This window comes from Pseudoalteromonas sp. S8-8 (assembly GCF_000497875.1).
Taxonomy (GTDB): Bacteria; Pseudomonadota; Gammaproteobacteria; order Enterobacterales; family Alteromonadaceae; genus Pseudoalteromonas; species Pseudoalteromonas arctica.
In genome coordinates, this window is the sequence record NZ_AUTR01000064.1 from 1 (window position 1) to 51,122 (window position 51,122).

The following is a 51,122-nucleotide window of genomic DNA, read 5'->3' on the forward strand; positions in this document are numbered from 1 at the left end:
AAGTAAGTGGCGTCCCCAAGAGATTAGTACTCTTGATAACGTCGTGCATAGAGAGTGCGGTGTCACACTGCTTTACACAATACTTAAAATAGTAAGTGGCGTCCCCAAGGGGATTCGAACCCCTGTTACCGCCGTGAAAGGGCGGTGTCCTAGGCCTCTAGACGATGGGGACACATAAATGTGTCACTAGGACAACTGAATTTTTAGACTCGTTTCAGGCGAGCTTTCTTGATAACACTTCACTTCCCTATTAAAAACAAGTAAGTGGCGTCCCCAAGGGGATTCGAACCCCTGTTACCGCCGTGAAAGGGCGGTGTCCTAGGCCTCTAGACGATGGGGACACATAAATGTGTCACTAGGACAGTTGATAAGTTTAACTCACATCATGAGCTTTAAGGTAATTGCGTTTAATACAAGTAAAGACTCGAGCTTTAATTGTGACGCTATTTTCTCGGTAAAACCGCCTTTAACTAATAAAAGTTAAGTGGCGTCCCCAAGGGGATTCGAACCCCTGTTACCGCCGTGAAAGGGCGGTGTCCTAGGCCTCTAGACGATGGGGACACAGAAAACTGCTACCCTAGGACAAAACACTAATTTTTGGTGGAGCCATGCGGGATCGAACCGCAGACCTCTTCACTGCCAGCGAAGCGCTCTCCCAGCTGAGCTATGGCCCCAACTTAATCAATACCCGTCGTGATAAACACATCGTGTATCGCTTAGTGCGGGGCGCATTCTATGCACCACCCAAAATAAAGTCAACAGTTTTTTACCTAGCTTTATTTAAATGGTTTAATTTTCAACAAACTGGCTATCAAGCGTGCTAAAAAATACAATTTGAATAAGATTCTAGCCCTACTGCTTATAATAACATCACTATATCGCAGCGAATACTTAACAACACCCTACTCCCCTATTTAATGCAACAAAATTGCATCAAAGCAAAGGTATACATTTATATGCAAATTGAACTTATCTAAAAACTACCAATTAAGGCCCCGCCAATCGCCTTAATCTTTTAAAAGTTACAATTGCTTATAATAACCAAAACTTAAATGTGGATTTGAGAGTGCCCACTGCCTTTACTTGCTTAATAACCAGCGTAACTCGTACTAAAAAACTCGATTATTGTTTGAAGAACATTTTTTAAAGAGCATTGTAGCTTCGTAATGCTATGTACAAAACTTCAGGGCGTGTTGATCTTTGGTGGGTGAATTTGCAGCAGTATGTTTGGTTTTTAGGCAAGGCAGAGCCTATGTAGTGTGGTTATTACCCATGAATAGGCGATAACGCCGCATAAAGTCCAAACATGCGCTGCCCTTTGGGTTCAATCCACAAAGGTCAACACACACTAGTTATATGTGATCTATTTAGTCTTAATCCGAAGGCTATTAGTGAAGTATGAGTATTTACGATTTGGCTAGGTTGGCTTATAAAAATAAAGTAAGTACAAAAATAGAGTTTAGAATGCTGAAAATAGCATTTGTTTTGGGAAGTTTAGATTAAATTCATTTTTAAAGGACCGCTCTATTCACTAAATAACTCGCCCTAATATTAATCCATCTTGCTCATAATCATAAAAACGACTCCAGTAAAAAAAAACAATAAGTATCGTGAAGCTAAATTTAAGATTAATAAAATACAATTCCCTACTCACTTTTAGGAGCTTATTAGGTGCTTAATTGAACTGCAATATCAAATTTGATGATAAAATAGACTTCAACCATATCCTATTGTTTATAAAACCTTCATTCAGCACATTTTTATCATTCAAGTGTTGACACATTTCCAACTCTATCTATAATAGCGCCCCACAACAACGCAGCAATGCAATGTTGTTTAGATGTGGGTGATTAGCTCAGTTGGGAGAGCATCGCCCTTACAAGGCGAGGGTCACTGGTTCAAGTCCAGTATCACCCACCACTTTTTAATTAAAGTGTTCACATCTAAATTCTATATGGGTCCTAAGCTCAATTAGAAAATAGAGAGCATTACCGCTACTTACAAGTAACGGCGAAGTTCACTGGTTAAAGTCCAGTACTATTTATTTTAATAGTAGCGTTTTAATTTATATGTGGGTGATTAGCTCAGTTGGGAGAGCATCGCCCTTACAAGGCGAGGGTCACTGGTTCAAGTCCAGTATCACCCACCACATATAAAACCTATTATTATATAATAGTCGTGTTTTAAAATTGTAATATGGGTCGTTAGCTCAGTTGGGAGAGCATCGCCCTTACAAGGCGAGGGTCACTGGTTCAAGTCCAGTACGACCCACCATTCTTAGAATGGTGCATATTACAAGAAAATCTAAATGGGTCGTTAGCTCAGTTAGAAAAAAGAGAACATTACCGCTATTTACAAGTAACGGCGAGGTTCACTGGTTAAAGTCCAGTACTATTTATTTCAATAGTAGCGTTTTAATTTATATGTGGGTGATTAGCTCAGTTGGGAGAGCATCGCCCTTACAAGGCGAGGGTCACTGGTTCAAGTCCAGTATCACCCACCACATATAAACCTATTATTATATCAATAGTCGCGTTTTAAAATTTAATATGGGTCGTTAGCTCAGTTGGGAGAGCATCGCCCTTACAAGGCGAGGGTCACTGGTTCAAGTCCAGTACGACCCACCATTCCTAGAATGGTGCATATTAAAATGTAATTTGGGTGATTAGCTCAGTTGGGAGAGCATCGCCCTTACAAGGCGAGGGTCACTGGTTCAAGTCCAGTATCACCCACCAAATTACATCAAGCGGTTAATTTGATAATAAAGAATTAAATAACAGGCATACCTATTATATGTGGGTGATTAGCTCAGTTGGGAGAGCATCGCCCTTACAAGGCGAGGGTCACTGGTTCAAGTCCAGTATCACCCACCACATATAAATACCATCAGACAACCTCTCTAGTAATAACTCTTTCTTCGCATATTAAATACATTTAAGAACTTTATAAAAACTCAATATATAAATCGTATGTAATTAACTTAGCCGTAAGAAAAAGAGCATCGCCACCCTTTACAAATAATGGCGAGGGTCACTAGTATCAAGCCAAGTAATCACCCACCACATATAAATACCATCAGACAACTCTTTAAATGACAACTTCTCTAGTAATAACTCTTTTCCCATATTAAATACGTTTAACTCCTCTTTTTACCTTAAATACATTTCATATTTTTATTAAAATCTAAATTTCCATATCAAAGCACTCATCAAATATAGCGTTATCAATTTTACTTATTTAGTTTTTAATTATGTTATTCGGCTCAGTACCTTCGTAGTTAGATAAACGTATTAGGCAAAGTTAAGTACCTAATAAATACAGCTATCATTTAAATTCCCTTGTAAGGAGTTAAACTGTTGATTATAGTCTGTGTTAAATACAATTACGCTTAAGCCAATGCCAACTAAGATCTATTCAAAAGCCAAAATACTTATAGTAGAAGAGCAACCACTTGCTCAAAGCTATATGAAACAATCGTTAGAAAGGCTTGGCTTTCGGCAGTTGCGCTTTGCTGATCATGCAAATTCTGCAAAAGAGCAGTGTTTAAGTGAAGAATTTGATCTAATCGTTTGCTCATTCAACTTAAATAAACACCAAGATGGCTACCAGCTTTATGAAGAGTTACGTGTAAAGCAACTCATAAAAAGCTCGACTGGCTTTATTTTTATCTCAGCAGAAACAAGTGGCTCACTCGTTCATAGTGTTCTTGAGCTGCAACCTGATGACTTTTTAGTTAAACCTTTTACAGTACAAGAGCTTAAAATACGCATTGAACGAATCCTAAAGCGTAAACACGACTTACAAACAGTGTATTCATTAATTGATGATGGTAACGATTCAAAAGCTATTAAGTTTATTGATACCGCTCTGGATAAAAAAAATAATAATTACAGCCCTATCCTACTTCGCTTAAAAGGTGATGCCTTACTTCGCTTAAAGCGCGCTCAAGATGCGAAAGACTTTTTTAAGTCTGTTCTCGACATTCAAAAATTTGCTTGGGCAAAAGTAGGCTTAGTAGAAGCACTTATAGCGAATAACGAACATATTTTGGCGCAGCGAATGCTCAAAACAATGTTAGAGCGCCAAGAAACTCGTTTAGTAGCCCTTGATTTGTTGGGCAGATTAGAAATAAAGCTAAATCAATTTGAGCTAGCACAAAGCTTTTTAAGCCAAGCTGCAGAAATTGCACCGCGAAATATCACACGCCAAAAATCGCTAAGTAATGTGTCGCTAATTAATCACGACTACGAAAAAAGCTATTTAACTCAAAAAGATATAGCCACCTTTGCAAAACACTCAATACACGACCACCCCGATGTATATTTGAATGCAGCACGTGCAGGTATCGACTTTGCGCTAACGACTGATCAAACCGATCAAATTCAACGAATTTCTAGGCAAACCAATCAGTACATTAATGATTTAAAAAAACAGTTTCCTAATAATACAAATCAAGCTCAAATTGATGTACTTAATGCACGACTCCATTACTTAAAAGACGAGCATCAAAAAGCGAAAAAGCTAATTGAACAACTTGATGATGACGATACTCATATCCGATCGGTTGATGGCGCACTTGATAAAGCAAAAGCATTTCATGAACTGGGGTTTCATCAAAAGGCGCAAACCTTATTCACACAAATAATTAGCCACTGTGAAAGACATCCCGCAGTTAGCGATACAACTTACTTGCGTTATATTCAGCAGCAACAAAGTGAGCGACGCGATATTAAAATGGGTCCAAAAGAGCTTAATAACCATGCCGTTAGTCAATTTAATAAAGGCCAATTAAATACTGCGTTGGAAGCTTTTACACAGGCGTTTAGAGTCATGCCTCGTAATCAAAGTATCGCACTTAATTTATTACAGTGCCTATTTGATTCAACTAAGCAATCTGGCAGCTCATTTAATATGGATCTTGCTAGAAGGTGCTACGCCCTTCTTGATAAAACTAAATTACAAGCAGATCAGACGCAGCGTTTAGATAAGATTTTGCACATAGCAAAAGAAATGAATTTAGATATTCAAAGCGCTAGTAAATAAAACATTAGAGCTTTTTCATTGATGCGGCATTAACGCAATAACGTAAACCCGTTGGTAATGGACCATCTGGAAAAATATGGCCTAAGTGCGAATCGCACACGTTACAAACCACCTCTATGCGCTCCATACCATGACTTGTATCGCTTACATAGCCAATCGCTTCAATTGTCGCAGGTTGCGTAAATGACGGCCAACCAGTACCACTATCAAACTTCTCATCAGCATCAAACAATAGATTATCACAGCAAATACACACATACTTGCCAGGTTCGAGTAATGTACAACTACCCGAACTACCTGGGCGCTCTGTTCCCTTTTTACGTGTTACGTAATATTCATCTTCTGATAGTTGCATCCGCCACTGCTCGTCAGTTTTGACTACTTTTTTACTTGGGGTAGGATTGCCATTGGTGGCAAAGTTAATAACATCATTCCACTTCAACATAATAGCCTCATTGAATAGTTGATTAGCTATACTTTATAAAGTCATAAAAAGTACGGCTAATTATTACGTTATTTAATACACTAAAGATCAGCTAAGGAGTGTTGACCGTTTAAGACTAAAACTCGTTCAATCTTAAAGGTAATTTTCTTAGCTAAAGGTAATATTTTGTTTTTCTGAGTCGGTAAGTATTCGTTTAATAAAACTATCTAGCTCTGCTTTTTTTACAGGTAAACTAACACTCATTTGGCGCTCGTTATTACTGTAAATTATTAGCCCATCATCCTTTGTCGTTATACGTTCAATACTCTCAATAACTAACCAATCTGGACCGTGCTTTTTATCAAAAAATCCCATCAAACTAAAAAGTAATAAGTGTTGGGCGTCTCGCTGAATAAAATCCTCTAACCTGTTTCTTGATTTAAATAAAGGCGTTAACCGATAAACGCTTGAGCAAAAAACAAATACCCATAACCCAAATAACGCTTTAAACCACATAAACTCTAAAAGCTCAGTGCTAATCATTAAAATAATAAGCACAAAGCCTATTATCGATATAGCTATCGCTATTTTTCTATTTACGGCGTCCACAACTAATCCCTTTTAAGTCGCTTTTTTTCTTCTGATGCCTTTTCTGTCGGCTCAGGCCAATCATTAAAGAAAACAGTTAAATAGCGGCTTTTCACCAAATACCATAATACCCATAAAACAATCATCATTTGTACTGCTAAAAATGATGAAAATCGATAATGGCTATGCGCTGCTTGAACACTTAACCATGTTAAATCAACAACTGCACATAAAATAAGAGGCCAGCGCATATGTCGCCATATTCTTGCTAACCTGTTGCTTGCACTGTGTGAATCTCGTGGTCTGCGTAAACAAAATAAAATAGTCGGTATTATTGCAATACTTCCAATCGTTATTGCGATAAAAAAATCATTTTTATTTTTAAAAAATAATGACATTAAATCTAGTTCAGGCCTGCGGCTTAAAGCCGCAATAACCCAAATAAAATAACTGCGTAATAGCACAAGCACACTTAAATGAAATGCAATAGGCGTACGGTAACTTCCGTACTTATCCCAGTATTCTGGCCCATATCGGCTCATTGTCATTTTCCTAACCGTTATGCTTTATAAGCAACTCAATTAATTCATCTTCAGTTAGTATGTCTATGCCTAGGTCTTGTGCCTTTGTTAGTTTTGAACCTGCTTTTTCACCCGCCACTAACGCATCTGTTTTAGCCGATACGCTACCAGACACCTTGGCACCAAGTTGTTGTAATCGTGCTTTTGCATCATTGCGATTAAGTGTATTAAGTGTACCTGTAAGTACATATGTAAGCCCAGCGAGCGGCTGTTCTTCCTCAGAAGGTGCGCTCAACGCTGGCCAGTTTACACCTTGATCTATCAGCGCATTAACAACTGCTAAATTATGTTCTTCATCAAAAAAGCCACGAACATGAGCAGCTACTATTTCGCCTACATCACTTACTTGCGTTAAACTATCAATGCTGGCATTTATTACATTTTCAAGGGTTAGAAAGTGATTAGCTAAATTTTGTGCTGTCGCCTCCCCGGCTTCTCGAATACCTAATGAATATAAAAACTTAGCAAGCGTAGTGCCTTTAGCCTCTTCAAGTGCTGTTACTAAGTTTTTAGCTGACTTAGGTCCCATACGTTCAAGTGACTCAAAATGCCCCTGTTTTAAAATAAACAAATCAGCAGGCGTTTTTATAAGTTCTCTATCGACTAACTGATCAACAATCTTATCGCCAAGACCATCTATATCCAGCGCTTTGCGCGAAGCAAAGTGCTTAATAGCTTGCTTACGCTGTGCAGGACATACAAGTCCACCCGTACAACGGGCTACAGCTTCGCCTTCAACCTTTTCAACATGAGAATCACAGATTGGGCAAGTCGTCGGGAATTCAATATCTCTGGCATCATCAGGTCTGCGTTCAAGTACAACTTGTGTTATTTGTGGGATTACATCACCTGCACGCCGAATAATAACCGTATCCCCCACTTTTACACCTAAACGTGCAACTTCATCACTGTTATGCAGTGTTGCATTTGATACGGTAACGCCACCCACAAAAACAGGCTTCAAACGTGCAACAGGTGTAATGGCGCCAGTACGACCGACTTGAAAATCAACATCAAGTAGTTGGGTTATTTCCTCTTGTGCCGGAAATTTATACGCAATAGCCCAACGAGGTGCGCGAGCTACAAAGCCTAAGCGCTCTTGTAAGGCTTTTTCATTTATTTTAATTACTACGCCATCAATTTCGTATTTAAGTGAGCTACGGCGCGTTAAAATATCGCTGTAGTACTCAAGCGCGGCTTTTGGACCTTCAACTAATTTTGTTTCTGGGCACAGAGGTAAACCCCAATCAGTCAACTTTTCTAATTGCTGATAATGATCCTGGGGAATATTGCCATCGGCAACAAGCCCAGTGCTATATGCGTAAAACATGAGTGGGCGCTTAGCGGTAATTTTAGAGTCGAGTTGTCGTAAGCTACCGGCTGCTGCATTACGTGGGTTAACAAATACTTTATCGCCACGCTTTTCTGCTTCAGTATTTAGTTTGTCAAAACCTGCGCTATCCATAAATACTTCGCCGCGCACTTCAAGCTCTTTCGGATAATCGCCACGTAACTTAAGCGGTACATTACGAATTGTTTTTACATTTTGAGTAATGTTTTCACCGGTAAAACCATCACCTCGAGTCGCTGCTTGTACAAGCACACCATCACGATAAATAATTGATACAGCTAAACCATCAAGTTTTGGCTCACAACAAAAAGTAAGCTCATCAGTACTCATTAAACGCTCTTTTATACGGCGATTAAACGCAGTGAATTCTTCTTCACTAAAGGCGTTATCAAGTGAGAGCATGGGTACTTGGTGCGCTACTTGTTCAAATTTACTAAGTGCTGCACCGCCTACTTTTTGTGTAGGTGAGTCGGCGGTTAAAAATTCAGGATGCTCGGTTTCAAGTGCGCTTAGTTCGCGTAATAACCTATCGTATTCAGAATCAGGAATACTGGGGGTGTCGAGCACATAATAATTATAGTTGTGTTGCTCTAATGTAGTACGAAGATGATTAACTTGCTCACTAATGCTGCTAGACATTTAAACCTCAATAAACATAAAAAAAGCCACTTTGACGATTCACCGTCCAGTGGCTTATAAAAATATAATATATGCGTTATTTACGCTGAAAAAGAACGAACCTGCTCAACATATTGTCTTACGCGATCTACTGTCATTTCATTTCGCTCAGCATCTAAAATTTGCGCACCAAATTCATCCGCTAACTTTTTAGCTGCGCTGTGCAACATATTAAATGCAGCTAGACCATCGCCGTCGCACGGTAACGTCATAAATAAGCTTACCCCTGCGGTACTAAACTGTTCCATATTATCAATATCAAACGTACCTGGGTTGTACATATTTACTAATCTAAATAAAACAGGGCCTTGACCAGCCGGATCTAAATGGCGATTAAAAAAGCCTTCCTCAGAATATTTAAAACCTAAAGTGTTAACTGCTGGCAATAATTTACTGCCCTGCATACTAAGCTCTTCTGGCATTTGAATATGTACAATAACAAAGTCAGACATTTGGGCAGGTGCTTCTTCAGCGCTTTGCTCTTTTGCTTCTAGGTCATCAACTATTTCTAGGTCATCTTCAATCGGCACTTCTGGCACGCTTGTATCTATTTGCGGCTCACTTGCATCAAAGTTAAGCTCGCCAAACTGTGGCTCATCACGTTCGTTTTGCATTGGCTCTTTTGGCTCAGCCTCAGTTCGAAACGGTTTAGATGAAGCTGATGCGCTTTCTTGTAATGGTTCAACCCGCTCGTTATCAGATACTTCTGGGCGGTCTTTTTTTCTCACAGACCACAATCCATGTATTAATAAACCACCAATGACAACTACACTGATAATGATTAAAACCCATCTTAATTGTTCGGCCATCCCCTCACCTTTTATTATTTGATATGCCTAAAACCTGTATATTAATTAAAAATAATACACTTGTTATAAAAATTTATGCATGTGCAAGTTGCACAGCCTGCTCTATATCTACAGCAACCATACGCGATACGCCAGGTTCTGCCATAGTAACACCGGTTAATCTACCAGCCATTTCCATCGCAATTTTATTATGACTAATATAAATAAACTGCACTGATTGTGACATTTCTTCAACCAAACGGCAAAAACGCACAACGTTGGCATCATCCAATGGTGCATCTACTTCGTCCAGCATACAGAAAGGAGCTGGATTGAGCCTGAATATAGAAAACACTAATGATAATGCGGTCAGCGCTTTTTCTCCACCACTTAACAAATGAATTGTTGAATTTTTCTTACCCGGTGGTCTTGCCATTATACTAACACCACTTTCGAGTAAATCGTCACTGGTTAATTCTAAATACGCACTACCACCACCAAAAACTTTAGGAAATAGCTCTGCAAAGTCTTCGTTAACTTGATCGAACGTCGCTTTAAAGCGTGTTTTGGTCTCACTATCAATTTTACGAATTGCACCTTCAAGGGTACTTAACGCTTTTGTTAAATCATCTAATTGATTATCAAGATAATCACTACGAGCTTTAGCTAAATCAAACTCTTCTATTGCCGCTAAGTTTACTGCACCTAATTTATCTAACTGATTAGTAAATCCGGTTAACTGATTTTGCGCTGCACTTAAATTCAATGAATCAGGTAATTCATCAAGTATTGCTTTTAAGCTTTGCTTTAGCTCTTCTAATGGTTCGAGCGCAACTTGCGCTTTTATTAGTAAGCTTTGCTCTTCAATTGTTAGCTTTTGATGCTGCTCTTGCAAGCCCACCAGCTCACCTTGTGAGTTTTTAAGACTTGCTTGCTTGCTATTTAAACTTTCTTTAGCGTGAGCTAATTCTTTTTGTAGCATTACCAGGGCCTGCTCACCTTTTTGATGCTGTACTAAAAACTGCGTTATTTTATCGCTAAGCTCTTGCTCTGGTATAAGCAGTTCTTCTATTTCATTGAGTAATTCTTGTGCACCTTCAGATGCACTAACGTGCTCTTGCTCTGCATGGCTCAATTTGGTTTGGCTTAACTGCCATTCACTGCGTGCCTTTTGCTCTGAGAGCGTTGCCTTATGCGCTTGCGTTTTATATTGCTCAAGCATGCTTAATGCTTCGCTATAACTTTTATCACTTTGTGAGCGCAGGCTATTTGCAGCGTCTAACTCATCCGTTAAGTTGAGTTGCTGCTCATTTAACACTTCAAATTGCTCTGTTTGCTCATCAAGCACGGTATTTAATTGCAAAAGCTGGGTGGTTAATTGCTGTTTTTTTTGCTGTAGCTTTTCTAGTTGCAGCTTAAAGTGCGCTACTTGCTGTTTAAGCATATCGCTGCGTGTACCGGCTACTGCTATATTTTGCGCAAGCTCATGTATGGCTTCTTTTAGCTCGCTTTGCTCGTTAATTAACTTTATTTGATCAGCTGTATGTTCATCACGAGTGTGTGTTACTTGTTTTAGCTCATCCTCGGCATTGGTTAACTGCTGAGCTTTATCCTGCAACTGCTTATGTTTTAAAAGCAATGAGTTTTCGGCATTTCGATCGGCACTTACATGCCAGTTACGACCATATAAAGCACCGTTTTTATCCATAACGGCTGTATAATAAGCATCTTTTAAGAGCGTTAGATCACCGCTCTCGCTATAAGCAATGCGCGTTAAATGATCTGGGTACACGCCGCTTGTTATGAATGCCGCTAAGCTATTTTCAGCAATGTGCTTACCACTAATTGGCCACACACTATTATCAGCTTGCTGCTCACTTACATTTAAGTGCTCTAGCGATTTAAGTGCTTGCTCTATTAAGGGCTCAAAGCCTTCTTTAACACTTAGCTGATTAAACAAACCATTAGTACTTTCACTTTCTTCATCAAGCCCTAATGTACTTTTAAGCCCCGTTATACTGGCTTTTAACTCATTTATTGTTTGAGTAAGCGTCGAATATTGCTTTTGTGAGTTATTAACACGCTCATTTTGCACTTCAAGCTTAGCACTGCACTGCGTGTGCGCTGTTTGTTTAGCGGCAAGTTCTTGGGTTAATGTTTGTGTTTGCTGTGTTTGCTGCGTTAATTGTTGTTCTACATCGCTACTTTGTAAGTCAGTAAGCTGCGCATTTAACTGATCAATTTGCTCGTTAACGTGGCTTATTTGCTGCTGAGTTTGTTTAATGTGACTGCTATGCAGTTGCGCATTATTATTAAGTTGCTGCTGTTGCTCACACAAAGTTTGCCAGTGTGTATTGTGGCGCTGCTTCAGTGCTAATAATTCCTCAAGCTCATGCGTTAACTTCCTTACTTGCTCTTCGCACATTAACGCGTTTTCACTTGCCTCTTGCAGGGTTTCATTTAGTTGCTCGCACACAATTTGCTGCTGCGTTTTAACTTCAGTGCTATGGGTTTGGCGTTGCTGTAATTTAATTAAATTTTGTTTAAGCGTTTGAGTTTGTTGCTTTACATTTATTTGCTGTTGCTCAGCGCGGGTAAGCTCGGTGTGTATTACATGTTGCTGATGTTGTGCATCGCTTAGTTTATCTTGCTGAGCTTGTACTTGCCCTTCTAAGCTTGCAAGTACATCGTCATGCCCTGAGTTAGCAGTTTTAAAAAACGAAATTTGATCGTTCAGTTTTTTAATTAGAGTACTTTTTTCAAGTTGTTGCTGATGTAACTTTTGCCATTTTAAAACCGCAATTTGCCCTTTTAACGTTCGCTCTTGCGCTTTTAACCCGCGGTATTTTTTTGCATCAACCGACTGCACAGCCAATTTATCTAACTGGCTTTGCAGCTCTTTACGCACATCTAACAAACGCTCAAGGTTTTCGCGGGTGCTTTTAATGCGTGTTTGTGTTTCGCGGCGGCGCTCTTTGTATTTAGAAACACCAGCAGCTTCTTCTAAAAATACGCGTAATTCTTGTGGTTTACTTTCTATTAAGCGCGAGATCATCCCTTGCTCAATAATTGCGTAACTACGCGGACCAAGACCTGTACCTAAAAATATATCGGTAATATCACGCTTACGGCATTTACTGCCATTTAAAAAGTACAGCGATAGCCCGTCGCGCGTTACTAAGCGTTTAATGGCAATTTGGTTTCTGTCGGCAAATGTGTTTGAAGGACTACCTTTATCGTTATCAAAAACAAGCTCTACAGAAGCTTGTGATATGGCTTTACGATTAGTTGAGCCATTAAAAATAACGTCGGTCATGGCATCGCCACGCAGGTTTTTAGCAGAGCTTTCACCTAGCACCCATCGTACTGCATCAATAACGTTAGATTTGCCACAGCCATTAGGGCCTACAACACACGTCATTTGATCAGGAAATGGAATTTTAGTGGGCTCTACAAACGATTTAAAGCCCGCTAATTTAATAGTGCTTAAGCGCATCTTATTGTTATTACCAATTTATTATTGTTATTTGTCATAAACAATTTAACCCATAATTTACTAATAGATTAAGCTTGTCGTTTAAAGTTATCTAAAATAATACCGGTCGCCATTGCAACATTAAGTGACTCTGCACCACCAAAAGCGGGAATGGTTATTTTATTGGTCACTAACTTTGCACATGTCTCGCGTATACCATGCGACTCACTGCCCATTAGCAAAACGCCTGAGCCCGTAAATTGGGTTTTATGTACACTTTGTCCATCTAAAAAAGCACCGTAAACAGGTAAATTTAAAGACTGTAAGTAATCAGGTAAATCTACTTGGCTTACCGATACCCTTACAAACGAGCCCATTGTGGCGCTAATTGTTTTAGGGTTGTAAGCGTCTGCGCTGTCGGTGCTAGTTACTATATGTTTAATACCGTACCAATCGGCTACTCTAATTATAGTGCCTAAATTACCAGGGTCTGATACGCCATCAAGCGCGAGTATTAAGCCATTTGCTTGTGGTAAAGCCGCCTTTGGCATATCAACAATAGCAATGGCTGCATTATTGCTAACTAATGTGCTCGCTTTAGTGAGGGTTTCTTCATCCGCTTCAATAAAATTAGCGTGCTGATACTCACTTTGGTACGCATTTATAAATTCGTTTGTAGCAAAAATATTAACCGCATTTAATGGGCTGTTTAATAACTCAAGTACGTTTTTTTCACCTTGTACAAGGTATTGATTATATTGCTTTCGGTACTTTTTTTGGCCAAGTTGGCGAATAAGTTTGAGTTGGTTTTTTGAAATCATAACAGCCCCATAAAATTGTCCATCAAGTATAACAGATTTCGTTATAACATCTGAACTCGAAAGCAGCGAATGGGGTTAATTTATCTTGCTGGCACTTCTTTCAAAGGTCAGATTAATGCGAATAAACATCCCTTTTATCGCTTCTAATTGATTTGAATCACCAACAGATGCGGCTAATTCGTTATAAAGATTATCAGACGCTTGCTTAAAGTTTTCATCAAACTTACCTTTGGTAGCCAGCATAAATGCATCAGCCAACGTGCGTTGCCACTCATTTAAGTATTTTAGCTTTGTGTCACCAGCAAGGTTTTCGCAAATTGAGTTTAATCGCACTGAAGCATGCCCTAAGTTTAGACCGGTAAGAGCCATATCGGTAATAGCGCGTGAGTGTGAGCCCTGATCGTAATTAGTTAAGCGGATTAACCTATCTGCCATGCGGTGGTTGTACCAAATACTCGGAGTTTGATGGGTATTTATTTCGAGTAAATCTTTATAGGTAGCCTTAAAAACACGATGAACAAGTAACTGAACACTTGGTCCTGTAAATAACTGAAAAATCCAAAATAAAATACTCACGCCAGCAAAAATAGCGATTGCAGAGCTGAGTGTATAATCAATTGAAAATGCTAGGCTCATATCCATGCTGGGTCTAACCAAAATAGTAAATGGAATACAAAACCCTAAGCCGTATGGCAGCGTTTGTTGATCAGCGAGTAACAGCAAACCCAAAAAATACGGACCAGCTAATACAAGCAATAATATTTCTAATTGCCCTCCACTTTGCGACAGTAAATTTAACGCATAAAAAATAGTTACAAAAGTGGCAACAATTATACCTGCCAATAAACGTTTAATTACAACCTGTAAAATAGCCAAGGGTATTCGCGCCAGCATTATCGAAAATATGACCGGTAAAATCATAATTAATAATGCAGCTGAAGAACCAGTATTAATCCAAATAAATGCGCCGATAGAAAACACCAAAGCAGTTCTAAATCCAACAATAATGCCAGCTAATGGGTCACGATATGTAAGCATACTGGGTGCATTTAATAATGTTTTATCGCGTTGTTCTAAAGCTCTGTATGCGCGTAGTAAAATTGTTAAGTCGGCTGCCACTTCTAAACTCACATTGAGCATGTGAGATTCAAATGGCGAATCACACACCGTATTTGCTCTATAGTCGGTTAGCTCTTTACGCAGCGTTTTAACTTGTTCGGCGCAGTAATCAAAATCGTCAGATTCTTTAATTTGCGCGAATACGTGTTTAAGTTTACTTATTAATTTGTCTAATGTGGGAGTAATAAGGTCAGCGTGGTTTCGTTGCAGACGACCAATTATTTGAATTGAAGCCAGTAAAGAAAGCACTTTTTGCGACAATTGATTTGCAGCACGTGAGCGCCCTGGACCTTTTGGTCCTTCGTACCTTACTGCGCTGGAGTCTTCGTTTATAGATCCTAATGTTGCCATAATGCCATCAATTTGCTGATGGCGATTTTCGTGCGAGCCTTTAGAATCAAGCTCAGTTACTAAATAATCTAACGTTTGGTTTATAACCGACCGCGCTTGTACTTGCAGTAAGTGTTTAACTTTTACAGGCCAAAACAAATGGCTCACAAGCCCTGCACATATTGAGCCTATTACTATTTCACTCACGCGCGCTTGTGCAATATCAAATATGCTTTGACTGCTTACCATTGCCGGAGTAACCATCACTAAAAGCACTATAATAGCGGCTGTTACACCTGCCATAGCAAACGCATAAACAAAGTTTGCTTGGCGTACCATTGCCGATAACGCAGAGTTTACCCCCAACCATAATGCAAGTGCACCGAGCGCTAAATAAGGGTAAAGAATTAGCTGAGTTAAAAGCAATATGCCAAATAAACCACCCACTATGGTGCCTATTATTTGGCAAATTGCTTTTTCAATAACTAATCCGCTTTGCGGGCGTAATTGCAAAAATATAGCCGAGACTAACGCCCAATAAGGTCTTTCAAGATTAAGCCACATAGCAATAGTAAGCGCCATTACCATGGCTATAACGCCCTTAGTCGCAAAAATAATTGCCTGTTTTTTAGGAAAAAACAAATTTTGTAATACAACGCCCACTGTCTTCCCCTTAACGTGTAGCGAGATGTATTGTGGCGGTCATTCCTGCGCTTAACAGTGTATCTTCGGGCAATGAATCTAACTTAATATCAACAGGAATACGTTGTGATAAGCGCACCCAATTAAATGTTTGTTGCACTTGCGGTAAAAGTTGTCCGTTACTTTGTGTATTCGTATTTGCAATTGCTTTACCTACACTCACTACATGCCCTGTTAATTGCTTACCACCACTTAAAAGCGCTATTTTAGCTTTTTGATCAGGATAAATAAGCGGTATTTTACTCTCTTCAAAGTAACCTGTTACGTAAAACGAATCTAACCGCACAATAGCAAACACAGGGGTGCCTTGAGCTACATAGTTACCTTGGCGTAAATTCAGATTAATTATTTGCCCCGATGCAGGTGCAACAATTTTAGTTCTATCAACATTTAATTGCGCAATTGTTTGCTCTGTTTTAGCTAGGTTATAATTTGCCTCAGCAATTTTAGTATTGATACGTGTTGATTCTAGCGTTTCTTCACTTATTGCCTGTTGAGTGTTTAGCTCAACACGTCTTTCGTATTTATGTTTAGCAAGCTCCCATGTATATAGCGTATTTTCTGTATTGGCTTTACTTTTATCAAGCGCTGCTTGGTAACGCTTTTGATCGACATTAAAAAGTACTTCGCCTTTTTGTACGTTTTGACCATCTTTAATGTTTAAAGCAGTCACCCAACCCGATACGTCTGGAGCAACTGTAACTATGTCTGCTCGAATGCGACCATCGCGCGTCCAAGGAGTATGCATGTAGTCAGTCCATACCCAACGCCCAGCAAAAACCGCAGCTATAACAACCAAGATAGTAAAAGTAATACGCAGATATTTAATCATTCAATTTATCTTCCACTTAGTAAATAGACGGCCAGTGCCAAGTAACAAACAAATAGTGACACTTCAAACCAAGCCACTTTCCAAATACGGTCATGCCAATCTAGTCGATGCAAAGCAAAACGAGTCAGCGCTGTTAAAATAAACGCAATTGGGAAATAAACAATCAGCGGGCTAAATTCTAATCCCCCTAGCACGACTGCTTGAAACATAATAAATATCCTAATGTTATTTAAAGCGGTGATAAAAGCTGTAAAACCTAAATAAATTTACATCCCTACTACTCTTACAATCTATTATTTTGGCATATAAATCAATTAGCTTAATTGTACGTAGGTGTGCTTAATACATAATTAATGCCATTACATTTAATTAATGCCATTACATTTAAGCAGCATTAACTATGTATAGTAGCTAAATCGCATATTAAAAAGCTAAAGATCCCAGTTACCAGCCAAATAAATAAAACCAGCGAGGTTTATTTATAAAAAAGTATTAGAGTATTTAACTCAATACTTAAAACGCCTATTTATAGCTGTTTACAGAAGGGTGAGATAATTATAAACATTGAATTTTGCACTAAAAATGGGTAAATTAACAAAAAAACAACATGGATATAATTTTAATGGAATCAATACACCCTACCCCATCTGAAACAACCCCACCAATAAATGAGCCTGCTGAACCAATTTTTAGCGGAAAAGTGCAGTTTAGTGGTAAAGGCGGTGAGTTTTTTGGAATTTGGATCGTAAATATATTACTTAGCGTTATTACGCTTGGCATATACTCAGCATGGGCTAAAGTACGTACGCATCGCTATTTTTACGGCCACACCCGTATAAATGGTCATAGCTTTGACTACCTAGCAACGCCAATACAAATTTTAAAAGGTCGGATTTTAGCGGTTATTGTATTTTTTATTTATACATTTTCTATTAGCTTTATGCCTATTTTAGGCCTGTTTATTGCTCTTGGTTTTATCTTTTTAATGCCATGGATTATTAACCAAGGTTTACGTTTTAATCTGCGTATGACCCGCCATCGTAATGTTCGCTTTGCTTTTAAAGGCAGCTATGGCGAAGCCTTTGTTAACTTTATACTTTTACCTATTGCCAGCATATTTACGCTTTATTTATTAATGCCTTACGTTATAAAACGTATTGATAGCTATATCCATAGCAATATTAGTTATGGCGACAAACCGCTTACTGTAAATCTAAAAGGCGAAACCTATTACTTAACAGCGCTTATTTGCTTTGTAGTGAGCTCTATCACCATGGTGGTATTTATGGGGATTTTAGGATTATTTGGCCTCAACTTAGTAGATATTGAAAATCAACAAAATTTAGAAAACTCTGCAGCTATGGTTATGCTTCCTATCTTTATGATGATTGCCTACGTGCTAATGATTGCCATTGTTTCTGCTGTATGGCACGCCGCTATTAGAAATCACATTTTTGATAACAGCTATTTTGAAGGCGTTGCTACATTTAAATCAGAGCTAAAACCAATTCCTCTCGCTGTTTTACTATTAACTAATATGTTGGCTATTGTATTTTCTTTAGGCCTTGCATACCCATGGACAAAAGTACGTACATCAAAAATGCTCGCTGATGTAACTAACGTCACTATTTATCCTGGTGCATTAAACCTAATTGATACCGCGCAAGAACAGCAATCATCATTTGCTGAGGAAGCTGCAAACGTATTTGATATTGACCTTTCTCTAACTTAAGAGCTCACTATGCATGTAAAGGGACATTTTTTCCCCATCGCATCGAGTAACTATCAAGTGTGTGTTGCAACTATTAGCGACACACACATTGAAGTTATCAACGATGAACACGTTATAGCTCGCCACGCAATCTCAAGTCTAAAATTAAGTTCGGGGATGGCAGGACTTGCCGACGAACTAAACTTTGAAGATGGCAGTCGTTTTATTCCTCAAGATGTAAGTTACAGATGGCCATTTAAAGAAAATAACCATCACATAATGGAGCGCCTTGAAAAAAGTAAATGGGCAATTTTAGCTGCAGTCATATTTACACCGCTTTTTATGTGGTTAGTACTTTATAAAGCGGTACCGGCCATTGCTGTTTACAGTGTTGATACCTTGCCACGAAATGTTGTGGAACAAATGGGGGAGCAAAGCTTTACACTAATTAAAAAGATTGCGCTTGACCCAAGCGAGCTGCCCGCAGAGCAACAAGCTAAAGTACAAGCGCATTTTACAAGTATGCTTAATGCGTTATCGCTTGATCAATCGATTTATAGATTATCGTTTTATAAATCAGACAGCTTTGGTGCTAACGCGTTTGCACTACCCCATGGTCGTATCGTGGTCACAGATGATTTAGCAAATTTACTTGCCGATAAACCCAATGCACTAAAAGCGGTATTGCTACACGAGATGGGCCATGTAGTCCACCAGCATAGCGTACGTATTACAGCACAATCTGCCGCAAGTACGATTGTGCTAGCGGTTGTATTTGGTGATTTAGAAGGGGTTGCAGAGGTTGCATTAGGTACGGGTGCATCGTTTGCTCAGCAAGGGTTTTCACGAGATATGGAACGCGAGGCAGATACCTTTGCACTCATTCAATTAGAGTCGCTTGGGTATTCGAGTAATGATTTTGCTGATGCAATAGAAGCGCTGCAAGAAAGCCATACCAGCGAAAACGAACACCTAGAAAAAGTAAATGACTTTTTAGAGTACTTATCTAGCCACCCAAGTGCACAAGAGCGTATTGACAATGCTAGGAAATAATCGCGGTTATATTCAACTTGCTCGCTACATAGTGAGTTTAAGTTGGATATATCATGGCTTTTTTCCAAAGCTTTATCATATAGCACCTCTTGAAAAATTAATGACTGGCAGTGCTGGTTTTTCAGCAGAATTGTCTGACTTAATTACACGTTCGGCGGGTGTTGGCGAAATTATATTTGGATTGTGTTTATTTGTGTTTTATAAAAATAAACACCTAGTAATTTTAAATATTTTAGCATTAATTGGCCTTTTACTCGCTGTAGTTGCAATGCAGCCACAATTACTTATTGAAGCATTTAACCCTGTTACTACTAACCTGCCTCTTATTGGGCTAAGCGTTATTTGGTTAAAGGAAATTAAGCTGCTGAATAATCGATACCTCTAACTAAAAAAGGGTATGCCTGCGCATACCCTTTTTTGTAGTATTTAATTTGTAAAATTAGTACTTATTTTTATGCGTCCACAAATGCAGTAATTCGCTCGCAATGGTTGCTGCGGCAATAGCGGTAAGCTCACTTTGGTCGTACGAAGGTGATACTTCTACCACATCCATACCTACCATGTTTATGCCTTTTAGCGCACGCAGTACTTTAAGTACTTTATCTGACGTTAAACCACCGCACACAGGAGTGCCTGTACCAGGCGCAAACGCAGGGTCTAAACAATCAATATCAAACGTTAAGTAAACAGGTAGGTCACCTACTCGTTCAAGTATTTGCGCTGCAATATCATTTGCATGTAAATCGTTGGCTTGCATTGCATCAATCACAGCAAACTCATGTTTGCTTTGATCAAAGTCGGTACGAATACCTATTTGTATACTGTGTTCAACATCAATTAGCCCTTCCATTGGCGCATGATAAAACATAGTGCCGTGATCAAATCGCGAGCCGTTGCTATAGGTATCTGTGTGCGCATCAAAGTGCACTAACGCCATTTTGCCATGTATTTTTGCGTGAGCGCGTAACAGCGGAAGCGTCACAAAGTGATCGCCCCCTAAACCTAATAGCGTTTTACCTTGGCGAAGTATTTGCTCAGCAGCCATTTCAAGTTGCGCAGTAAAATATTCAGGGTCGCCAACAGGGTAAGTAAAATCCCCTGCGTCTGCCACTTTTAAGCGCTCAAACAACGGGAACGTCCACGGGTACTTAGTGTCTTCCCATGCTAAATGAACCGACGCACGACGAATCGCATCAGGACCTAAACGTGCACCAGGGCGACCCGATGTCGCTAAATCAAACGGTAAGCCTAAAACGACTACGTCTGCATCAATTGCATTAATATTTTGCACCATAGGACGACGTAAAAACGTCATCCCATTTGAGTACAATGAGTGATCTGCGTGACCAAACAAAGTCGACATTGCTTATAACTCTTCTAAATAAGTGTAGCCATCAAGGCCGCTTTGCAACTCGTCTAAAACGCTTTGCTGTTCGTGTTTTTCAATTTTAGTGCTTACTAACTGCTCGTATGATTGCTGAAAACTTTCAACATCTAAATGTACATAGCGCATCATATCGGCAACAGTGTCACCTTGGTTTATCTCGGTAATACTTGCAACGCCTTGCTCATCCATATTAACAATTGCGCTGTGCGTATCGCCAAACAAGTTATGCATGTCACCTAAAATTTCTTGATAAGCACCCACCAAGAAAAAGCCCATTAAATAAGGTTTATCAGCGCTAAACTCTGGTACAGGTAGTGTGCTTTCAATGCCTTGTCCATCTACGTAATGCTCAAGTGCACCGTCTGAATCACAGGTTATATCAAGTAATACAGCACGTTTTTTTGGTGCTTCAGTTAAGCCACTTAATGGCAATACCGGAAACACTTGATCAATGCCCCATGCGTCTGGAAGCGATTGAAATAACGAAAAGTTTACAAAAAACTTATCGGCTAAACGTACGTTTAACTCGTCAATAATAGGACGATGAAAACGGTTTTTGTTATCCATGTGCTTGTTAAGTTCATAACAAATACGAATATTAATTTGTTCAGCCCACGCACGCTGCGCTAAGTCTAATAAACCGAGTGCAAATTGGTTATGCGCTTCAGCTAAATCACCTTGGCTGTCGTGATAAATTTCAATTAATGCACGGTCATCCGTTAAATCAGTTAATTGTACAAACGATGCCCACATGTTTTTTAATAACAGGGGTGCATCTGCCGCTGGCGCTACTAACTCTTCTGGCGTGTAGCTTTCAGTACCAATAACATTGGAAATAAGCACAGCATGATGCGCTGTAAGCGCACGACCCGACTCAGAAATAATAGTCGGCATTGGTTGCTCATATTGCTTACATGTATCACCAATGGTGTACACAATGTTATTTGCATATTCAGCTAAGCTGTAATTCATAGAGTTATGCGACTGGCTACGTGTGCCGTCGTAATCAACAGCCAAACCGCCACCTACATCAAGGCAATCAATTTCTGCGCCTAATTTACGTAGCTCACAGTAAAAACGCGCAGCTTCGCTTACACCTAAACGTACGTCACGAATGTTCGCCATTTGTGAGCCTAAGTGAAAATGTACTAGCTGAAGTAAATCAAGCTGGTTTGCGTCTTTTAAACGATTAACTACATGCAAAACTTGCGATGCAGATAAACCAAATTTTGATTTTTCGCCGCCACTCGCTTGCCATTTACCTTTACCTTGCGACGCTAAACGTACACGAATACCAATGCGTGGTTTTACGTTAAGCTCTTTTGCTTGGCTAAGCACCATGTCTAGCTCAGAAAGCTTTTCAAGTACGATATACACTTTATGACCTAGCTTTTCGCCAATAAGTGCTAAACGTACGTATTCTTTATCTTTGTAGCCATTACATACAATAACGGCGCTGGTTTTTTCAGCCAATGCTAATACTGTAAGTAGTTCAGGCTTGCTGCCTGCTTCTAAACCAAGTTGCTTTTTTTCTACTTGTGCTTGGCTTGCTACTATTTCCTCAACCACTTCACGTTGTTGGTTTACTTTTATTGGGTAAACTAATAGGTAGTCTTTAGGGTAACCATAGTTTTCAATCGCAGTATTAAATGCGCCGCATAAGCTGTGTACACGATGGTGTAAAATTTGCGGAAAACGAACTAAAGCAGGTAAGCTTAAACCTTTATCTTGTAGTTGCTTTGCGATATCTGTTAATGCAATGGTTTGCTCTGGGGCATGAGCCTTGGGCGCAACATACACATCACCTTGATCATTAATACCAAAAAAACCTTGGCTCCAATGACGAACATTGTAGCTCGTACGAGCTTGTTCTAGTGATGTTGTTTCTTTCATTTATCTTTCTCTTTTATTTAATTAATTAGTGCCAACTCGGCTAGTGCCGCGCATTAAAAGAAAAATAGAGATCTAAGTCCAACAAGTATTTTTACTCGTAACGAGTGATTTCTAATATTAACAAAACAACCAATCACGCATTGCCCTCCAGCGTATATAAAATAGGACTTTGATGATTATTAAAGATAAGAAAAGCTGTAAAAAATGGCTGTTTTTAAATGACTCTTTATAAATTTTATTAGCAAAAATGAGTTACCCTATTCAATAAAACTAATCTGGAGTTACTTTGGTAATAGAATCTGCTTTTGAAGAATTAGAACCGAGTGTTCTACACGCTTCATATTACTCATAGTTTAGCCAACGTGTTGTGTTTAAGTAATACCTATGCATTTTTAAAATTGAATATAATCTGCACTTCTAAAACGCTCAGCATAACATCCACCAGCTTCAATAGTTGCTTAGCGCATATGTAGCGTTAGGTATTGCCTGTCGTATTGAAGTTGTTATATTTTATTGGCAGTTTGAAAATAATCGAGATAGGACTTTAAATAGCACTAGGGTGTGTTTATCTTTGGAGGTAGAAATTGCAGCTGTGCATTTGGTTTTTAGCCAAGACAGGGCCTATATGTGTTTTCCCCTATAAATAGGCGCTTTTTATTTATTGAGTATGAGCCAGCTATGCACTTTTTGGTGCGAACATAATTATAGCCATACCTAGCAGTGCAACTAAACCACCAATAATATCCCACATAGTAAGCTTTACGCCATCAACAACCCATAACCATAATAGCGCAACACAAATATATACGCCGCCATAAGCTGCATACACGCGCCCTGCTGCAGTAGGATGTAAAGATAGCAACCATGCAAATAGTGCCAAACTTAAAGCCGCAGGAATTAAAAGTAAAATGCTTTTATCTTGCTTAAGCCAAAGGTAAGGCAAATAACAACCCACTATTTCTGCTAAGGCTGTAATAGTAAAAAGTGCGATTGTTTTTAGTTCAAACATAATGCTCCACGCTAATATAACAAGCATAACAATCTATATAAATTGTTATGCTTAGTATTCGTTATGAATCTGCGTTGTTATTCGCTAAGCGCCATGGTGGCAAGTTTCATTGTGCTTTCAAACGACTTAGTGCCCGCTATAAATAAGCCATTGTGACAGAACACAGCGTCGTCAATACCGGTTTCATCTATAAACGCTTGATCAGATAAACCTGACCATGCTTTAGGAAGCGGTTTTCTATCTTCAAACGAGCCAGGCTCAACGGGTACTGTTTGTAATATCCATTGCCCAGAATGCGATGGGTAAACCATGTATAGCGCATCGCTTGATAAAATATGCACTGTTTTTTTCCACGGTGTGTATTTTTCAAGCACTATAACTCTGGCATCTTCTGCATTTTCAATTGCTTTAGCAACAATCGCTTTTGCATTTACACTACCGTGAGCTGAGGCGATAAAACGAATGAGCATGCGAGCTGCAAATTCAACAGCTTCATCAAAACAGGTATCAAAGTTACTCTCTTCTTCCCACGTAGGGTTAAACATTGAGATTGTTTGGCTCAAGCTTATTCCTTTTGATACACCTTCAACATGACCACAATCAATGGCATCAATGGTTGAAACTAAGCCTGAATCCACTCTATCAGCCACGGCTTGGTTATCATCACACAGCGCTAAGCCGTATTTTTTCCACACTAAACCAAATGATGAAAAAGGGATGCCATTTTCTCGCTCGCCTGCACCACCGCGTTGATGATGATCAAAGCGATTAGTTTCAGGGTCGTATTCGCCACCTACATCAATTACAAAGTCGGCACTCTCTATAAGCGCTTTATCGCGAGTACGTACCAGTTTAAACGTTGGCAAAACATGTTTAAGTACCGCAATACTAAAAACGTCATCTGCATGAAAATTACCATTGTGGGTTACTACTGTTATTTCGCTCATTTGTTTATTGCTACTTTTAGAAAAGATAAAAATTCTCGCTTTGTAAGTTAGTCACTAATTATCGAGGCAGATTTTATACGAAGACAGGTGTTAAAAACAGTGAAGTATTTTTTGCATCACTATAAAAGCTGCTTTTATAGTTAATAGTTTGAGTATGACTTTTATTACAAGGTAATAATGAGGCCAGATATTTACGACACATTAAGCTTTAACATGTCGTAGCGTTAATAAGCTTATTGGCTAAGCCCTAACTCCATAAATACACTTTGTGGATTATCTACATATGAGCCAAAACTGCTACAGCGTTTAAAGCCTAAATTTTCATATAAATTGATTGATTTTATTTGCTTTGGACCTGTTTCTAAACGTATTAACGGGATTTTCTTTTCGCCAGCTTGATGTAATAAAATCTGCATAATACGTCTTGATAGCCCTTTACCACGATGACTTGGTTTTACATATAAACGTCTTATTTCGCCATAAGGCTGAGTATCAAATTTCTCTACAATCGCACCACAAGCGATAATACCTTCTTCAGTTTTTAAACCAATAGCATACACATTAGGTAAGGTTAATTCGTTTAACTCCAAAGACTGCGCTGTAGCAACAGGGTATAAAGAATTTATAAGTCGGTCTATATCGTCAAATACATTTACTACATCGGGATCATTAGGGTTCAAATCGACTAACTGCATAAAGCTTCCATTCATTGTTATAAGTTTATTAAGCTTTAAATAATATATTCAAGCGGGCATAGCTTAGCATTGTTTAACCAAAAAATCTTTAGTCCTTATTTAGCATATAGTTTGGGGAATTTTAGCAGTTAGAAAAAGTAAAAGTGACCTAGCATATGGGAAATCTCTGTTAGGTTATTCCCAATTATTAAACATTGGCCTTTAAGTAATTAAGCTCTGAGAGCATTTCCGTACCAAATTTGCTTAATTAAGTGATCTATTTTGAGATAAGAAAATCGTGTCGATAACAAGGCAGAATTTTTTAACACAGTTACCGCCAGATTTAATCCCTCTAATTGATTAAGTATTATTGCGGATTGCTATTAGCACTATGCCATTTTAAATAACGTTCTTTATCCATCGGCTTTGCAACTAAGTAGCCTTGCATAGTGTCAATATTCATTTTTTTAAGTAAGTCATACTGCTCTATTGTTTCTACGCCTTCTGCAACGACCACTAAGTTTAAGCTTTTTCCTAAACTGATAATTGTTTGCGCGATATTAAAGCCAATCTCATTATCTAAAATTTTATCAATAAAGCTTTTATCTATTTTTAATTCTTTAACAGGAAACGCACTTAAGTAAGCTAAGCAAGAGTATCCAGTTCCAAAATCGTCAATCGAAAATAAAAAGCCAGCCGCAATGAGCTCTTTCATTTGCCTAATTGTATAATCTATATCACTAGAGAGCATTGACTCGGTTATTTCTAACTTAATTTGTGATGCTCGAATATCAAATTCATTGATAGTGTTGAACAGCTCACCTTTTAAATTTGATGAATTGAACTGACTTTGACTAATATTAATTGAAACACTAAACGAGTCGTCAATGATAGCGCTTGCTTTAAGCTCGTTAATTAAAATACATATATCATGCAAAACAATATTTTGTAGTTTTTGAATAAGTCCGTATTGCTCTGCAATAGGTATAAATTCGTTTGCTGTTATCAGCCCTCTTTGAGGGTGGTCCCATCTAATAAGTGCTTCAGCACCAACAACATCACCCTGCGTATTAACTTGTGGCTGAAAGTAAGCACAAAACTCATTAGATGCAATTGCTCTCACTATGTCGGTTTCTAGCTCTGTTTGCTTTTCAAGTAGTGTTTGCAAGGCTGGATCGTAAAAGCTGCTGCTATTACCTCCTTTATTTTTAGAACGATACATAGCAGTATCTGCAAATTTTAATATATTGTCAGCCTGTGCATTTACGCTATCAATTAGGCAAATACCTATGCTACAACTTACTTGAAATGCAAGGTTGCCCACTTCAAACTTATCATGAAAAGCTCTTTGAATTTCTTTAGCAACGGCTTTACATTCTAGGATTGCTTGCTTTGTATCTTGCCCTATGTGTTTGAGTAAAATAATAAATTCATCACCACCCGCTCTGGCCAGTGTATCTGAGCCTTTTATTATTGCGCTTAACCTTTTTGATAACTCTACAAGTACTTCATCACCCGCACTGTGCCCTAACGAGTCATTAATACGCTTAAAGTTATCTAGGTCTAAAAATAATAATGCCCCTATATTTTTATTACGCTTAACACTCTCTACACACGCGCTTAATCTGTCGCTAAGCATTCTTCTATTTGGAAGGTTAGTTAATGGATCGTAAAAGGCGAGTTTATGAACTTCTTGCTCAGCCTTTTTCTTTATTGAAATATCTCTGGCCATCCATACTACATGTCTTTTTGTAGGACTATTGGGGTTGTAATGATCTAAAGCGGCAGCTCGTCCCTCAAAAACTATACTTCCTTTTGGCACATCTAATTCATATTCAAAAATTTGCATCTCGTTAGTCGATAGAGTTGTTTCGATGACATCCATTATCATCTTCGCATCTTTTTGAGGAAGCAGGTCTTTAACATTTTCACCAATAAGATCCGTGGTCGAATCAAGCAGTAACTCATTAGAGGTACCATAAACATCGGTATATGTGCCATCTTCACTTAAAATGAGGATGAGATCGGGCATTACTTTGGTGAAGGCTTTAAATTTTTCATTACTGTGCTGTAAATTAACGACAAGCTGTTTTGCCTTCTCAAATTCGTTACTTTTCTCAAGAGCGATACTTGAAAAGTGCACAAAAAAATCTATTAATTCTAAATCTTGCTCTGATGGGGTTTTAGGTGTGCTGTGATAGATAGCAAAGGTGCCTAACAAATCAGCTTGAGTTGAAAAAATAGGTGTTGACCAACATGACCTAAGATCAAACTTTAGCGCTAAAGCTTTAAAGTCCTCCCATAGCGGTGAGATTTCAATATTTTCTACAATTGTGCGCGATTTCGAAAATGCAGCAGTACCACAAGAGCCCACTTTTGGCCCTATGTGAACCCCATTAAGCAAACTACAGTACTCTGGGTGAATATTAGGGGCTGCGCAATGAAAAAGCTGCTGGCCTTTAACTGATAAAATGGAACACCTAGCAGATTCATCATCAATAATCTGCTCTATTGATAAACAAATTTCAGTAAGCACCTCATTTAAAGGTACCCCTAATGCAATTTTAGATAAAATGCCTTGCTGGTGAGATAATAACTTTTTTAACCTATCCGTACCCATTTTCACTTGCTCGCATTATTTATACATATTGATACAACAAAAAGCCTCTGGTAGATGCTTTTTTTCTACGTAGTAAAGTTCAGTATAGTCATGATTAGTAAGTTCATTCTTTTATTAATAAAAAAACTAATCTGGTCTACATTGATTAATCATAATTGCATATTACTAAACACCTGTAGTTACTATATAACCAAAACCGCAACATTAAAGCTAACACTTTGTTACTTAAAATTACTGTTCAAAATTATTAAGCTATTTATACTATAACTAATGGTAAATATTTTTTGAGGTTACAGTGCAGATCACACAAGGTATGGAATATTTTTTTTCGGGATTTAAATTAATTAGCCAAAAAGGGTTAAAGCGCTTTGTACTTATCCCGCTTTTAATTAATGTTCTGCTATTTGGTAGTTCGTTGTTTTTCTTATTTGGATGGCTAAGTGATAGCTTTAGCTACATCAGTAACATGCTACCAGAATGGTTAAGCTGGCTTGAATGGCTAATGTGGCCAATTGCTGTATTAGTCGTATTATTTAGCTACAGTATGCTATTTACTATAATCACTAATTTTATTGCAGCCCCATTCAATGCTTTATTAAGCGAAAAAGTTGAGCTTTATTTAACGGGTCAAAAAATTAACGATGATGGTTTTTCCGAATTAGTTAAAGATGTACCTAGAATGCTTGCCCGTGAGTGGACAAAGCTGTGCTATTACCTTCCTCGCGCTATTGGTTTTTTCATACTACTTTGGGTTTTACCTGTCATTGGCCAAATACTATGGGTTTTGTTTACCTGTTGGATGTACGCAGTACAATACGAAGACTATGCGTTCGATAACCATAAAATTGGCTTTAAACAGATGAAAGACGATTTAAAATCTAAGCAAGGTTTATCATACGGGTTTGGTTTTGCTGTTATGTTATTAACGGCTATACCCTTTGTAAACTTAATAGTTATGCCTGTAGCTGTGTGTGGTGCAACACGTTTGTGGGTCGATAATTATCGACCAAAATACCGTAGTTAATTAAGAGGTTGCTGACTTTTTAATATCCGAAGGACACCGCACCCGAGATAAAAAAGCACCTAAGGTGCTTTTTTAATCTATTTTTAAAACAATAAACTCAAGCGATGCACGCCTTGGTAATGCGACGCTTTGTTTATCTACTTCTTCAAATTTTTTAATCAAAATACTAAAGCGCTGATTGTTAAAATTAACGGCTGTAACTTCACCAATTTTTATACTGTAGTTTTGCTGCTGATCAAACAGCTTTAGTGTTCGCCCTTTTATACGCTCTACGAATAAGTAAGGTGTTTGGTCTGGCATCTTTAAACGGATAACATTGATTTTACTTAACTCATGTACCGCCACCCAATTTTGACTCTGCATTAACGTATTATAACTACTAATGCCTTCAGGCTGATAAACAACATCTTGGTTTATAACGCATGTCTTACAGCCCTTTACTGATTCAACTCGCCAGTCAATAGCTATATTTTTGTAATATAAATTGTCATTTTTTAGTAACCATTCACGTGCATTGTTAGTATCGCTACACGCTATTAGTAAGCTAAAAAAACTACTACAAACAATAAACTTAATACTTAACTCTAGTTTCATATTAATGCTCTTTAATTGCTTTTAACTCAGCAATAATTGCACTACTTGGCTGCGCTTCTTTTATATAACTGGGCAGCGTTTCAATATTAGTAGGTGAGCTTTGTAAATTATACACCTTACTATTATTAGTATTTGGCACGCCAAATCGATTACCTGCACTTTGCATATAAAACTGCAAATTAAGCATGCTCCACTCATTTACATCACTAAGTATTGATATTGTATTATCTTGGTTAGTATCAAAGCTGGTTAAGCTTTCGGTGTTAATTGCATTACAGTTAAAATCAACAGGTAGTGAGCCATTTCGATTTAGCCCCTGTGCTTCAAGTATTGTGCTCTCATTTAAATCTGCTGAACTACCACTTGAATAATCAATAATAAAATCATCTGTAGAGCCTAAATGACTATTAGTATTTGGTGTAATATCGCAGCTAGCATTGCTGGGATAAAAACGCTCATAATAACGATCGCCTTCGTTATTACCTATTGTTGATAAACCCGCTAATTGATATAAATAATTCATAGAGCTTAAATGATTAGGCTTAAAGTTAACCTCTTCATCGCCACCATGGTATAAGCCTAAGTTATGGCCTAGCTCATGAAAGATAGTTGATGCTTGATAATTATAAGTTACATTGGTTGCTATTTGCGTATCGAGCGTTAAGCCCCAGCCGCCCATAGTTACCATTAAATCATTACCGCTGATCTCAGCAATACCCGACCCACTAATACTACCATCTTCATTTCCACTACTTGCCATTAATAAGTAATGAAAAATGGGTCTGCGGGTTATATCGGTATATTCCATTTTATAAGCAAACAAATTAGGGCTACTTAAATCGTACTCAAACGGAGTATAACTATTAAAAGGGACAACATTTCCGCCACCTAAATCAAAGTTTTGCGGCGCAATATCGCTATTTTGATCAAATAAGTCACCTACATCAAAATGAACGGTATAGCCTTTACTTGCAAATACACTAACAATTTTTTCAAGTGCATTTCGATGAGGCGTTATTCCAACATCACTACTATCCATATAATCTATTTCAATAAATATATCTTTTTGTGAAGTACGCGCTCCCCATTCATATAAAGGCAGCCCACCAAATGTTGCCCCCTCTACCTCTGCGCAATCTGGAATACCGTCTTCATCATCATCTATTGAGCAAGATATATCGTTAGGCCCTGCCGGAGTATTGAATACTGAGTAGTTCCAGTCTGTATTTTGGTTGGTATCGGTTGCGCCGAGCGTACGCTTTAAGCTGGCGCCCTGCTCTGGCAGTATTTGTGCAGCGTTTTCGCCTTGCCACTGCGAGGCTGTTACAGGCTCTTGGGTTGAATTTCCAAACTTAACAAAGTCGATAGTTTGTGTACCCGCACTATTAAGTAATTCTGCAAAACCATTTATGTACCAATAAGGCCTAATTTGATCATTCGCGCTACCAACAAGTACAAGCTTAGTGTTATTTAATGATGCAATTGCTAAAAAATCATCGCCAAAGCGGCTTTGTAAAATAATATAGGCGCCATTTAAAAGCTCTTTATTAGGCAGCGTAAATATTTGCTCATCACTCAACGTACTATCAGACATATTAATACTGCGAGCTTTAAGAGAGTAGTCTTGTAAATTTACTGTCGCACCGGTGCCGTTATAAAGTTCAATCCAAGGTAAGTCATTACTAAATTGCACAGATGAAAGCTCTGTTATTTTTATATCTTGGCTAGAAGTTGTAAACGAGGTGGCAGTTTGCGCCAAAATAGTTGTGCTATCAAAATTAGCTAAATCAGCTGTAACACGAACAATATATTGAGTGTCTTCATCAAAGCTTGCGCTTAAATTTACAGTATGAAAATAAGTACTTGTGTCGCTGGTAGTACCCGACAAACTTTCAATAGTTAAGGCCAAGCAAGTAGTAAAATTATCTGCTGACACTTGTACGCTTCCAGTACAAGTACCACTGCTAGAGTTAACGGCTAAAGTACTCACGAGCATAATATCTGAAAATGTAATGCTAACAGGGCTATCTACAAAGACTGGGTCATTACTATTTTGGGGCGTTACATTACTAATTGTAGCGGGCGTTGAATCAACAACGGTAACACTCAGTACAAATTCGGTTGTGTCTTTTGTATCTGTCGCCGTTAACGTATAGCTTTGTGGAGTGATACTGTTTGCAGGAGGTGTGTAACTAAAACGTAAGGCTTGGCCATCAATAACACTGATTTGCGCTCCATTTAAATCATCACCAAAGTCAATCTGTACGCTATCGTTATCAGCGTCGCTAACCACTAAACTAAATTCCGTGGCTTGGTTATATTGCACATTTATATTTACATCATCGGCAGCCGGTGGATTATTTGGGGCTAATATTACAACTATTTTCTGGGCGCTATTTGTAGCGTTATCGTCATCGGTAACAGTTACTACAAACGTTACATTGGTATTTTGCGCAACAGTGGGCGCATTAAAGCTAATACTTGTTTCTGTTTGGGTAAATTCAACTACAGGGCCACTTGTTTGCTGCCAGGTTATGTTATTAATACTACCATCGCTGTCTTGTGCATCTGCAACTAGGGTTACACTGTCATCTTTTTCAGCTTCTTCTGGGCCTGTAACAATGACTGTTGGCGCGCTATTTACTTGATTAATTAAAACCGTTTTACTCGCTTGAGCGCTTTTACCGGCATTGTCAGTTACGGTTACGCTAAAGCCTAGCGTTGTATTTTCAGATACATTGGGGGCAGTAAAACTAAGTACACCATCTGACTGGCTAAAATCAACATTATCTCCCGCAGACTGAATCCAACTAATAGTGCTTATGGTTCCATCTGTATCTTGAGCGTTAGCAACTAAGCTTACTTGTGTGTTAGCAAGTGCACTACTTGGGCCTGTAATATTAACTGTAGGTGCATTATTTTGAGAAGTGATAGTGCCTGAAAATACTTGTTGTGCAGTAGCACCTGAATTATCAGTAACAGTAACTGAAAAACTAAAGGTCGTGTCAGTGGTTACACTCGGTGCAGTAGCTGTAAGCGTATTGCCATTAACAATAAATGTAAATTCAGGACCACTAAGTTGTTGCCATTGATAATTGGCTATTTGCCCGTCACTATCACTTGCAAGCGCAGTAATAGTAAACGATTGGTTAGAGACAATAACGTTACTACTAACAGAGAGCGTAACACTGGGCGCAGCGTTACCAGAGGGCGTAGTTGAATCACTACCTTCTCCGCCGCCGCCACAACCTGTGATTAAAAGTGATAAAAAAAGTAAACTTAGCCATTTATTAATATTGTTTTTTACCACTTTTAGCCTCTACATATTAACTATACAAATTTTGTGGCACCTTAGTAACGTTTAAATGAACGGTTATTTCCTCACGATCATGATAGAGATGTTTAGCTTGTAACTCGTAATTAATGCTATGTTTCTCAAGCTCTTTTCTTATCATCGAAAGACATTCATAAACACTATCAAAGCGTTTTTTCATAGGTAGTTTTAAGTTAAATATAAACTCTTTTGCGTATGCATTTACTGCCCAGTCAATCATTAGCGTAGTCACTTTGGTTGGTTTTTCCACCATATCGCACACTAACCAAGTAATATTTCTTTTTTCTGGGCGATATTTAAAACCATCTGCTCTAAAATGTTTAACTTGCCCCGTTTGCATTAAATCGTCATTCATTGGGCCGTTATCAATCGCACTTACAAACATACCACGGCGTACAAGCTGATAAGTCCAACCACCCGGGCATGCACCTAAATCAACACTGCGCATACCTGCTGCCACGCGTGATTCACGTTGTTGCTCAGGAATAAATACATTAAACGCTTCGTCGAGTTTTAACGTTGAACGACTCGGTGCATCGCTTGGCATACGAAGGCGTAAAATACCCATGAAAAATGGAGAATTATTAAAGCTATACGAGTAACCAACATAAGCCGTATTGTTTGTTAAAAACATGACATGCATTACTGGGCGGTTTGCTTTTGGCTCACGCAGTACTGTATTTTGTTTTTCGAGGGCTTTTTTAAGCGGCGTTGATATTTTTTTACAGAACGTTAAAAGCTCTTTGCCTTCATTTGTATCTGGCGTTTCTACGCGCAGTTCTGAGCACAATGTAAAATCTTTAGCAGCTTCAACTACTGCACTTACACGGTCCTCTACTGGCATGTTTTCAAGTAATGTACCGGCAAACCATTGGCGTGCAAACACCATATTTTTAAAATCGACTTTTTTGATTATTTCGTCGCTGTGATGCGCTTCAAAACATTCGTAAACAACATAACCTGTATTTGGCTTTGCTTTTACATACCCTGCAAAACCCTGCTCTGCAGCATGAAACGTTATTTCAGCAGCGGCATCGCTTTCAAAACCACTACGACAATAAATCACAACACTAGACATATTAACCCTTAAACTCTTTAAAACTTAAATCGTGCGACTTGCACTAAAATAACAATCCAACCAATAATAAAGCACAATCCACCAAGCGGTGTTATCGGCCCTAGCCACTTCATATCTGTTAGAGCGAGTAAATATAAACTGCCACTAAAAAGTAGTGTGCCCGTTATAAAAAAACCACCAGCCCAACTCAGGTTTATGCCCCATTTGATTAAAATAGCCACCGCAATAAGTGCAAGGCCATGCACCATTTGATACTCAGCAGCTGTTTTAAAAACCCCTAATGAATACTCCGATAAACGGCTTTTTAAACCATGGGCAGCAAATGCACCTAACATAACCGAGAGCATACAAAAAATACTGCCGGTCATTAAAAATAATTTAATCATCTAATCCCCTAATCGAGTCTTAACACATCTCTACTTGTTGCTTAATAAATTCAACGGCACTTAACGCTGCTGTTTCTCTATTTTGCAGTTCAGTTACGCCACTTTTTTTACGTGGTTTTAATGAATGATCGCCATCAGTCAGCCATGTGAGTAAAGGCTGTTTTGGCATTTCCATAGTAAGCAGTTCTTCACGTGTACCAAATGTATCTCGCTCGCCCTGTAATACTAAAAAAGGGCAAACAATATCAGCAAAATGATCGGTGCGTAACTTTTCTGGCTTACCCGGCGGATGAAATGGATAACCAAATGCAATAACACCCGAAAGTCTTTGCTCTGTGCTGCACGCAAGCATTGATGCCATGCGTCCGCCCATCGATTTACCGCCTATAAATAACGGTAAATCTGGCTGCGCCTGCCCAAGCACTTGCTCATAATGAGTAAGTAGCTTTGGCGCTCGCTCTGGAGGCCTACGTTTATTAGTTTGTTTAGCAATTTGCATATATTCAAAATCAAATAAACCAACATCAACACCTTGCTCGCTTATTAATTTTGCCATATGTTGCATAAAGTCAGAATCGCTACCAGCACCTGCACCATGCGCAAATATAAACTGTGCAATTGCAGGTTGTGCGGTGTTTTTAAACCATTCAATCATTATTAATACTCATGTTCTTGCTCATGCTCTACTAAGCTCAGCATCCACTCTTTAAACGAAACTATTTTACCAAGCTCTGTTTGCGATTCGCGAAGCACTAAGTAATATGCATTTTTACTTTCTAGACTGTGATTAAACGGAATAACCAAACGCCCTGCATCTATGTCGGGTTTAGCTAATACACTATTACCAATTGCCACACCTTGCCCATGTACTGCAGCTTGTAACACCATTGATGAGTGACTAAATATAGGCCCTTGATTTACCTGAATGTTACGCACGCCTGCAGTTTTCATCCACGTTTTCCAGTTTTTACGTGTGGTGTCATGCAATAAGGTGTGATGCGCTAAATCACTAGGTTGATCAAGCGGCTTTAATCCGCTTAATAACATAGGACTACAAAGTGGTACTAAATACTCGGTATGAAGTTTGTACGCTTGTACGCCATTCCAATGACCTCTTCCATAGTAAATAGCAATATCTACGTCATCAGTCAGTGAGTTTTCATCTTGATCTTGTGCTTTTATTCGCACGTCTATCTCTGGGTGTAACTCATTAAACAAACTCAAACGAGGCACTAACCACTGAATAGCAAAACTTGGTGTTAGACTAACTGTTAATGAGCCCTTAGCACCACGGGCTAATAGCTTTTCAGTTGCATCAATAAGCTGAGTAAAAATCTCTTTTATATCTAAAAAATAGCCTTGGCCTTCTTCAGTTAATAATAATGAGCGGTTTTTACGTAAAAACAACTTTAAACCTAAATGCTCTTCAAGTGTTTTTATTTGATGACTTACTGCCGCCTGCGTTACATAGAGCTCTTCTGCAGCCTTAGTAAAACTTAAATGACGCGCAGCCGCTTCAAAGGCTTTTAATGCGTTTAATGGAGGTACCCGTCTTGACATAATAACCAAGCTTAGAATTAGTTTTTCTTATGCGTGAGATTATATACATCATATAAGTTTGTGTATATTAAAGGCATAAAAAAAGCGACCTGAGTCGCTTTTTAATAAACATCATGCTTAATTATAAATCGCTTGCACTTGTATCAAGTGGGGCAAAGCTTTTAATTAAATCATCAACCGCTTTCATTTGCGTTAAGTACCCTTCTAACTTACTAAGCGCTAGCGCACATGGGCCATCACATTTAGCTTCGTTAGGGTTTGGATGCGCCTCAATAAATAAACCTGCAATACCTAGCGCCATACCGCTGCGTGCAAGCTCTGCTGCTTGTGCACGACGACCATCAGCAGAATCAGCTCGGCCACCTGGGCGCTGAAGTGCATGTGTTGCATCAAAAATAACAGGCGCCATTGCTTTCATATCATCCATACCCAGCATATCAACCACTAGGTTGTTGTAACCAAAGCTAGAACCGCGCTCACAAAGTGCTATGTTATTATTACCGGCTTCATTAAATTTAGTAATGATATGGCGCATTTCATGTGGCGCTAAAAACTGTGGTTTTTTCACGTTAATAATTGCACCTGTTTTAGCCATCGCCACAACTAAATCTGTTTGACGTGCTAAAAAGGCTGGTAACTGAATTACATCAACAACTTCAGCAACAGGTGCTGCTTGATGAGGTTCATGTACATCAGTAATAAGCGGTATGTTGAAAGTCTTTTTAATCTCTTCAAATATTTTTAAACCTTCTTCCATACCAGGACCACGGTACGAATTGATTGAAGAACGGTTAGCCTTATCAAATGACGCTTTAAATACATAAGGAATATTGAGTTTCGTCGTAACTTCTACGTAATGCTCTGCAACACGCATAGCTAAATCGCGAGATTCTAATACGTTAATACCACCGAACAATACAAACGGTTTGTTGTTTGCTAGTTCAATTTCATTGATTTTAATAATTTGGTCTTTCATTTAAATTCCTTACGGTGCAACTGCTTGCATCATTAATCCACAAATATAAGCCATATAAGTACCCACACCATAGCCCAGTACAGCTAACAGAACACCAACAGGCGCTAATGACGGATGAAACGCTGATGCTACAACAGGTGCAGACGCTGCACCGCCCACATTAGCCTGCGAGCCCACAGCCATATAAAATAACGGTGCTTTAATTAGTTTAGCTACTACTAACATTATGCTTGCATGCACTAGCATCCAAATTGCGCCAACTAAAAATAACCCAGGGTTATTAAAAATAGCGGTTACATTCATGTGCAAACCAATTGATGCGACTAAAATATATAAAAAGCTAGAGGCTACCTTTGAAGCGCCAAACGCTTCTATTTGTCTAACTTTAGTAAACGATAAGCCTATGCCAATCGTTGTTGATATAACAATTAGCCAAAAGAATTTACTGTTTAAGCTGTATTCTTTTGCCCACTCATAAGTAGTGCCAAAGTACGGACCTAAAAAGTCAGCACAAAAATGCGCTAAACCGGTTATACCAAATGCAATTGCAAGCAGCGTCATGTAATCGTTAAGAGTAGGAATACGCGCGTGTTCAGCATGATAGGCTTCAACACGTTTTTTTAAATCTTCAATTGCGCTTGTATCAGCACCCGTAGCAGCATCAATTTTTTTATGATTTGCTGCCATTAACAATAAAACAGCCATCCAAATATTCGCGACTATTACATCTACTGTAATCATTACAGAAAATATATCACCACCCACTTCAAACATCTCTTTCATTGATGCCTGGTTAGCACCACCGCCAATCCAGCTACCCGCAACGGTTGTCATACCGCGCCATACTGCATCGGGCCCATGACCACCAACAATACTTGGATCAAATGCACTCACTACTAAAATAGCTAATGGCCCACCAATAACAATGCCCAATGTACCCACTAAAAACATAATGAGCGCTTTAGGGCCTAAGTTAATAATAGCTTTTAAATCAATACTAATGGTAAGTAGTATTAAACAAGCAGGCAGTAAGTAGCGCGAAGCCACATAATAAACATTAGATTTATTACCATCTACAATACCAAAGGTATTTAATAACGAAGGTAAAAAGTAACACAGTAGTAAAGCAGGTACGTATTTATAAAATCGTTTTAAAGCTGGACGCTCACTGTTTGAGGTTTTAAAAATAACCCCCAAAATAACAGCAAGCAAACCAAGCACAACGGCATCATTTGTAATTAATGCGCTTTGAGTTTCAACCATAATTATTCCTATTCTTAATGGTGCGTTTTATTATTATCTTCTAGTTCTTCTATTTGGTGTTGAATAATCTCTATTGCAGGATCGTCCGGACACTCATCGACAAAAAACTGTAAATCATCACGTGCCATTTTAGGGCAACCGAGCTGATTTAATAAGTAACCTCTGTCGCGTCTCTCATACGGGTCGTCGCCTATTAGCTCCATTAGCATCTCTACACAGGTCAAAGCATGACCAAATTTGTTTTCGCTAATGAAAGACCATTTTTGCTGAGCTAAAAATAGCTTATATACTTCGTCATCAAAAATTAACTCTAAAGGCTCTTGTTCTTGCCCATCATCTTCATCTGCGTTTTCAGGGATGATATACCAGCTTTGTTGCCCGCTGCTTGGCTCAATTATATAGCCCTCTTCATCACTTATCGCCACATGAACACCAACATCACCCAGCGTAAGACTAAGATTTGCATCAAAGTTAGCGTGTTGTAAAAAGTGACAAAGTATAATTGCAAGCGTTGTTGGTGAGCCACTACGCATAGAAAGCGTATAGCTTAATGTATTTAATTTGTATTCTGGCACTTTTAAGCCTGAGGCACTAAATAGCCAATCGCTGTAAAACATATCTAATAATTTTTCGAAGCGATCGTGCTCATCACTCACTTTTAAACACAGCGCTGAAATTTGCTGTTCAAAGTCAGTTAAAGTTTCATAACATGTTGTTAAATCTATCTGAGGGTCCCATTTTGACTCTGCTTTAATACAGCGGTAAATCGCTGGAGGTGTAAATTCATCGTAAGCATCATCAAGATAAGATTCATCGTGTTCGTCAAACCCGAGGGTAGTCATTAATACTGCAACATTTTAGAAAACGAAGGCGTAGTTTACCTAACTTTAAAGCTATATACCAATATAGAGATGTTTTTGAATATTTTCTGAGAGGGAGTCGTATTTGAGCTTTATAAAACAACTATAAAGCTCAAATAGTCAGGTATTTTAAAGCAAAAAAGCTGATTTAGACGTCGCTAAATAACCTATCGCTAAAATAACAGCAGTGTTAACTAAAACGTAAGCAACTTTAGCCGTCATTTTAGTTTGTCTGGCGCTTTTAGCCCCAATACCAATATATATAACCACTAAAACTATTTTTTCTAATAGCCAATATTGTTCAAACGGGTTAATTTTAGCCATAAATATAAGCGTAAGTGCAGACACTAATAACAAAGTATCTATACTATGACTACCAATCATTACCGCTTTATTTTTTGCTAATTTACCACTGCCCATTCGCGAAAATGCGCGAACATAAAATAAAATCACACTCAACATCGCAATTGCCATGTGTGAATGCTTTACTGCTAAATAATCCATATGCCCCTGTACTTCTGTTTTATAAAAATTTAATCAGGAAAACGGTTAAGAACCGCTTCTAACTCATCAAGCTTCTCGTTAAATACTTCAACCAATTTTGGTTCAAAGTGTGTGCCTTTTTGAGCGTTAATTTCATCAACTACGTTTTGCAGTGTCCAAGGTTCTTTATAGCATCGTTTATGGCGAAGTGCATCGTATACATCAGCAAGTGCAACTATGCGACCAAATACATTAATTGCGTTTCCGCTTAAACCTTGTGGGTAACCAGAGCCATCCCATTTTTCATGATGCTCTTTTGCAATAATTGCACCTGCACTAACAATCTCATGCGGCGAGTCTTTTAAGATAGTATAGCCTTTATCAGTATGGGTTTTCATCACTTCCCATTCTTGGGCGTCTAACTTTGCTGGTTTATTTAATACCGCATCAGGAATGCCCACTTTGCCTACATCATGAAGAGGCGACGCCAACCTTACTAAATCAGCATCATGCTTAGATAAGCCATACCCTTGTGCCAATATATGACAAATATGTGCTACACGCTTAACATGATTACCCGTTTCTGTTGAGCGTTGCTCTACTGCTTCACTTAACCTGTAAACAAGCTCTTGTTGCGTTGCTTCTATTTCAGACTGAAGTTGTACATTTTCAAACGCAAGTTGCACATTTTGAGAAAAAATCTTAATTAAATGGCGCTGAGTATCCGTTAAATCCTTTGGAATACCTGATATAAATAGCATCGAATTATGATTGTACTCACTGCTACAATACGCAAATAAGTAGTTATCTTTATAAATAATACTTTTTTCATTAAGCGCCTGATGACATGCACTTAACTGTTCAGCTTGTAATACTTCATCGAGCTCTTTACCTTCACTTTTTTCAAAGTCACCGGTACCCGAGCAAACAATTAATTTTTTATTATTTTGTGCCTCAGGATTTTGCGCAACTAAAGTAGTTGCATACATAGCTTGATCAGCAATACCAAGTAAAGAAGTTAACTGCTGCATAACGCCTTCAATAAAGTGCTCTATTGAATGCGCAGAAAAAATATCACGGGACGCTATAATTATTTTCTCAAGCCCTTCGCGTGACTGCTCAATCGAAATAATATCCCGATACGAGCGCAGGCTCGACATAATAACAGTAAATAACTTTTGAGCCGTTAGCTCTGTTTTAGATTTGTAATCGTTAATATCATAATTAATAATTACTTGTCGTTCAGGTGCTTGACCAGGTTGACCCGTTCTTAAAATAATTCGAATATGATTATTTTTAGCTTCTTCACGAATAAACTTAGCAACTTGCAAACCGGCATCATCGGTCTCCATTACTACATCAAGTAGTACAATGGCTGCATCTGGATGCTCTTTCACAAGCTCTTTTGCTTCAGCACCTGAGTACGCACTAATAAATTCTAAGCGTTTATTTTGAAACTCAAAATCACTCAACGCTAGTTTTGTAACAGCATGAACTTCAGGTTCATCATCAACGATTAATACTTTCCAGGTACCGAGTTCAATCTCATTGATTGCTTCTTCTGGCTCATCTGAAAATAAAAAATCACCCATCATAGTCGAAATTCCTTCATGGCATTATTTAACGCACTAGCAGGCAATTATTATTCTTTAGGGCCACTGTGCAAACGTTACACGGTCGTTATCACCAAAGTCTTTCACTGTTTTAATATTCACAAATGCCATTTTTTTGAAAAAATGACGAACAGCTTCACCTTGCTCAAAACCGTGTTCTATTAAAAGATAGCCACTAGATAACAAATAGTCACGTGATTGTGTAATTATTTGTTTAATATCAGACATTCCACAATCATCAGCCACTAATGCCGACAAAGGCTCAAAGCGCACATCGCCCTGATTTAAATGTATATCACTGCTTTCAATATAAGGTGGGTTAGTGACAATTAGGTTGAATTTCTCACCATGTAACTCGCTAAACCAGTTGCTTTGCTTAACGTGTACATTATTAATTGCCAATCGCTGCTGGTTACGTGTAGCAAGTGCAACTGCATCGCTTACTCTATCTACTGCAATAATTTGCCAATTAGGCATTTCACTACCCAATGCCAGCGCTATTGCACCAGTACCCGTGCCTAAATCAAGCACTTTAGCTGTAGCAGGTACAGCCACTTCAAGTGCTTGTTCTACTAACGTTTCGGTATCTGGTCGAGGTATTAAAGTTGTTGCGTTAACTTCAAGCGATAAGCTCCAAAATTCACGTTGCCCCGTAATATGTGCAACAGGTTCACCGTTTAAACGTCTTTGGCAAAATGTATTAAATTGCTGTTGTTGTTCGGCATTAAGCGCATGCTCTGGCCAAGTGAAAAGGTAACTGTGAGGTTTTTGAAGAATATGTAGAAGTAAAACTTGTGCGTCTAATTTAGCACTTTCGCTGCTAGGTGCTAATAAATTAGCGCCTGCAGCAATAGCTTGTTCAAGAGTTTGGCTCACGATTACTCGTCGCCCATAGCCGCTAATAAGTCAGCTTGATGTTCTTGCATTAATGGGTCAATAACGCAGCTTAAATCACCCGCTACCACTTCATTCAAACGATAAAGTGTTAAGTTAATACGGTGATCGGTAATACGACCTTGTGGGTAGTTATAAGTACGGATACGTTCAGAACGATCGCCACTACCTACTAAGTCACGACGTTCAGATGCTTCTGCCGCATGGCGCTTTTCATCTTCAGCCTGTTGCAAACGTGCTGCAAGTACTGACATCGCTTTAGCACGGTTTTTATGCTGTGAACGTTGATCCTGACACTCAACCACAACACCGGTAGGTATATGTGTAAGTCGAATAGCAGAATCTGTTTTATTAACGTGCTGACCACCTGCGCCTGATGCACGAAATGTATCAACTTTTAAATCTGCGGTATTAATTTGTATCGCTTCGGCCTCTGGTACTTCCGCCATTACCGCAACAGTACACGCAGAGGTATGAACTCGCCCTTGTGACTCAGTTTCTGGCACACGTTGTACGCGGTGTACACCTGATTCAAACTTTAATTGACCGTAAACGCCTTCGCCACTAATATTTGCAATAACTTCTTTGTAACCACCGTGCTCACCTTCATTGGTGCTCACAACTTCTACTTTCCATTTTTTAGTTTCTGCATAGCGGCTGTACATACGGAACAAGTCGCCAGCAAAAATAGCCGCTTCATCACCGCCTGTTCCAGCGCGTACTTCAACAAACACGTTATTGTTATCTCGCGGATCTTTTGGCAACATTAATACTTGAATTTGATCTTCAATTACCAAAATTTGTGCTTTAGCTTCTTTATATTCTTCTTGCGCCATTTCACGCATTTCAGGGTCAGAATCTTTAAGCATTTCTTCTGCACTGGCTAAATCATCTTGCGTTTCTTTGTAAGTTAAAAACGTTTTTACAATCTCTTCAAGCTCAGAGTATTCTTTTGAAAGCCCACGAAAACGATTTTGATCACTAATGACCGACGGGTCACTTAGCAGCGCTTGTACTTCTTCGTAACGCTCTACTAAGGTTTCTAATTTATTATAAACAGACTCTTTCATTTAACGGTTATTCCTGATCAATACCTAACATTTTTTTCAACTGGTTTAGCTGCGCCACTTCACCTTTTTTCGCTGCGTCTTGTATTGCACGGGTAGGCGCGTGCATTAAGCGATTGGTTAATTTATTGGCGAGCTCTAATATAATTTTTTCTGCATCTTTACCTGTATTTAGCTGACTAACAGCACGCTCTACAAGTTCTGACTTAATTGTTTGTACATCATTTCGATAATGGCGGATTAAATCTACCGAATCGAGTGAGCGCATCCACATTGCAAATTCTTTGGTGCGTTCAGTAATAATTATTTGCGCTTGCTGTGCAGCTTGCTCACGCGCTGCCATATTCTCGCTTACAATGGTTTGTAAGTCATCAACGGAATATAAATAGGCAGCATCTAGCTCACCTACTTGGCTTTCTATATCGCGCGGAACCGCAATATCTATAAATAGCATAGGCTTGTGTCGGCGCTGCTTAAGCGCTTGCTCAACCACCCCTTTACCAATAATAGGTAAAGTACTGGCGGTAGAACTAATGACTATATCGGCTTCATGTAAACGTTCTGGTAACTGTGCAAGTGCGATAACATCTGCCGACACTTCATCAGCAAGGCTGCGAGCACGTTCAATTGTTCTATTCGCGACCGTTATTTTTTTAGGCTCATTTTGATATAAATGTTTAGCAACCAGTTCAATGGTTTCACCAGCACCAATTAATAGCACATTGGTTTGATCAAGCTTGCCATAAATATGTTTTGCTAAGTTAACAGCCGCAAATGCAACCGACACGGCACTTGCGCCTATATTTGTTTCAGTGCGAACTTGTTTTGCTACCGAAAAGGTTTTTTGAAACAACCTATCAAAAGTGACACCTATTGCATCGTGGGTTTTAGCACTAAAAAACGATTGCTTTATTTGCCCTAAAATTTGCGGCTCGCCTAACACAAGAGAATCCAACCCACACGCTACGCGCATTAAGTGGTTAATGGCGTCATTACCTTCATGGCAGTATATATTGCTGCTCAGTTCATGTTCATCCAAACCATGGAAACTGGCAAGCCAAGTTAACAGTGTTTGGGAATTTTGCTGAGCGAGGCTACAATAGATCTCGGTTCGATTACAGGTAGACACAATAACCGCTTCATTAAAGTCGGCATGGCCACTTAATTGTTGCAACGCCTCTGAAATTTGCTCAGGCGAAAAAGCCACTTTTTCACGTAATTCTACGGATGCGGTTTTGTGATTTATACCTAGTGCTATTATGGTCATATTTGCCAAATATTGCTGAGCCCTACTTCAAAGGCGGTAATTTTACCAAAAATCAGCGGAATATGGAAAGTAAGGAACAACATTTGATTCGACAATATTTGATTTTATTCATGTTTTTTTTATTTTTAGGTGGCTGTGCCCATCAAATTGATACAAAAACAACACTTTATGATGATTGGAAACCACGTTTAGCTGCTCAAAAAACTTGGCAGGTCGAGGGTAAACTCGCGTTTATAAGCCCAGAAGAGCGTCAATCTGCAAACTTAAATTGGCAGCAAACAACAAATTCCAATAATTTAATACTGACTACTTTTATTGGTACTCGTATTTTGTCGCTTAAACAAACATCAAATGGTGCTGAATTAGAGTTTGACGGCGATGAGTACTTTGATACTAATGCTGCAGAGCTTTTAAAGCGTTTAACGGGTTTTACACTTCCTGTTGATAACGCCGATAACTGGCTTAAAGGCACCATTGACGATCAAAGTTTAGTCGTTGATGAACTAGGCCGCGCAAAGCAAGTATTATGGTTTGATAATGCAGGCAAAAAATGGCAAATAGATTACGGCACTTACGTACAAAACGCAGGTTACTGGTTACCAACTAAACTGACGTTAAAGCATCAACAAATAAAAATAAAAATTCAACTCTACGATTGGCAGTTTAAATAAGCATGAATAACAAAACCTCTTTTTCACTTATTGCCCCGGCAAAACTCAATTTATTTTTACATATTAATGCTCGCCGAGAAGATGGCTATCATGAACTCGAAACCTTATTTACTTTTTTAAATTTTGGTGATGAGTTGCATTTTGAGCTAACAACAGACGGTGGTATTTCTGTCGGTGGTGATACTAAAGACATACCTCTAAATGATAATCTCATCTATAAAGCGGCTTTATTATTACAAACACACTGTAAAACCTCTTTGGGTGTAAAAATAAATTTAATTAAACGCTTACCGATGGGCGGAGGTGTTGGAGGTGGTTCATCCGACGCCGCAAGTACTTTATTAGCCCTAAATAAATTATGGAAATTAGAACTAAATTTAGAAATTCTAGCCCAATTAGGACTTAAATTAGGGGCTGATGTTCCGGTGTTCATACAAGGGCAAAGCGCCATAGCGCATGGTATTGGTGAGAAATTACACCAGGTAAAACTTGAACAAAAATGGTACTGCGTTGTACACCCAAATCAACATGTAAGTACCGCAAAAATATTTACACATCCAGATTTAAAACGCGACACACCAAAAATAATAGGCGATTGGAAACACCATACTTTAACCAACGATTGTGAGCCTTTAGTTAAAAAGCTTTGCCCCGAGGTTGAAAAAACCCTCCAGTGGTTGCTAAAATACGCACCGTCGAAGATGACCGGAACAGGTTCATGTTGTTTTGTCGAATTTGCTAGTCAAGTTCAAGCACAAGATGTACTTGAAAATCTCCCCCATACTTGGCAGGGTTTTGTGGCTTCAAGCGCAAATGTCTCACCTGCTCATACGGAGTTAACCGCCATATTCGATCAATGAAGTAACGTACAAGTAATCATAAGTTAACTCGCAGTGGTATTTATCATTGCCCGTTAGTCCAAATATTCAGTGCCTGAGGAACCCTACCGTGCCTGACATGAAGCTCTTCGCTGGTAACGCAACACCTGAGTTAGCTCAAAAAGTTGCAAAACGTTTATATATTGAATTAGGCGATGCTGTTGTTGGCCGTTTTAGCGACGGTGAGATCAGTGTTCAAATAAATGAAAATGTTCGTGGCTCGGACGTTTTTATCTTGCAATCAACCTGTGCCCCTACAAACGATAACCTAATGGAACTTATCGTTATGGTTGATGCTCTACGTCGTGCATCTGCAGGTCGTATTACTGCCGTCATTCCTTATTTTGGTTATGCGCGCCAAGACCGTCGTGTACGTTCTGCCCGTGTTCCAATTACCGCTAAAGTTGTTGCCGATTTCTTATCAAGCGTTGGTGTTGACCGTGTTCTTACGGTTGATTTACACGCTGAACAAATCCAAGGCTTCTTTGATGTACCAGTAGACAACGTATTTGGCAGCCCTGTATTACTTGAAGATATGAAAGAACGCGACTTTGAAGACGTCGTTGTTGTATCTCCAGATATTGGTGGTGTTGTACGCGCACGTGCAATTGCAAAACTACTAAACGATACCGATTTAGCAATCATTGATAAACGTCGCCCTCAAGCAAACGTTTCTCAAGTAATGCACATAATTGGTGACGTTGAAGGTCGTGATTGTATTATCGTAGATGATATGATTGATACCGGTGGTACGTTATGTAAAGCCGCAGAAGCACTTAAAGAACATGGCGCTAAGCGCGTATTTGCATACGCAACGCACCCTATTCTTTCAGGTAAAGCAGCAGAAAACTTACGTGACTCGATGATTGACGAAGTAATTGTAACTGACTCAATTCCTCTATCTGACGAGCTTAAAGCCCTTGATAAAATTAAGGTACTTACGCTTGCTGACATGTTAGCAGAGACTATTCGTCGTATTAGTAACGAAGAATCTATCTCAGCGATGTTTGAACACTAAAATTAAACATTCCTGAGTATAAAAGCGCCTTTTGGCGCTTTTTTTGTAAGCGATGTTTATTTTGTCTGGGCGTGGTGGTATGATAGCGCGCCTTTTGGCTAGGGACCTTGGTCGCAAAGGCCCTACACATTTTAATAACTGGAGACATCATGTCTAACAAAACTTATACATATAACGCTGAACTTCGCGTAGAAACTGGTACTGGTGCGAGCCGCCGCCTACGTCGCGAAGACAAAGTTCCTGCAATCCTTTACGGAGCTGACAAAGAAGCTTTATCTCTTACTTTTGCTCATAAAGATATGATCAAAGCACAAGAAGACGAAGGTTTTTACACGCATATCCTTACGCTTAACGTAGATGGCGAAGCTGTTGAAGTAATCTTAAAAGATATCCAACGTCACCCATTCAAGCCTAAGCTTACTCACCTTGATTTCCAACGTGTAGATGCTACTCATAAATTTCAAACTAAAGTTCCTCTTCACTTCATCGGTGAAGATATTGTAACTAAAGCTGGCGCAACTGTTGTTCACCAGTTAACTGAAGTTGAAATTACGTGTCTTCCAAAAGCACTTCCAGAATTCATTGAAGTAGATGTTTCTAAGTTTGTTGTTGGCGATTCTGTTCATATTTCTGACCTTACTTTCCCTAAAGGCGTTAGCTCTGTAGATTTAGGTAAAGGCGAAGGCCATGATCAGTCTATCCTGACTATCAAAGCAAACAAAGCAGCTCCAGTTGAAGACGACGCTGCAGCAGCAGAATAATTTTTAAGGTCTCGCAACCTTGAATTCTATTCAAATGCTTGTGGGCCTGGCTAATCCAGGCCCCGAATACGCAAACACACGCCACAATGCAGGTGCTTGGTTCATCGAGCAAATCGCTGCACGCTACAACTGCACCCTAAAATACGATCCTAAATATCACGGCCTTACAGGCAAAGTGATCATTCAAGGCCAAGAATTCAAATTATTGATCCCCACTACTTACATGAATTTAAGTGGTAAAGCGGTCGGTAGTTTAGCTAATTTTTTCAAAATCCCTGTCGAGGACATTTTAGTTGCCCATGACGAATTGGATTTAGACCCAGGCGTTGCCAAGTTAAAAAAAGGCGGCGGGCATGGCGGTCATAATGGTTTAAAAGACATTATTGCAAAAATGGCAAATCAAAAAGACTTTATGCGCTTGCGCATTGGTGTAGGTCATCCGGGGCATCGTGAAATGGTTACTGGTTGGGTGCTTGGAAAAGCAGCCAAAGCAGACCAAGAAAAAATGGATGCTGCTGTTGATGAAGCAGTTCGTTGCATGGAAATACTTGCAAAAGATGGTGTGTTAAAAGCACAAAACAGACTACATTCGTTTAAACCCTAGTAACTTGGGTCCAAGTACACCGTTTAAACGAATTCTAAACAAGGTATCTTACTATGGGTTTTAAATGTGGCATCGTTGGCTTGCCTAACGTTGGTAAATCAACGCTTTTCAATGCACTAACTAAAGCGGGTATTGAAGCCGCTAACTTTCCTTTTTGTACCATTGAGCCTAATACAGGTGTGGTACCTGTGCCAGATCCTCGTCTAGACGAACTTGCTAAAATTGTTAATCCTCAACGAGTTCTTACCACTAGTATGGAATTTGTAGACATTGCTGGCTTAGTAAAAGGCGCATCTAAAGGTGAAGGCCTTGGTAACCAGTTTTTAGCTAACATTCGTGAAACCGATGCAATTGGCCACGTAGTTCGCTGTTTTGAAGATGAAAACATCATCCACGTAGCAGGCACTATTGACCCTGCTGACGATATTGACGTAATCAACACTGAGTTAGTACTTGCTGATATGGATAGCGCTGAAAAAGCCCTATTCCGTAATTCAAAAAAAGCAAAAGGTGGCGATAAAGACGCTAAAGAGCAAAATGCTGTACTTGAAAAAGTAAAAGTGCATCTTGACGAAGGCTTAACTTTACGTGGTCTAGCACTAACTAAAGAAGAAAAAGCAGCAATCAGCTCTATTAACTTCTTAACGATTAAACCAACAATGTATATTGCAAACGTTGCAGAAGATGGTTTTGAAAATAACCCATACCTTGACCGCGTACGCGCTATTGCCGCAGCTGAAGATGCGATTGTTGTTCCTGTATGTGCCGCTATCGAGTCTGAGCTTTCAGAACTAGATGACGAAGACAAGCTAGAGTTTATGGCTGATCTTGGTCTAGAAGAGCCAGGTCTTAACCTTGTTATTCGTGGTGGTTATGAATTACTACAATTACAAACTTATTTCACAGCTGGCGTAAAAGAAGTACGCGCATGGACAATCCCTGTAGGTGCAACAGCACCACAAGCAGCGGGTAAAATCCATACCGACTTCGAGCGTGGCTTTATCCGTGCGCAAACTATTGCTTTTGACGACTTTGTTGCCTTTAAAGGTGAGAGTGGCGCAAAAGAAGCAGGTAAGATGCGTCAAGAAGGTAAAGAGTACATTGTTAAAGATGGCGATGTAATGAACTTCTTGTTCAACGTATAAGTACAAATTAAACCAATTTCACTTGGTAATAATTTTTAAAGGCTCGTTTTTACGAGCCTTTTTTGTATTTAAATATTATAAAAATAATAATTAAGCTCAATCAGGGCCTGTTGACCTTTTAGGATTAAAATTTGTTCAATCCAAGGAAGATTTAATCGCGGCGAGAGGTTTGTAACAACCTAGTGTACTAAGTAAAAACCGAGCAACAAAGAGTAAATTTCCCCTAGGCAGAACCCTTCGGGCAGCGTGTGTTTGGCATTTATTCTACGTTATCGCCTATTTATGGGGAACAACCACACTACATAGGCTCTGCCTTGTCTAAATACCAAACACACTGCTGCAAATTTAACCTCAAAAGATAAACAGGCCCTAGTCTATCTTTGTAATATCGCTTAATTAAAGAAGTACAGGGTTAATTAAGATTCCGCGCCTTAAAGGCAGCTAAAAAAACAGCATTTTTATTAAATTTTAGCCTGTTAGCTTAATTTTCCTGCAAACAAACACAGTTAAGTGTTTTTTTGCAAAAAAGGTGTTGACGAATTTGGGTCATATCAGCATAATACGCCCCGCACTCAGCGATGAAGTGCTAACAAAAAAAGATGGCTAAGTAGCTCAGCTGGTTAGAGCACATCACTCATAATGATGGGGTCACAGGTTCAAATCCCGTCTTAGCCACCATTATTTTTTTGTTGCTCAATGAAGAGTTTAAAATAACTACCTTGTGTGCGGGAGTGGCGGAATTGGTAGACGCGCTGGATTTAGGTTCCAGTATCTTAGGATGTGAGAGTTCAAGTCTCTCCTTCCGCACCATAATTCTTGATAAGAATTAAAACTATCAATTGTTATTGTTGGGATATCGCCAAGCGGTAAGGCACCAGGTTTTGATCCTGGCATTCCCAGGTTCAAATCCTGGTATCCCAGCCAACAATGGCTAAGTAGCTCAGCTGGTTAGAGCACATCACTCATAATGATGGGGTCACAGGTTCAAATCCCGTCTTAGCCACCATTTCTTCTTTTAGAAATGGCTCTGCAAGAGTTAAATTGCAGCTCAATGAAGAGTTTAAAATAACTACCTGTACTTTATTGTACAAACGATGCGGGAGTGGCGGAATTGGTAGACGCGCTGGATTTAGGTTCCAGTAACTTCGGTTGTGAGAGTTCAAGTCTCTCTTTCCGCACCATGTTCTTATAAGAACTAAAATTATAAAGAATTCTTTGTTGGGATATCGCCAAGCGGTAAGGCACCAGGTTTTGATCCTGGCATTCCCAGGTTCAAATCCTGGTATCCCAGCCAACTTCTTCTACCAAGGAAAGTTGGATAAAAGAATTGCTCTAGCTTAGAGTTTAAATTGGCAAATTGTTGATGCGGGAGTGGCGGAATTGGTAGACGCGCTGGATTTAGGTTCCAGTAACTTCGGTTGTGAGAGTTCAAGTCTCTCTTTCCGCACCATGTTCTTATAAGAACTAAAATTATAAAGAATTCTTTGTTGGGATATCGCCAAGCGGTAAGGCACCAGGTTTTGATCCTGGCATTCCCAGGTTCAAATCCTGGTATCCCAGCCAACTTCTTCTACCAAGGAAAGTTGGATAAAAGAATTGCTCTAGCTTAGAGTTTAAATT

The 51,122-nt window shown here is 39.0% G+C and carries 41 protein-coding genes and 19 tRNA genes; 26 read left to right on the forward strand and 34 right to left on the reverse strand.

Features of this window, described 5'->3' with window-relative positions; translation table 11 throughout:
* Positions 1 to 96: 96 nt before the first annotated feature.
* The 4 genes from L659_RS0119265 to L659_RS0119280 all read right to left on the reverse strand — a co-directional run bounded on the left by L659_RS0119265 (position 97) and on the right by L659_RS0119280 (position 674).
* Positions 97 to 172: transfer RNA gene (locus L659_RS0119265), tRNA-Glu, on the reverse strand.
* Positions 173 to 265: 93 nt separating this feature from the next.
* Positions 266 to 341: transfer RNA gene (locus L659_RS0119270), tRNA-Glu, on the reverse strand.
* 144 nt (positions 342 to 485) lie between these two features.
* Positions 486 to 561, reverse strand: a tRNA-Glu gene (locus L659_RS0119275).
* Positions 562 to 598: 37 nt separating this feature from the next.
* Positions 599 to 674: transfer RNA gene (locus tag L659_RS0119280), tRNA-Ala, on the reverse strand.
* Between the two features lie 1,170 nt (positions 675 to 1,844).
* Here L659_RS0119280 and L659_RS0119285 point away from each other — a divergent pair.
* From L659_RS0119285 to L659_RS0119320, 8 genes are all read left to right on the forward strand, one after another.
* A tRNA-Val gene (locus L659_RS0119285) sits at positions 1,845 to 1,920 on the forward strand.
* Positions 1,921 to 2,073: 153 nt separating this feature from the next.
* Positions 2,074 to 2,149 (forward strand) — tRNA-Val (locus L659_RS0119290).
* A 49-nt stretch (positions 2,150 to 2,198) separates the two neighbouring features.
* A tRNA-Val gene (locus L659_RS0119295) sits at positions 2,199 to 2,274 on the forward strand.
* 153 nt (positions 2,275 to 2,427) lie between these two features.
* Positions 2,428 to 2,503, forward strand: a tRNA-Val gene (locus tag L659_RS0119300).
* A gap of 48 nt (positions 2,504 to 2,551) precedes the next feature.
* Positions 2,552 to 2,627: transfer RNA gene (locus tag L659_RS0119305), tRNA-Val, on the forward strand.
* A gap of 32 nt (positions 2,628 to 2,659) precedes the next feature.
* Positions 2,660 to 2,735 (forward strand) — tRNA-Val (locus L659_RS0119310).
* Positions 2,736 to 2,797: 62 nt separating this feature from the next.
* Positions 2,798 to 2,873 (forward strand) — tRNA-Val (locus L659_RS0119315).
* A gap of 523 nt (positions 2,874 to 3,396) precedes the next feature.
* Positions 3,397 to 5,043, forward strand: coding sequence for a tetratricopeptide repeat-containing response regulator (locus L659_RS0119320; RefSeq protein WP_024591593.1), 1,647 nt, complete (start codon positions 3,397 to 3,399; stop codon positions 5,041 to 5,043).
* Between the two features lie 4 nt (positions 5,044 to 5,047).
* Here L659_RS0119320 and msrB read toward each other — a convergent pair whose 3' ends face one another.
* The 10 genes from msrB to L659_RS0119370 all read right to left on the reverse strand — a co-directional run bounded on the left by msrB (position 5,048) and on the right by L659_RS0119370 (position 16,941).
* On the reverse strand, positions 5,048 to 5,488 hold the full coding sequence (gene msrB / locus L659_RS0119325; RefSeq protein ID WP_007584021.1) for a peptide-methionine (R)-S-oxide reductase MsrB: 441 nt from the start codon (positions 5,486 to 5,488) through the stop codon (positions 5,048 to 5,050).
* 147 nt (positions 5,489 to 5,635) lie between these two features.
* Positions 5,636 to 6,076: a hypothetical protein gene (locus L659_RS0119330; RefSeq protein ID WP_024591594.1), complete on the reverse strand. Its 441-nt coding sequence runs from the start codon at positions 6,074 to 6,076 to the stop codon at positions 5,636 to 5,638.
* Between the two features lie 2 nt (positions 6,077 to 6,078).
* A complete protein-coding gene (locus L659_RS0119335; protein ID WP_007584017.1) occupies positions 6,079 to 6,597 on the reverse strand; it encodes a DUF2919 domain-containing protein in 519 nt (172 codons plus the stop codon).
* A gap of 10 nt (positions 6,598 to 6,607) precedes the next feature.
* The gene (ligA, locus tag L659_RS0119340; RefSeq protein ID WP_024591595.1) at positions 6,608 to 8,626 is read right to left on the reverse strand and encodes an NAD-dependent DNA ligase LigA; all 2,019 of its coding nucleotides are present in this window, start codon (positions 8,624 to 8,626) and stop codon (positions 6,608 to 6,610) included.
* Between the two features lie 80 nt (positions 8,627 to 8,706).
* Entirely contained in the window at positions 8,707 to 9,474 is a 768-nt protein-coding gene (gene zipA, locus L659_RS0119345; protein WP_024591596.1) for a cell division protein ZipA, read from the reverse strand.
* Between the two features lie 73 nt (positions 9,475 to 9,547).
* Positions 9,548 to 12,949: a chromosome segregation SMC family protein gene (locus L659_RS0119350; protein WP_024591597.1), complete on the reverse strand. Its 3,402-nt coding sequence runs from the start codon at positions 12,947 to 12,949 to the stop codon at positions 9,548 to 9,550.
* Positions 12,950 to 13,017: 68 nt separating this feature from the next.
* Positions 13,018 to 13,749 carry an RNA methyltransferase gene (locus L659_RS0119355; RefSeq protein ID WP_024591598.1) on the reverse strand — a complete coding sequence of 244 codons (732 nt, stop codon included), beginning with the start codon at positions 13,747 to 13,749 and terminating at the stop codon, positions 13,018 to 13,020.
* Positions 13,750 to 13,824: 75 nt separating this feature from the next.
* Entirely contained in the window at positions 13,825 to 15,861 is a 2,037-nt protein-coding gene (locus L659_RS0119360) for an FUSC family protein (protein WP_024591599.1), read from the reverse strand.
* Between the two features lie 10 nt (positions 15,862 to 15,871).
* On the reverse strand, positions 15,872 to 16,732 hold the full coding sequence (locus L659_RS0119365; RefSeq protein WP_024591600.1) for an efflux RND transporter periplasmic adaptor subunit: 861 nt from the start codon (positions 16,730 to 16,732) through the stop codon (positions 15,872 to 15,874).
* 5 nt (positions 16,733 to 16,737) lie between these two features.
* Entirely contained in the window at positions 16,738 to 16,941 is a 204-nt protein-coding gene (locus L659_RS0119370; protein WP_008171772.1) for a DUF1656 domain-containing protein, read from the reverse strand.
* Between the two features lie 413 nt (positions 16,942 to 17,354).
* Here L659_RS0119370 and L659_RS0119375 point away from each other — a divergent pair, with 413 nt between their 5' ends.
* From L659_RS0119375 to L659_RS0119385, 3 genes are read left to right on the forward strand one after another with little or no spacing between them, the layout of a single operon-like run.
* The gene (locus L659_RS0119375) at positions 17,355 to 18,464 is read left to right on the forward strand and encodes a YjgN family protein (RefSeq protein ID WP_024591601.1); all 1,110 of its coding nucleotides are present in this window, start codon (positions 17,355 to 17,357) and stop codon (positions 18,462 to 18,464) included.
* Positions 18,465 to 18,473: 9 nt separating this feature from the next.
* Positions 18,474 to 19,496: a M48 family metallopeptidase gene (locus L659_RS0119380; protein ID WP_024591602.1), complete on the forward strand. Its 1,023-nt coding sequence runs from the start codon at positions 18,474 to 18,476 to the stop codon at positions 19,494 to 19,496.
* Complete coding sequence (locus L659_RS0119385) at positions 19,483 to 19,881, forward strand: DoxX-like family protein (protein WP_024591603.1); 399 nt, start codon at positions 19,483 to 19,485, stop codon at positions 19,879 to 19,881. Before L659_RS0119380 ends, L659_RS0119385 begins: the two co-directional genes overlap by 14 nt.
* Before the next feature lie 54 nt (positions 19,882 to 19,935).
* Here the strand turns inward: L659_RS0119385 and speB are convergent, their stop codons facing one another.
* From speB to L659_RS0119415, 6 genes are all read right to left on the reverse strand, one after another.
* Positions 19,936 to 20,859: an agmatinase gene (speB, locus tag L659_RS0119390; protein WP_007583987.1), complete on the reverse strand. Its 924-nt coding sequence runs from the start codon at positions 20,857 to 20,859 to the stop codon at positions 19,936 to 19,938.
* Between the two features lie 3 nt (positions 20,860 to 20,862).
* On the reverse strand, positions 20,863 to 22,776 hold the full coding sequence (gene speA / locus L659_RS0119395) for a biosynthetic arginine decarboxylase (protein WP_007378101.1): 1,914 nt from the start codon (positions 22,774 to 22,776) through the stop codon (positions 20,863 to 20,865).
* A 676-nt stretch (positions 22,777 to 23,452) separates the two neighbouring features.
* Positions 23,453 to 23,785, reverse strand: a complete 333-nt coding sequence (locus L659_RS0119400) for a YnfA family protein (RefSeq protein ID WP_007378102.1) — start codon at positions 23,783 to 23,785, stop codon at positions 23,453 to 23,455.
* 77 nt (positions 23,786 to 23,862) lie between these two features.
* On the reverse strand, positions 23,863 to 24,732 hold the full coding sequence (locus tag L659_RS0119405; RefSeq protein WP_024591604.1) for an MYG1 family protein: 870 nt from the start codon (positions 24,730 to 24,732) through the stop codon (positions 23,863 to 23,865).
* Between the two features lie 233 nt (positions 24,733 to 24,965).
* Complete coding sequence (locus L659_RS0119410) at positions 24,966 to 25,427, reverse strand: GNAT family N-acetyltransferase (protein ID WP_024591605.1); 462 nt, start codon at positions 25,425 to 25,427, stop codon at positions 24,966 to 24,968.
* 346 nt (positions 25,428 to 25,773) lie between these two features.
* A complete protein-coding gene (locus L659_RS0119415; RefSeq protein WP_024591606.1) occupies positions 25,774 to 28,026 on the reverse strand; it encodes a sensor domain-containing phosphodiesterase in 2,253 nt (750 codons plus the stop codon).
* Between the two features lie 313 nt (positions 28,027 to 28,339).
* Here L659_RS0119415 and cysZ point away from each other — a divergent pair, with 313 nt between their 5' ends.
* Positions 28,340 to 29,050 carry a sulfate transporter CysZ gene (gene cysZ / locus L659_RS0119420; RefSeq protein WP_010554723.1) on the forward strand — a complete coding sequence of 237 codons (711 nt, stop codon included), beginning with the start codon at positions 28,340 to 28,342 and terminating at the stop codon, positions 29,048 to 29,050.
* 72 nt (positions 29,051 to 29,122) lie between these two features.
* Here the strand turns inward: cysZ and L659_RS0119425 are convergent, their stop codons facing one another.
* From L659_RS0119425 to hemA, 14 genes are all read right to left on the reverse strand, one after another.
* The gene (locus L659_RS0119425) at positions 29,123 to 29,644 is read right to left on the reverse strand and encodes a hypothetical protein (RefSeq protein ID WP_024591608.1); all 522 of its coding nucleotides are present in this window, start codon (positions 29,642 to 29,644) and stop codon (positions 29,123 to 29,125) included.
* Between the two features lies 1 nt (position 29,645).
* Positions 29,646 to 32,954, reverse strand: coding sequence for a PKD domain-containing protein (locus L659_RS0119430; RefSeq protein WP_024591609.1), 3,309 nt, complete (start codon positions 32,952 to 32,954; stop codon positions 29,646 to 29,648).
* Between the two features lie 16 nt (positions 32,955 to 32,970).
* On the reverse strand, positions 32,971 to 34,056 hold the full coding sequence (gene rlmM, locus L659_RS0119435; RefSeq protein WP_007583974.1) for a 23S rRNA (cytidine(2498)-2'-O)-methyltransferase RlmM: 1,086 nt from the start codon (positions 34,054 to 34,056) through the stop codon (positions 32,971 to 32,973).
* A 17-nt stretch (positions 34,057 to 34,073) separates the two neighbouring features.
* A complete protein-coding gene (locus tag L659_RS0119440) occupies positions 34,074 to 34,442 on the reverse strand; it encodes a DUF423 domain-containing protein (protein WP_024591610.1) in 369 nt (122 codons plus the stop codon).
* 19 nt (positions 34,443 to 34,461) lie between these two features.
* Complete coding sequence (locus L659_RS0119445) at positions 34,462 to 35,097, reverse strand: alpha/beta family hydrolase (protein WP_024591611.1); 636 nt, start codon at positions 35,095 to 35,097, stop codon at positions 34,462 to 34,464.
* 2 nt (positions 35,098 to 35,099) lie between these two features.
* Positions 35,100 to 36,002, reverse strand: a complete 903-nt coding sequence (locus tag L659_RS0119450; RefSeq protein ID WP_002958561.1) for a transcriptional regulator GcvA — start codon at positions 36,000 to 36,002, stop codon at positions 35,100 to 35,102.
* 121 nt (positions 36,003 to 36,123) lie between these two features.
* Positions 36,124 to 36,978, reverse strand: coding sequence for a 3-deoxy-8-phosphooctulonate synthase (gene kdsA, locus L659_RS0119455; protein WP_007583968.1), 855 nt, complete (start codon positions 36,976 to 36,978; stop codon positions 36,124 to 36,126).
* Between the two features lie 9 nt (positions 36,979 to 36,987).
* Positions 36,988 to 38,241, reverse strand: coding sequence for a DUF819 family protein (locus L659_RS0119460; protein ID WP_024591612.1), 1,254 nt, complete (start codon positions 38,239 to 38,241; stop codon positions 36,988 to 36,990).
* A gap of 14 nt (positions 38,242 to 38,255) precedes the next feature.
* On the reverse strand, positions 38,256 to 39,083 hold the full coding sequence (locus tag L659_RS0119465) for a tetratricopeptide repeat protein (RefSeq protein WP_024591613.1): 828 nt from the start codon (positions 39,081 to 39,083) through the stop codon (positions 38,256 to 38,258).
* Positions 39,084 to 39,230: 147 nt separating this feature from the next.
* Positions 39,231 to 39,605 carry a SirB2 family protein gene (locus L659_RS0119470; protein WP_007583965.1) on the reverse strand — a complete coding sequence of 125 codons (375 nt, stop codon included), beginning with the start codon at positions 39,603 to 39,605 and terminating at the stop codon, positions 39,231 to 39,233.
* 29 nt (positions 39,606 to 39,634) lie between these two features.
* Positions 39,635 to 41,179: a response regulator gene (locus L659_RS0119475; RefSeq protein ID WP_007583964.1), complete on the reverse strand. Its 1,545-nt coding sequence runs from the start codon at positions 41,177 to 41,179 to the stop codon at positions 39,635 to 39,637.
* A gap of 54 nt (positions 41,180 to 41,233) precedes the next feature.
* Positions 41,234 to 42,073, reverse strand: a complete 840-nt coding sequence (gene prmC, locus L659_RS0119480) for a peptide chain release factor N(5)-glutamine methyltransferase (protein WP_010554719.1) — start codon at positions 42,071 to 42,073, stop codon at positions 41,234 to 41,236.
* A gap of 2 nt (positions 42,074 to 42,075) precedes the next feature.
* The gene (prfA, locus tag L659_RS0119485) at positions 42,076 to 43,161 is read right to left on the reverse strand and encodes a peptide chain release factor 1 (RefSeq protein ID WP_007583962.1); all 1,086 of its coding nucleotides are present in this window, start codon (positions 43,159 to 43,161) and stop codon (positions 42,076 to 42,078) included.
* Positions 43,162 to 43,168: 7 nt separating this feature from the next.
* Positions 43,169 to 44,425 (reverse strand): glutamyl-tRNA reductase, encoded by a 1,257-nt coding sequence (gene hemA / locus L659_RS0119490; protein ID WP_010554718.1) that lies wholly within the window; start codon positions 44,423 to 44,425, stop codon positions 43,169 to 43,171.
* 83 nt (positions 44,426 to 44,508) lie between these two features.
* Here hemA and lolB point away from each other — a divergent pair, with 83 nt between their 5' ends.
* From lolB to L659_RS0119560, 14 genes are all read left to right on the forward strand, one after another.
* Positions 44,509 to 45,096: a lipoprotein insertase outer membrane protein LolB gene (gene lolB, locus L659_RS0119495; protein WP_024591615.1), complete on the forward strand. Its 588-nt coding sequence runs from the start codon at positions 44,509 to 44,511 to the stop codon at positions 45,094 to 45,096.
* A gap of 2 nt (positions 45,097 to 45,098) precedes the next feature.
* The gene (gene ispE / locus L659_RS0119500; RefSeq protein ID WP_010554716.1) at positions 45,099 to 45,956 is read left to right on the forward strand and encodes a 4-(cytidine 5'-diphospho)-2-C-methyl-D-erythritol kinase; all 858 of its coding nucleotides are present in this window, start codon (positions 45,099 to 45,101) and stop codon (positions 45,954 to 45,956) included.
* 88 nt (positions 45,957 to 46,044) lie between these two features.
* Complete coding sequence (locus tag L659_RS0119505) at positions 46,045 to 46,992, forward strand: ribose-phosphate pyrophosphokinase (protein ID WP_007583957.1); 948 nt, start codon at positions 46,045 to 46,047, stop codon at positions 46,990 to 46,992.
* A 149-nt stretch (positions 46,993 to 47,141) separates the two neighbouring features.
* Positions 47,142 to 47,753: a 50S ribosomal protein L25/general stress protein Ctc gene (locus tag L659_RS0119510; protein ID WP_008171830.1), complete on the forward strand. Its 612-nt coding sequence runs from the start codon at positions 47,142 to 47,144 to the stop codon at positions 47,751 to 47,753.
* Between the two features lie 19 nt (positions 47,754 to 47,772).
* The gene (gene pth / locus L659_RS0119515) at positions 47,773 to 48,357 is read left to right on the forward strand and encodes an aminoacyl-tRNA hydrolase (RefSeq protein WP_007583954.1); all 585 of its coding nucleotides are present in this window, start codon (positions 47,773 to 47,775) and stop codon (positions 48,355 to 48,357) included.
* A gap of 53 nt (positions 48,358 to 48,410) precedes the next feature.
* Positions 48,411 to 49,502, forward strand: a complete 1,092-nt coding sequence (gene ychF, locus L659_RS0119520) for a redox-regulated ATPase YchF (protein WP_007583951.1) — start codon at positions 48,411 to 48,413, stop codon at positions 49,500 to 49,502.
* Positions 49,503 to 50,103: 601 nt separating this feature from the next.
* A tRNA-Met gene (locus L659_RS0119525) sits at positions 50,104 to 50,180 on the forward strand.
* 47 nt (positions 50,181 to 50,227) lie between these two features.
* Positions 50,228 to 50,312, forward strand: a tRNA-Leu gene (locus L659_RS0119530).
* Positions 50,313 to 50,351: 39 nt separating this feature from the next.
* Positions 50,352 to 50,426, forward strand: a tRNA-Gln gene (locus tag L659_RS0119535).
* Between the two features lie 5 nt (positions 50,427 to 50,431).
* Positions 50,432 to 50,508 (forward strand) — tRNA-Met (locus tag L659_RS0119540).
* 90 nt (positions 50,509 to 50,598) lie between these two features.
* Positions 50,599 to 50,683: transfer RNA gene (locus tag L659_RS0119545), tRNA-Leu, on the forward strand.
* Positions 50,684 to 50,721: 38 nt separating this feature from the next.
* A tRNA-Gln gene (locus L659_RS0119550) sits at positions 50,722 to 50,796 on the forward strand.
* Positions 50,797 to 50,867: 71 nt separating this feature from the next.
* A tRNA-Leu gene (locus L659_RS0119555) sits at positions 50,868 to 50,952 on the forward strand.
* A 38-nt stretch (positions 50,953 to 50,990) separates the two neighbouring features.
* Positions 50,991 to 51,065, forward strand: a tRNA-Gln gene (locus L659_RS0119560).
* The last annotated feature ends 57 nt before the right edge of the window (positions 51,066 to 51,122 follow it).

What these genes read in the sequence shown, in the direction of transcription:
- cysZ (WP_010554723.1), top strand. Translation starts at nt 28,340, where the DNA reads ATGGAATATTTTTTTTCGGGATTTAAATTAATTAGCCAAAAAGGGTTA.
- L659_RS0119465 (WP_024591613.1), bottom strand. Translation starts at nt 39,083, where the DNA reads ATGACTACCCTCGGGTTTGACGAACACGATGAATCTTATCTTGATGAT.
- L659_RS0119380 (WP_024591602.1), top strand. Translation starts at nt 18,474, where the DNA reads ATGCATGTAAAGGGACATTTTTTCCCCATCGCATCGAGTAACTATCAA.
- ligA (WP_024591595.1), bottom strand. Translation starts at nt 8,626, where the DNA reads ATGTCTAGCAGCATTAGTGAGCAAGTTAATCATCTTCGTACTACATTA.
- kdsA (WP_007583968.1), bottom strand. Translation starts at nt 36,978, where the DNA reads ATGAAAGACCAAATTATTAAAATCAATGAAATTGAACTAGCAAACAAC.
- L659_RS0119350 (WP_024591597.1), bottom strand. Translation starts at nt 12,949, where the DNA reads ATGCGCTTAAGCACTATTAAATTAGCGGGCTTTAAATCGTTTGTAGAG.
- L659_RS0119415 (WP_024591606.1), bottom strand. Translation starts at nt 28,026, where the DNA reads ATGGGTACGGATAGGTTAAAAAAGTTATTATCTCACCAGCAAGGCATT.
- L659_RS0119355 (WP_024591598.1), bottom strand. Translation starts at nt 13,749, where the DNA reads ATGATTTCAAAAAACCAACTCAAACTTATTCGCCAACTTGGCCAAAAA.
- L659_RS0119385 (WP_024591603.1), top strand. Translation starts at nt 19,483, where the DNA reads ATGCTAGGAAATAATCGCGGTTATATTCAACTTGCTCGCTACATAGTG.
- ychF (WP_007583951.1), top strand. Translation starts at nt 48,411, where the DNA reads ATGGGTTTTAAATGTGGCATCGTTGGCTTGCCTAACGTTGGTAAATCA.
- L659_RS0119400 (WP_007378102.1), bottom strand. Translation starts at nt 23,785, where the DNA reads ATGTTTGAACTAAAAACAATCGCACTTTTTACTATTACAGCCTTAGCA.
- L659_RS0119425 (WP_024591608.1), bottom strand. Translation starts at nt 29,644, where the DNA reads ATGAAACTAGAGTTAAGTATTAAGTTTATTGTTTGTAGTAGTTTTTTT.
- L659_RS0119375 (WP_024591601.1), top strand. Translation starts at nt 17,355, where the DNA reads ATGGAATCAATACACCCTACCCCATCTGAAACAACCCCACCAATAAAT.
- msrB (WP_007584021.1), bottom strand. Translation starts at nt 5,488, where the DNA reads ATGTTGAAGTGGAATGATGTTATTAACTTTGCCACCAATGGCAATCCT.
- speB (WP_007583987.1), bottom strand. Translation starts at nt 20,859, where the DNA reads ATGTCGACTTTGTTTGGTCACGCAGATCACTCATTGTACTCAAATGGG.
- prfA (WP_007583962.1), bottom strand. Translation starts at nt 43,161, where the DNA reads ATGAAAGAGTCTGTTTATAATAAATTAGAAACCTTAGTAGAGCGTTAC.
- L659_RS0119445 (WP_024591611.1), bottom strand. Translation starts at nt 35,097, where the DNA reads ATGATTGAATGGTTTAAAAACACCGCACAACCTGCAATTGCACAGTTT.
- L659_RS0119440 (WP_024591610.1), bottom strand. Translation starts at nt 34,442, where the DNA reads ATGATTAAATTATTTTTAATGACCGGCAGTATTTTTTGTATGCTCTCG.
- L659_RS0119410 (WP_024591605.1), bottom strand. Translation starts at nt 25,427, where the DNA reads ATGCAGTTAGTCGATTTGAACCCTAATGATCCCGATGTAGTAAATGTA.
- L659_RS0119405 (WP_024591604.1), bottom strand. Translation starts at nt 24,732, where the DNA reads ATGAGCGAAATAACAGTAGTAACCCACAATGGTAATTTTCATGCAGAT.
- ispE (WP_010554716.1), top strand. Translation starts at nt 45,099, where the DNA reads ATGAATAACAAAACCTCTTTTTCACTTATTGCCCCGGCAAAACTCAAT.
- L659_RS0119335 (WP_007584017.1), bottom strand. Translation starts at nt 6,597, where the DNA reads ATGAGCCGATATGGGCCAGAATACTGGGATAAGTACGGAAGTTACCGT.
- L659_RS0119510 (WP_008171830.1), top strand. Translation starts at nt 47,142, where the DNA reads ATGTCTAACAAAACTTATACATATAACGCTGAACTTCGCGTAGAAACT.
- hemA (WP_010554718.1), bottom strand. Translation starts at nt 44,425, where the DNA reads ATGACCATAATAGCACTAGGTATAAATCACAAAACCGCATCCGTAGAA.
- L659_RS0119365 (WP_024591600.1), bottom strand. Translation starts at nt 16,732, where the DNA reads ATGATTAAATATCTGCGTATTACTTTTACTATCTTGGTTGTTATAGCT.
- L659_RS0119320 (WP_024591593.1), top strand. Translation starts at nt 3,397, where the DNA reads ATGCCAACTAAGATCTATTCAAAAGCCAAAATACTTATAGTAGAAGAG.
- L659_RS0119470 (WP_007583965.1), bottom strand. Translation starts at nt 39,605, where the DNA reads ATGGATTATTTAGCAGTAAAGCATTCACACATGGCAATTGCGATGTTG.
- L659_RS0119475 (WP_007583964.1), bottom strand. Translation starts at nt 41,179, where the DNA reads ATGATGGGTGATTTTTTATTTTCAGATGAGCCAGAAGAAGCAATCAAT.
- speA (WP_007378101.1), bottom strand. Translation starts at nt 22,776, where the DNA reads ATGAAAGAAACAACATCACTAGAACAAGCTCGTACGAGCTACAATGTT.
- rlmM (WP_007583974.1), bottom strand. Translation starts at nt 34,056, where the DNA reads ATGTCTAGTGTTGTGATTTATTGTCGTAGTGGTTTTGAAAGCGATGCC.
- L659_RS0119370 (WP_008171772.1), bottom strand. Translation starts at nt 16,941, where the DNA reads ATGTTTCAAGCAGTCGTGCTAGGGGGATTAGAATTTAGCCCGCTGATT.
- L659_RS0119460 (WP_024591612.1), bottom strand. Translation starts at nt 38,241, where the DNA reads ATGGTTGAAACTCAAAGCGCATTAATTACAAATGATGCCGTTGTGCTT.
- L659_RS0119450 (WP_002958561.1), bottom strand. Translation starts at nt 36,002, where the DNA reads ATGTCAAGACGGGTACCTCCATTAAACGCATTAAAAGCCTTTGAAGCG.
- zipA (WP_024591596.1), bottom strand. Translation starts at nt 9,474, where the DNA reads ATGGCCGAACAATTAAGATGGGTTTTAATCATTATCAGTGTAGTTGTC.